Origin of the sequence: Lysinibacillus sp. K60 (assembly GCF_019731275.1) — a bacterium.
Classification (GTDB): domain Bacteria; phylum Bacillota; class Bacilli; order Bacillales_A; family Planococcaceae; genus Lysinibacillus; species Lysinibacillus capsici.
The window spans coordinates 115,344-172,081 of record NZ_JAASJR010000001.1 but is presented as its reverse complement, the minus strand read 5'-3'; the positions used below and the strand labels follow the sequence as shown (position 1 = coordinate 172,081).

At 37.5% G+C, this 56,738-nt stretch carries 69 protein-coding genes and 1 riboswitch (2 of these 70 cut by a window edge); of the genes, 12 read left to right on the top strand and 57 right to left on the bottom strand.

Translation table 11 applies throughout. The features are described 5' to 3' along the window. The 36 genes from HCH28_RS00855 to HCH28_RS00685 form a co-directional block, all read right to left on the bottom strand. Window positions 1-123 carry the 5' portion of a hypothetical protein gene (locus tag HCH28_RS00855; RefSeq protein WP_221679173.1) on the bottom strand. 111 nt of this gene lie to the left of the window's left edge, so only the first 123 of its 234 coding nucleotides appear in the window; its start codon is at window positions 121-123; the stop codon falls past the left edge of the window. 43 nt (window positions 124-166) lie between these two features. Continuing rightward, entirely contained in the window at window positions 167-1,351 is a 1,185-nt protein-coding gene (locus HCH28_RS00850; RefSeq protein WP_255600520.1) for a phage major capsid protein, read from the bottom strand. Between the two features lie 65 nt (window positions 1,352-1,416). Further along, the gene (locus HCH28_RS00845) at window positions 1,417-2,181 is read right to left on the bottom strand and encodes a head maturation protease, ClpP-related (protein ID WP_221679171.1); all 765 of its coding nucleotides are present in this window, start codon (window positions 2,179-2,181) and stop codon (window positions 1,417-1,419) included. Continuing rightward, window positions 2,178-3,413: a phage portal protein gene (locus tag HCH28_RS00840; protein ID WP_370635273.1), complete on the bottom strand. Its 1,236-nt coding sequence runs from the start codon at window positions 3,411-3,413 to the stop codon at window positions 2,178-2,180. The genes HCH28_RS00845 and HCH28_RS00840 overlap by 4 nt, the downstream gene beginning before the upstream one ends. 15 nt (window positions 3,414-3,428) lie before the next feature. Beyond that, window positions 3,429-5,132: a terminase large subunit gene (locus HCH28_RS00835; protein WP_221679170.1), complete on the bottom strand. Its 1,704-nt coding sequence runs from the start codon at window positions 5,130-5,132 to the stop codon at window positions 3,429-3,431. Continuing rightward, on the bottom strand, window positions 5,129-5,647 hold the full coding sequence (locus HCH28_RS00830) for a phage terminase small subunit P27 family (RefSeq protein WP_221679168.1): 519 nt from the start codon (window positions 5,645-5,647) through the stop codon (window positions 5,129-5,131). The genes HCH28_RS00835 and HCH28_RS00830 overlap by 4 nt, the downstream gene beginning before the upstream one ends. A gap of 130 nt (window positions 5,648-5,777) precedes the next feature. Next, window positions 5,778-6,158, bottom strand: coding sequence for an HNH endonuclease (locus HCH28_RS00825; RefSeq protein WP_221679166.1), 381 nt, complete (start codon window positions 6,156-6,158; stop codon window positions 5,778-5,780). Window positions 6,159-6,466: 308 nt separating this feature from the next. After that, the gene (locus HCH28_RS00820; protein WP_221679164.1) at window positions 6,467-7,027 is read right to left on the bottom strand and encodes a hypothetical protein; all 561 of its coding nucleotides are present in this window, start codon (window positions 7,025-7,027) and stop codon (window positions 6,467-6,469) included. Between the two features lie 30 nt (window positions 7,028-7,057). Further along, a complete protein-coding gene (locus HCH28_RS00815) occupies window positions 7,058-7,219 on the bottom strand; it encodes a hypothetical protein (protein ID WP_221679162.1) in 162 nt (53 codons plus the stop codon). Window positions 7,220-7,279: 60 nt separating this feature from the next. Further along, window positions 7,280-8,029: a hypothetical protein gene (locus HCH28_RS00810; RefSeq protein WP_221679160.1), complete on the bottom strand. Its 750-nt coding sequence runs from the start codon at window positions 8,027-8,029 to the stop codon at window positions 7,280-7,282. 230 nt (window positions 8,030-8,259) lie between these two features. Next, window positions 8,260-8,619, bottom strand: a complete 360-nt coding sequence (locus tag HCH28_RS00805) for a DUF2493 domain-containing protein (protein ID WP_370635272.1) — start codon at window positions 8,617-8,619, stop codon at window positions 8,260-8,262. Beyond that, on the bottom strand, window positions 8,610-9,029 hold the full coding sequence (locus tag HCH28_RS00800; protein WP_036125585.1) for a DUF722 domain-containing protein: 420 nt from the start codon (window positions 9,027-9,029) through the stop codon (window positions 8,610-8,612). Before HCH28_RS00800 ends, HCH28_RS00805 begins: the two co-directional genes overlap by 10 nt. 101 nt (window positions 9,030-9,130) lie before the next feature. Further along, window positions 9,131-9,442: a DNA adenine methylase gene (locus tag HCH28_RS25350; RefSeq protein WP_370635292.1), complete on the bottom strand. Its 312-nt coding sequence runs from the start codon at window positions 9,440-9,442 to the stop codon at window positions 9,131-9,133. Window positions 9,443-9,455: 13 nt separating this feature from the next. Continuing rightward, window positions 9,456-9,935, bottom strand: a complete 480-nt coding sequence (locus HCH28_RS25345; RefSeq protein ID WP_370635271.1) for a DNA adenine methylase — start codon at window positions 9,933-9,935, stop codon at window positions 9,456-9,458. A gap of 29 nt (window positions 9,936-9,964) precedes the next feature. Then, the gene (locus tag HCH28_RS00790; RefSeq protein ID WP_221679157.1) at window positions 9,965-10,492 is read right to left on the bottom strand and encodes a nucleoside triphosphate pyrophosphohydrolase family protein; all 528 of its coding nucleotides are present in this window, start codon (window positions 10,490-10,492) and stop codon (window positions 9,965-9,967) included. After that, window positions 10,479-10,706, bottom strand: a complete 228-nt coding sequence (locus tag HCH28_RS00785) for a hypothetical protein (RefSeq protein ID WP_221679155.1) — start codon at window positions 10,704-10,706, stop codon at window positions 10,479-10,481. The genes HCH28_RS00790 and HCH28_RS00785 overlap by 14 nt, the downstream gene beginning before the upstream one ends. Before the next feature lie 354 nt (window positions 10,707-11,060). Then, a complete protein-coding gene (locus HCH28_RS00780) occupies window positions 11,061-11,300 on the bottom strand; it encodes a hypothetical protein (protein WP_221679153.1) in 240 nt (79 codons plus the stop codon). A gap of 5 nt (window positions 11,301-11,305) precedes the next feature. Further along, window positions 11,306-11,845 (bottom strand): ERCC4 domain-containing protein, encoded by a 540-nt coding sequence (locus tag HCH28_RS00775; RefSeq protein WP_221679151.1) that lies wholly within the window; start codon window positions 11,843-11,845, stop codon window positions 11,306-11,308. After that, complete coding sequence (locus tag HCH28_RS00770; protein WP_221679150.1) at window positions 11,842-12,198, bottom strand: YopX family protein; 357 nt, start codon at window positions 12,196-12,198, stop codon at window positions 11,842-11,844. The genes HCH28_RS00775 and HCH28_RS00770 overlap by 4 nt, the downstream gene beginning before the upstream one ends. Before the next feature lie 109 nt (window positions 12,199-12,307). Beyond that, on the bottom strand, window positions 12,308-12,742 hold the full coding sequence (locus HCH28_RS00765; RefSeq protein ID WP_370635269.1) for a hypothetical protein: 435 nt from the start codon (window positions 12,740-12,742) through the stop codon (window positions 12,308-12,310). 547 nt (window positions 12,743-13,289) lie between these two features. After that, entirely contained in the window at window positions 13,290-15,659 is a 2,370-nt protein-coding gene (locus HCH28_RS00760) for a phage/plasmid primase, P4 family (RefSeq protein ID WP_221679149.1), read from the bottom strand. 29 nt (window positions 15,660-15,688) lie between these two features. Then, window positions 15,689-15,913: a MucR family transcriptional regulator gene (locus HCH28_RS00755; protein WP_221679147.1), complete on the bottom strand. Its 225-nt coding sequence runs from the start codon at window positions 15,911-15,913 to the stop codon at window positions 15,689-15,691. 78 nt (window positions 15,914-15,991) lie between these two features. Beyond that, window positions 15,992-16,438: a DUF669 domain-containing protein gene (locus HCH28_RS00750; RefSeq protein ID WP_221679146.1), complete on the bottom strand. Its 447-nt coding sequence runs from the start codon at window positions 16,436-16,438 to the stop codon at window positions 15,992-15,994. 1 nt (window position 16,439) lies between these two features. Beyond that, entirely contained in the window at window positions 16,440-17,384 is a 945-nt protein-coding gene (locus HCH28_RS00745) for a hypothetical protein (RefSeq protein WP_255600352.1), read from the bottom strand. A 21-nt stretch (window positions 17,385-17,405) separates the two neighbouring features. Further along, window positions 17,406-17,789, bottom strand: coding sequence for an organic solvent tolerance protein OstA (locus HCH28_RS00740; protein ID WP_255600350.1), 384 nt, complete (start codon window positions 17,787-17,789; stop codon window positions 17,406-17,408). Window positions 17,790-17,801: 12 nt separating this feature from the next. Continuing rightward, window positions 17,802-18,278 (bottom strand): siphovirus Gp157 family protein, encoded by a 477-nt coding sequence (locus tag HCH28_RS00735; protein WP_221679144.1) that lies wholly within the window; start codon window positions 18,276-18,278, stop codon window positions 17,802-17,804. Further along, entirely contained in the window at window positions 18,278-18,517 is a 240-nt protein-coding gene (locus HCH28_RS00730; RefSeq protein WP_221679143.1) for a hypothetical protein, read from the bottom strand. The genes HCH28_RS00735 and HCH28_RS00730 overlap by 1 nt, the downstream gene beginning before the upstream one ends. After that, a complete protein-coding gene (locus tag HCH28_RS00725; RefSeq protein WP_221679142.1) occupies window positions 18,514-19,644 on the bottom strand; it encodes a hypothetical protein in 1,131 nt (376 codons plus the stop codon). Before HCH28_RS00725 ends, HCH28_RS00730 begins: the two co-directional genes overlap by 4 nt. Continuing rightward, window positions 19,641-19,820, bottom strand: coding sequence for a hypothetical protein (locus HCH28_RS00720; RefSeq protein WP_221679140.1), 180 nt, complete (start codon window positions 19,818-19,820; stop codon window positions 19,641-19,643). Before HCH28_RS00720 ends, HCH28_RS00725 begins: the two co-directional genes overlap by 4 nt. An 8-nt stretch (window positions 19,821-19,828) precedes the next feature. Next, a complete protein-coding gene (locus HCH28_RS00715; RefSeq protein WP_221679138.1) occupies window positions 19,829-20,098 on the bottom strand; it encodes an AbrB/MazE/SpoVT family DNA-binding domain-containing protein in 270 nt (89 codons plus the stop codon). Next, a complete protein-coding gene (locus tag HCH28_RS00710; protein WP_221679136.1) occupies window positions 20,095-20,487 on the bottom strand; it encodes a helix-turn-helix domain-containing protein in 393 nt (130 codons plus the stop codon). Before HCH28_RS00710 ends, HCH28_RS00715 begins: the two co-directional genes overlap by 4 nt. Before the next feature lie 15 nt (window positions 20,488-20,502). Beyond that, entirely contained in the window at window positions 20,503-20,652 is a 150-nt protein-coding gene (locus tag HCH28_RS00705) for a hypothetical protein (protein WP_221679134.1), read from the bottom strand. Continuing rightward, window positions 20,624-21,094: a hypothetical protein gene (locus tag HCH28_RS00700; protein WP_221679133.1), complete on the bottom strand. Its 471-nt coding sequence runs from the start codon at window positions 21,092-21,094 to the stop codon at window positions 20,624-20,626. Before HCH28_RS00700 ends, HCH28_RS00705 begins: the two co-directional genes overlap by 29 nt. Before the next feature lie 93 nt (window positions 21,095-21,187). Beyond that, entirely contained in the window at window positions 21,188-21,331 is a 144-nt protein-coding gene (locus tag HCH28_RS00695; protein WP_221679132.1) for a hypothetical protein, read from the bottom strand. Then, on the bottom strand, window positions 21,328-21,513 hold the full coding sequence (locus tag HCH28_RS00690; protein ID WP_221679131.1) for a helix-turn-helix transcriptional regulator: 186 nt from the start codon (window positions 21,511-21,513) through the stop codon (window positions 21,328-21,330). Before HCH28_RS00690 ends, HCH28_RS00695 begins: the two co-directional genes overlap by 4 nt. A gap of 36 nt (window positions 21,514-21,549) precedes the next feature. After that, window positions 21,550-21,732: a helix-turn-helix domain-containing protein gene (locus HCH28_RS00685; RefSeq protein ID WP_221679129.1), complete on the bottom strand. Its 183-nt coding sequence runs from the start codon at window positions 21,730-21,732 to the stop codon at window positions 21,550-21,552. 386 nt (window positions 21,733-22,118) lie between these two features. Between HCH28_RS00685 and HCH28_RS00680 the strand changes: the two genes are divergently transcribed. From HCH28_RS00680 to HCH28_RS00665, 4 genes are all read left to right on the top strand, one after another. Further along, a complete protein-coding gene (locus HCH28_RS00680) occupies window positions 22,119-22,457 on the top strand; it encodes a helix-turn-helix domain-containing protein (protein WP_221679128.1) in 339 nt (112 codons plus the stop codon). A gap of 3 nt (window positions 22,458-22,460) precedes the next feature. Next, window positions 22,461-22,955: an ImmA/IrrE family metallo-endopeptidase gene (locus tag HCH28_RS00675; protein ID WP_221679127.1), complete on the top strand. Its 495-nt coding sequence runs from the start codon at window positions 22,461-22,463 to the stop codon at window positions 22,953-22,955. A 74-nt stretch (window positions 22,956-23,029) separates the two neighbouring features. Beyond that, window positions 23,030-24,253, top strand: coding sequence for a tyrosine-type recombinase/integrase (locus tag HCH28_RS00670; protein WP_221679126.1), 1,224 nt, complete (start codon window positions 23,030-23,032; stop codon window positions 24,251-24,253). A gap of 145 nt (window positions 24,254-24,398) precedes the next feature. Then, a complete protein-coding gene (locus HCH28_RS00665; RefSeq protein ID WP_221679125.1) occupies window positions 24,399-25,568 on the top strand; it encodes a pyridoxal phosphate-dependent aminotransferase in 1,170 nt (389 codons plus the stop codon). 42 nt (window positions 25,569-25,610) lie between these two features. On the opposite strand, the gene HCH28_RS00660 is transcribed toward HCH28_RS00665, so the two are convergent. Then, window positions 25,611-26,117: a PPC domain-containing DNA-binding protein gene (locus HCH28_RS00660; RefSeq protein WP_221679124.1), complete on the bottom strand. Its 507-nt coding sequence runs from the start codon at window positions 26,115-26,117 to the stop codon at window positions 25,611-25,613. Between the two features lie 122 nt (window positions 26,118-26,239). Next, window positions 26,240-26,345, top strand: a riboswitch (SAM riboswitch). An 88-nt stretch (window positions 26,346-26,433) separates the two neighbouring features. On the opposite strand from HCH28_RS00660, the gene HCH28_RS00655 reads away from it, so the two are divergent. The 6 genes from HCH28_RS00655 (at window position 26,434) to HCH28_RS00630 (ending at window position 32,222) form a co-directional block, all read left to right on the top strand. After that, on the top strand, window positions 26,434-27,264 hold the full coding sequence (locus tag HCH28_RS00655; RefSeq protein WP_221679123.1) for a MetQ/NlpA family ABC transporter substrate-binding protein: 831 nt from the start codon (window positions 26,434-26,436) through the stop codon (window positions 27,262-27,264). A gap of 107 nt (window positions 27,265-27,371) precedes the next feature. Further along, a complete protein-coding gene (locus HCH28_RS00650; RefSeq protein WP_221679122.1) occupies window positions 27,372-28,397 on the top strand; it encodes a methionine ABC transporter ATP-binding protein in 1,026 nt (341 codons plus the stop codon). Further along, the gene (locus HCH28_RS00645; protein ID WP_004225517.1) at window positions 28,390-29,061 is read left to right on the top strand and encodes a methionine ABC transporter permease; all 672 of its coding nucleotides are present in this window, start codon (window positions 28,390-28,392) and stop codon (window positions 29,059-29,061) included. The genes HCH28_RS00650 and HCH28_RS00645 overlap by 8 nt, the downstream gene beginning before the upstream one ends. Before the next feature lie 13 nt (window positions 29,062-29,074). Further along, window positions 29,075-29,854, top strand: coding sequence for an enoyl-CoA hydratase/isomerase family protein (locus HCH28_RS00640; RefSeq protein ID WP_221679121.1), 780 nt, complete (start codon window positions 29,075-29,077; stop codon window positions 29,852-29,854). Between the two features lie 14 nt (window positions 29,855-29,868). Further along, window positions 29,869-31,029, top strand: coding sequence for an alpha-hydroxy acid oxidase (locus HCH28_RS00635; protein WP_221679119.1), 1,161 nt, complete (start codon window positions 29,869-29,871; stop codon window positions 31,027-31,029). Then, on the top strand, window positions 31,026-32,222 hold the full coding sequence (locus HCH28_RS00630; RefSeq protein WP_221679118.1) for a CaiB/BaiF CoA transferase family protein: 1,197 nt from the start codon (window positions 31,026-31,028) through the stop codon (window positions 32,220-32,222). Before HCH28_RS00635 ends, HCH28_RS00630 begins: the two co-directional genes overlap by 4 nt. 136 nt (window positions 32,223-32,358) lie before the next feature. Here HCH28_RS00630 and HCH28_RS00625 read toward each other — a convergent pair whose 3' ends face one another. The 14 genes from HCH28_RS00625 to HCH28_RS00560 form a co-directional block, all read right to left on the bottom strand. Beyond that, complete coding sequence (locus HCH28_RS00625; RefSeq protein ID WP_221679117.1) at window positions 32,359-33,558, bottom strand: glycine C-acetyltransferase; 1,200 nt, start codon at window positions 33,556-33,558, stop codon at window positions 32,359-32,361. Between the two features lie 58 nt (window positions 33,559-33,616). After that, window positions 33,617-34,693: a nucleotide kinase gene (locus tag HCH28_RS00620; RefSeq protein WP_221679116.1), complete on the bottom strand. Its 1,077-nt coding sequence runs from the start codon at window positions 34,691-34,693 to the stop codon at window positions 33,617-33,619. Window positions 34,694-34,794: 101 nt separating this feature from the next. Next, window positions 34,795-35,430 (bottom strand): YczE/YyaS/YitT family protein, encoded by a 636-nt coding sequence (locus HCH28_RS00615; protein ID WP_004225524.1) that lies wholly within the window; start codon window positions 35,428-35,430, stop codon window positions 34,795-34,797. A 119-nt stretch (window positions 35,431-35,549) separates the two neighbouring features. Further along, window positions 35,550-36,044, bottom strand: a complete 495-nt coding sequence (gene ybaK, locus HCH28_RS00610) for a Cys-tRNA(Pro) deacylase (protein WP_004225525.1) — start codon at window positions 36,042-36,044, stop codon at window positions 35,550-35,552. Between the two features lie 24 nt (window positions 36,045-36,068). Then, entirely contained in the window at window positions 36,069-36,794 is a 726-nt protein-coding gene (locus HCH28_RS00605) for a hypothetical protein (RefSeq protein ID WP_221679115.1), read from the bottom strand. Between the two features lie 332 nt (window positions 36,795-37,126). Continuing rightward, entirely contained in the window at window positions 37,127-37,780 is a 654-nt protein-coding gene (locus HCH28_RS00600; protein WP_221679114.1) for a VanZ family protein, read from the bottom strand. A 45-nt stretch (window positions 37,781-37,825) separates the two neighbouring features. Continuing rightward, window positions 37,826-39,364: an acyl-CoA carboxylase subunit beta gene (locus HCH28_RS00595; protein WP_004225528.1), complete on the bottom strand. Its 1,539-nt coding sequence runs from the start codon at window positions 39,362-39,364 to the stop codon at window positions 37,826-37,828. A 53-nt stretch (window positions 39,365-39,417) separates the two neighbouring features. Then, window positions 39,418-40,200, bottom strand: a complete 783-nt coding sequence (locus tag HCH28_RS00590; protein ID WP_221679113.1) for an enoyl-CoA hydratase — start codon at window positions 40,198-40,200, stop codon at window positions 39,418-39,420. Then, a complete protein-coding gene (locus HCH28_RS00585) occupies window positions 40,197-41,114 on the bottom strand; it encodes a hydroxymethylglutaryl-CoA lyase (protein WP_221679112.1) in 918 nt (305 codons plus the stop codon). The genes HCH28_RS00590 and HCH28_RS00585 overlap by 4 nt, the downstream gene beginning before the upstream one ends. A gap of 14 nt (window positions 41,115-41,128) precedes the next feature. Beyond that, window positions 41,129-41,341, bottom strand: a complete 213-nt coding sequence (locus HCH28_RS00580; RefSeq protein ID WP_004225532.1) for an acetyl-CoA carboxylase biotin carboxyl carrier protein subunit — start codon at window positions 41,339-41,341, stop codon at window positions 41,129-41,131. 68 nt (window positions 41,342-41,409) lie between these two features. Then, window positions 41,410-42,768 (bottom strand): acetyl-CoA carboxylase biotin carboxylase subunit, encoded by a 1,359-nt coding sequence (locus HCH28_RS00575; RefSeq protein WP_221679111.1) that lies wholly within the window; start codon window positions 42,766-42,768, stop codon window positions 41,410-41,412. Window positions 42,769-42,783: 15 nt separating this feature from the next. Beyond that, window positions 42,784-44,418, bottom strand: coding sequence for an AMP-binding protein (locus HCH28_RS00570; RefSeq protein WP_221679110.1), 1,635 nt, complete (start codon window positions 44,416-44,418; stop codon window positions 42,784-42,786). Window positions 44,419-44,461: 43 nt separating this feature from the next. Continuing rightward, entirely contained in the window at window positions 44,462-45,604 is a 1,143-nt protein-coding gene (locus HCH28_RS00565; RefSeq protein WP_004225536.1) for an acyl-CoA dehydrogenase, read from the bottom strand. 119 nt (window positions 45,605-45,723) lie between these two features. Then, window positions 45,724-46,341 (bottom strand): TetR/AcrR family transcriptional regulator, encoded by a 618-nt coding sequence (locus HCH28_RS00560; protein ID WP_221679109.1) that lies wholly within the window; start codon window positions 46,339-46,341, stop codon window positions 45,724-45,726. 376 nt (window positions 46,342-46,717) lie between these two features. On the opposite strand from HCH28_RS00560, the gene HCH28_RS00555 reads away from it, so the two are divergent. Continuing rightward, window positions 46,718-48,907: a DNA topoisomerase III gene (locus tag HCH28_RS00555; RefSeq protein WP_221679108.1), complete on the top strand. Its 2,190-nt coding sequence runs from the start codon at window positions 46,718-46,720 to the stop codon at window positions 48,905-48,907. 135 nt (window positions 48,908-49,042) lie between these two features. Here the strand turns inward: HCH28_RS00555 and abaF are convergent, their stop codons facing one another. Genes abaF through dapA form a run of 3 tightly spaced genes read right to left on the bottom strand, consistent with a single transcriptional unit; the run spans window position 49,043 to window position 52,751 of the window. Continuing rightward, entirely contained in the window at window positions 49,043-50,350 is a 1,308-nt protein-coding gene (gene abaF / locus HCH28_RS00550; protein WP_221679107.1) for a fosfomycin efflux MFS transporter AbaF, read from the bottom strand. A gap of 32 nt (window positions 50,351-50,382) precedes the next feature. Further along, complete coding sequence (locus tag HCH28_RS00545; protein WP_221679106.1) at window positions 50,383-51,867, bottom strand: aldehyde dehydrogenase; 1,485 nt, start codon at window positions 51,865-51,867, stop codon at window positions 50,383-50,385. A 17-nt stretch (window positions 51,868-51,884) separates the two neighbouring features. Further along, entirely contained in the window at window positions 51,885-52,751 is an 867-nt protein-coding gene (dapA, locus tag HCH28_RS00540; protein WP_221679105.1) for a 4-hydroxy-tetrahydrodipicolinate synthase, read from the bottom strand. Window positions 52,752-53,280: 529 nt separating this feature from the next. Here dapA and HCH28_RS00535 point away from each other — a divergent pair. Beyond that, window positions 53,281-53,826 (top strand): helix-turn-helix domain-containing protein, encoded by a 546-nt coding sequence (locus tag HCH28_RS00535; RefSeq protein WP_221679104.1) that lies wholly within the window; start codon window positions 53,281-53,283, stop codon window positions 53,824-53,826. 337 nt (window positions 53,827-54,163) lie between these two features. Here the strand turns inward: HCH28_RS00535 and HCH28_RS00530 are convergent, their stop codons facing one another. The 3 genes from HCH28_RS00530 to HCH28_RS00520 all read right to left on the bottom strand — a co-directional run. Next, the gene (locus HCH28_RS00530) at window positions 54,164-55,234 is read right to left on the bottom strand and encodes a glycosyltransferase family 2 protein (protein WP_221679103.1); all 1,071 of its coding nucleotides are present in this window, start codon (window positions 55,232-55,234) and stop codon (window positions 54,164-54,166) included. A 149-nt stretch (window positions 55,235-55,383) separates the two neighbouring features. Further along, a complete protein-coding gene (locus HCH28_RS00525) occupies window positions 55,384-56,136 on the bottom strand; it encodes a hypothetical protein (RefSeq protein WP_221679102.1) in 753 nt (250 codons plus the stop codon). Window position 56,137: 1 nt separating this feature from the next. Beyond that, window positions 56,138-56,738, bottom strand: partial view of a DEAD/DEAH box helicase gene (locus HCH28_RS00520; RefSeq protein ID WP_221679101.1) — the final stretch only. 3,182 nt of this gene lie beyond the right edge of the window; only the last 601 of its 3,783 coding nucleotides appear in the window; the start codon falls outside the window, past its right edge; its stop codon occupies window positions 56,138-56,140.

The following is a 56,738-nucleotide window of genomic DNA, read 5'->3' as shown; positions in this document are numbered from 1 at the left end:
TTCCGTCAAAGCCTCTGCACGTGCTTTAACAAGCTTTTTACCATCGGCTGGATAGTTATCGCCTACCTCATAAATATGGCCGTCATGGTTAGTTTCTTTGAAACGATTAATTACCTTGTACACTCAGTTCACCTTCTTTCGATAAATTAAAACCCCTACCCTTTTATTAAGGAGTAGGAGTTACTTTCGCGATACGGAATGCAGACTTTAATTTAATACGGTGATCAAACCATGCTGTTAAAACGAAAGCATTAACGCCTGTCTTAACATCTTTATCTGTTTCGTAAAGTACATTCAAATCGTAGTTTAAGTGAGCGTATGAGAAGTCACCTACAATTGGTTTTGTTGCAGCATCTACAAACACAACTGGTTTACCTAAAATTTGCTCTGGTTGTGCAGCGTATAATGTTGCATTACCATTTGCTAATGTTTCAATAATTTCCGAGTAATCAGCAAAAGTCATAACGATTTTTGCATTTTCTCGATAATCTTCATGTAAATCAGCGATAGCAGCTTTAATCGCTTTATAAAGATTTGCACCTTCTACTTCTTTGATTGCATTTTGCGTTGAATAGAAGCTCATGTGCTCTTCACCAGCTTTTGGTGTTGCTGCAAACTGTACTTTCTTTTCTTTTGCAGCTAAACCAGATCGTAATGAATTTTCAACATGTGAAACTAAGTTTGTATGTGTCCCTGCAAGAACAGTTTCTGAAACACCCGCAAATACTTTTGACTTAAAGCGTCCAAATGTCACTGTAGAACCTTCTAATTTCAGTTCCTTGGCCGTCTCCGTATCTGCGATGAAATTATCATCATCAATCGTGTATGCCAATTTCGGAATTTCCAGATTTACAATGTTTGTAACTGTAATCAAATCACGCATTGGATTCTTAACCATAGGTTCAGTAATAATTTCTTGCGCAACAGTTTTAGGTAAGAATTTTTCACCGCCAGTTGCTGGATTTGTATTATCTCCTAATGCAGCATAAATTTCTTGATCAATAGGCTGATTACGTACAGTTGAACGAACTAATGAAGCAAATGCTTCTGTGCGTTTTTGTTTAGGATCTTCAATTTGATTTAATGGATTTTGAGCAAATTTTGCTTTTTGTTCTGCTTCTAAGTCATCATGTTGTTGTTTGATTACATTAAAGCGAGCTTGTAAATCTTCCTTAGATTTTTGCTGCGCTTGAATATCTTCGATTGAAGCAGATGGATCAATAGCTTTTGCAGAAAGTTCACCTTCTACCTTCTTTAATTGTTGACCAATCGTAGCCATTGCCTGTTTTAATTCATAAAGTGTTTGGTCACCAGAGAACATTTGAATATTTAAAGGTAGCAACATTTTCATTGAATTTTTTTGTTCTAATGATTTCAATAGCTTTTTTGTTTGTGTTTTCATAGTTTGAAAACCTCCTAATTTATGATTGTATTCAAGTAAATAAGATTCGCCTTCGAATCAGCAATAATTTTTTCACGCAAAGCTTTTTCTTCAGCACTCATAACTGGTGCAGATTGAACAGGCTCTAAAAGTTGCTTTGGAACATTTTTATATTGATTAAGTAACTCAAAATCTGCACATGCAACAGCATCCTTTTCTTCTTGTACAACTACTATGTCAAAGTATTTTGAGGCTTCTTCTGCATCTAGCCAATTATCTTTGCCATCCAATAATTCTTTGATTTTTTCGTCTGTTAAAAGCTCTGTGCCTTTACTTTTATAAGCCGGAATACAAGTTCTTGATTCTGTTTTTTCGAGCCAATCAGCCTGTTCCCGACAATCTACAGCGTTTGCGCTCCACAACGTTATCATTGGTTTATGAATCATCAAGAAAGTATTTTCATACATAAAAATGTTATCTGCCTTCATAATTAAGAATGACGCTGCGCTAGCTGCTACACCATCCACATAGGCGTTGATAGTTAATTGACTTTTCTTTCTCTCTAATTGATTCATCATAGCGATAGCTGTAAATACGGACCCTCCAGGGCTATTTACATACATGTTTAATGTTTTTACAGATGGTGATAAATCATCCAATGCTTGTTGAAATTCAGTAAGTGTTACATCTTCATCTCTCCATTTATATCCACTGACAATAGCGCCATAAATAAAAAGATCTGCAGATTTTTCATCAACAGATGCTTTCATTTCCCAGAATTTATTCTGTTTGTTTTTCATTCATTTCCACCTCCTTCCACAGTTGATGCAGCAGCAGTGGACTTCCGCAATGTTGGGTCCATTTCTAATGGATACATGTCACCAGAAATCCATAGTTCAGCTGCCGCACCTCCACGTGGTGGTTTATCTTCCAACTCTCTCACTTCATCACGGGATAACCACCCATCCCGTAAACCTGAATGATAAAGTGCAGTTCGAGCAGCAGTGTCACCACGTAATAATCCACCTAAGTTAAACTTAAAATACTTACCATCTAATCTGTCTTGACGAGTAAGTAATTTACGATTGAATTCATTCTCATATTGTTTAACGATAGGCGTTAATGTCATTTGTACAAATTGAATCATCTGTTGCTCATTAGATGATAAAGTACCACCTTCCATATCATTCAAAAAGCTTACTGGCATATTAAAAACATTGGCTACTCTTGAACGTGTAATTCGCTCTGATGCCAATGTATCTGATGCAAAATATTGTTTTTTCATTTCTGTGATTTCTACACCAGGTTCTTGCATTAAAATGCCACCATTTTCTTGATAAAAACGTCTGAAATCAGCTATTACTGCAGCTCTTTTGTCTTTATCTAAATTAGCAGCATATTTCAAGATGAAAGATTCTTTTTTCTCCATTTCAGAAAGGGAGAACTCCTGAACTGCCTTATCGTATTTGATGGTATTGGCTAATACTTTCAAAGGTGATAACCCTCTAATACGAGCTGGACCTCTGATATGCTTAACGTGAATCATGTCTGTATTTGCTACAAACATCGTCCCTCGTTCACCCTGTACTTGGTACCACAACAATCCATCGTCTTTATTGATAAATTCAGTCACGCAAGATGGATCTAAGGGAATGATTTCACTAGGCCGCAAACGTATATCGCGTAGAATAATTGCGTAGCCATTTCCTGTCTCATTCCGACTGACTTCAAGTGCATTAAGCAAATCAAAACTGCTCATGTTTTGGTTCGGCTCATTTATAAGCACATCAGAAGCTTCGTTTTGTATCACATCATAATGTTGATGCAATTTGATAGGTAGTGCCGATACTGTATTAGCCAAACGGCTAATAACACTGAAAATCGTTTCATTAGTTGCTAACTGGCTATTATCGATACCCCAAAAGGTTCGTCCAAACCAATTCGAAAAATCCCATGTCGAACCTTTCCAACCTGTAGTAGCACCTGCATAAGCCATGTACGCTGTAGTTTTAATACGTTGCCATAGTTTCAATTTCTCACCTCCCTCTTATAAATCGTGAATAGAAATAAAACTGATATTACCCTCTCCACTTTCAAATGTTGCATATCTAGCTTGAACAAATGCTGTAATTATGGCTGCAATAGGGTCAATTCGTTCTCTCGACTTCGATTTTGAAAGTTTAATACTTTCATTCGCAGCCATTTCAGCTATCGCATTACCAACAGCCCAAGATAACACCTTGTCACCAACATGAGTGATTTTCTTTTGATGTTCATTATTCTGATACACGTAGTCTCTAAATTCCTTCGTAGGTTCAGATAATGTAGGGAAACCTTGACGGACTTCCACAATAGTTAATCCGTAGTTCTCCATGTTTTGAGCAAACTGTGTGGCACCGTATGGATCATAACAAAAAAGAATTACATTCAATTCATTGTTATTGATGAAATCTAAAATCCATTGTTCTACAAAGCTATAATCAACTACTGCGCCTGGTGTGACATCCATCCAGCCTTCTTCAATCCATACATCATATGGCACCTTATCCTTCGCTCTCCGTTCTGCTAACGCCTCTTCAGGCATAAATGAGTGTTGGCCAACATGGTAGCCATAGTCCGTAGGGAAAACATAACCTACTGAAGTTAAGTCAATTTTCTTAGATAAATCGACTCCTATATAAACATCACGGCCAGTCATCTCAAAGGCTTCAATTTGTCCTGCCTTCCACTTATTCGCAGGAATGTAGCCTCCTTCTTTCATGTCCACCCATATATTCATAGTCTTTGTTAAAAACGACCTCATTTTTTCAGGTACATCAAGAGCTGTCTTCAAATCCGAACGAATGGATGCAAGGCCCTCTTCATACGTAGCAACAATCGGATTTGCCTTAATCCAATTGCTCTCATCCTTTATGTCATCCCCCGGATCTAACTCACAAATGATACCGAAGTAATCATCATTTTCTGTATCGTCATCAGGATTTAGAATGCGTGATACATATTCGTATTCAACAAAACACGGCCTGCTTAAATCAAAGCCTGCTGTGGTGATAACGAACATAAGTGGCTCTTTACGGGCAACCATCCCTGATAACAAAACATCGTATATTTCAGATGTAAGATGATTATGATACTCGTCCACAATTCCAACCGATGGGTTTTTACCATCACCTGTTTTACGTGTTTCGCGTGATAATGGGACAATGACAGATCCGTTGTTAAAGACTTCAATCTTGCCATAGGCTTCTTTCCATCTTCCATCCAACAATTCACTTGAATTAATCCCATCTCGAACAGCAATATATACCTCATCAGATTGATCTTTCTGCCATCCAGCGATATACATACGTTGTTTCTCATCACCAAGGAATGCAATGTAAGAGCCTACAATAGCTAAGAATTGTGACTTAGCATTTTTACGTGCAAGCTGTATATAAACCTTACGGAAACGACGTGCTCCATTTCTCTTCTTTTTGAAGCAGAAGATATTAACGGATATAAAGAGTTGAAAATCATTAAGTTGAACCTTTTCACCAGCTAAAACACCTTCGACATGTTCAAACTCATTGGCCCACCAATAGAAATCCTCGGCCACTTCTTCATCAAAATAAAAAGGACTGTCATCATTTTGACAATCCTCATAGTCTTTTAAGAAGCGTTGAACCGCCCATTTATGTTTGATACTGGCTTTGATTTTACCGCTTAAAATATCATCACAGTAATTAAAAACCCGCTCTAAAACCCAATTCATAACCTATCACCGAAACGCTTTTGCGCCTCGCTTTTGCCTTCCACAGGTGAGGGTGAAGGAATAACTAATTTCAAACGTGATGTAATAGTAAGTCCAAGATCAGCAGCTGCAGAACGACATTCATTAAACAATGTATTTTTGGTTCGTTGCAGTTTTGGATAATCCTCATTAGCAATTGTTATTTTCTTGCCGTTTTCTTGCTCAACTGTCTCTGTTGGTTTAATTTTTCGTATGTCTTTCACCAGTTGTAAGTACTGATGCTTCGAGTCCAGATACCTCGCTAAAGAATCCACATCCAGCTCGCTGAAAATTTCAAGCACTACAAGCTTTTCAGCAATCTCTGCAAATTCCTTCTTTTGAACAGCTGTTAAATACGATGGAATTTCAATGTTTTCAGTCGGTCCACGCATCTTTTCTTCGTGTTTTTGACGCTTTTTTATCTCGTCTTTTGTCAAATGTTTTGAGCGCCCATTCCCTAGAATCACTTGCAATGGCTGCTTATTTCGACCTGTCATACTATCACCTCACTTTCATTTTCCTTAGCCTTCCAGAAAAAAATATTCAAAAACGGGTTTTTCTGCGAGGAAATCGGTCAGCCGGTGTAGGGCACTTCACCCAACTAAATTAAAATAGAGGGGGGCTATCCTATTTTTTTTCGTATTTCTGAATATCCTCGGTCGTCTTCCTGTTGTGACACGACTGACAAAGCAATTGTAAATTGTTTTCATCTAATCGCTTGGTCCAGTCAGCAGTTAATGGCACAATGTGATCCACAAGAAACCCGACGGTAATTCGTTTTTCATTTAGACAATGCTGACACAATCCGTTGTCTCGTATCTTGATGTAGTCACGGCATTTAATCCATGATGACGAATGATAGAAACGGTCATGTTTCTTGTTTCGAGAATACTTGTCGTAGTAACGGTTGTTTTCTGCCTTTGCTGTCTTGTGCTGTTCGCAATATCCATTACGTGTTAGGTTTGGACAGCCAGGCTTGTTGCATGGTCTTAGAGGTTTACTGTTCATGCTGCTCTACCTCTCGCTTAACACTAGCCATACAGTGCGCTATGAAGTCCTTGAGCTGTACTTCTTCCTGTACCAACTGCTTCAACTTATCAGCATCAGCCCACTTCATCTTGCGGTGTAGCTCTCGCATCTTAGCCTGTAACTTACGTATCGATTCGTCTGTATAAAAACAGACATACTCACGTCCACAGTTAGGACAGTTGAAGTATGTCTTCTCTACTTTATTATCCAGTTTGTCTACCTTGAAATGCTTGACGTAGAACCTGTGACCACAAGACTTGTTGCACTTAGCGTAGATTGGTTCCATGTTATTCACTCCTTGCTAAGTCTGCGCATTTACATAATGCATTCCCAATTTCATTACCAGTCTTGCTATTCAAAACTCCAATTGATTTAGCAATTTCATTTAACGTTTCGATATCTGTATTATTAATAGCATCTAACTCATCAGCCAATGCACCAACATGCTTTGCGATTGCTCGTAGCTTTAATTGCATTTTTTCTGTGTCCATATCTACCGAAATGGATAATGATTTACTTGGCTTTTCATTTCGGTTGTTCACGTTGTTCTGATACTTGTGTAACTTCCATACGTCTACCAACGCACCGTTACACTTCGGACATACACATACTTCTCTGTATTCCTTTTTAGTTTGGAATATCGTTTCGCTATGACCACATAATAAGCACTCTGCTCTGTGCTGATATTGTTTTAATTCCTCGTAAAACGGAATTTTTTCAAGGTCACTTCCATTTACTTGAGTAGTACCTACAGGACCTTTACAAATAGGACAACTAATTCCATCAATACAATTACTTTTCACTTTAAATAAGTGATTATTATCTTCATAACACATAAGAACAATCATTATTCATCCCTCCACTATTCATAGTTGTGATTAATAATCTTCCCTTTCACCTGCAGCTCTTAGCTCAAGGTTATATTCATCAATTGCTTCTTCAATTTCCCTCTTCATTCGCAAGGCTTGTTCTTCATATTCAGTACCTTTAATTAATTCGAGAAATTGTTCAATTGGCTTTAGAATCAATTCTTCATCCATTTGATTCACCTTCCTCCAGGCATAATAAAAAGCCGAACCAAATAGTTCGACTTAATTTCATCATGGTAACTCTGATAATTCAGATTGAAATACATTTTTGTTTAAATTATATTTTTCGACAAGCTTTTTAGTTAACTCGTAAAACCAAAATGGTGCTTCTGGCGAAACATAAATATTTTCAATAAGAGTATTAATATCCACTTTAATGCTTTTCCCATATTGATGTGTTGGTTCCGCAGAATAATCAAATCCTTTTTTGTCTTCTACGGGCAAATCTTGATGAACCAATCTAATTTCCTTTTCATGCTCAAAAGATTTACGTTTATGTAAAAATGGATAAAACATATTTCCTTCTGGCATCCAATCGTTTTTAAAATCGATATAATCAACCTTGCCTAAATAAACTACTTCAGGAGTATCATTTAAGGATTCAATTAATCTTCCAACATTAGATTGAATAGCAATTCCTTCGTTACTTTTCAAATATAAGTCCCACATTCCTGCCGATTCATATTCATTGAGATGCCAGCAATTAATAAAAGTGAAAGGTCTTGACCAATTTACAAAACCATCAAGTAATTCAACTGCATTCAACATCAATTCTCCATTTTCTTCTTTTAGGTATACTTCTTTACGTAACCTTCTATTTGATGATGGATAACTTCCTTCAAATTTATCGTTAAACCTATCAGTTCTAGTTAAAAAAAGAGAATTACTTTCTAGTAAATCGATAAATTTCGTAAAGTCCATATACCTCCAGATTTTTTTACTTTTTTCAGGCACATTAAATACTCTATGTTCTTTATACATAATTCCTATCCCCTTTCACATTAATATTACCATAGGAAAAGACCGCACTATATTGTACGGCCTTATGCTGAAAAGGGTTTTAGGCTTGTTTCCGACATACACGTACAAGCGAACGTGTTTATTTTGTAATGGAAATTTATTTAGCGTATTTCCGTACGCTTTTGATAAAACTTGATAATATCAATTTACACTGTTTTTTAGCGCAATTCGCTATATAGCACTATTGCGGTTTAATAATAAACAACTCTCACAAAAATTCCGCATTCTTTTGCAAGGTTTATCATATGATTAGTTCCTTTGCTTTTACCATCCCAAAAAGCAATTAATGCATTTGCATATTCAGCCATTTCTTTGTTGCGAATATATCCTGCTGATTTACCATACAGATCCCAATTAGCAGGATGACTGTTTATCGGATAGCCTTTTTCTTTTGCATATCGTTCTCCTAATTTATCAGCACCTCTAGCTGCACCTGAAACGATTTCAATTTCACCTTTATTTTGTAATAAAAAATCTACCTTCTCTTTCAATAGTTCGTAATTGTTGAAATCTCTACCGCCTGCGATTATGACTTTAAAAATTAAACCCACCCCAATCTCCTAGCCGTTTCATCAATTAATGCATTTCGTTTACGTAACACTCGATAAGTAGACATGTATAATTTATCCGCTATATTTTGCCATTCGTAACATTCCATTTTATCGAAATACCGCATGTCTACAATTGTTTTTTGGTCATGATCTAATTCTTTGTAAAGCTGTTCAAGCGTTGTAATGATGTTTTTCAAATGCTGATAATTCTTATCTTCTGCAAGAATAATAGCTTTATTACCTGTCGTGTCAGAAATACGATTGGATTTGCCCCCACCGATATTTGTATCTGTTTCTTGGTGTGCATTCAACAATTCCCATTCACGATAGCGCAACTGCTTTTTTAGTTCATCTAAACTTGACCAATATTCTTCGATTGTTTTATTTTGTACTGTTGATAATTTACTCATATGCCCTCCACAATTTATAGATTGCATTTTGTGCTTCACTACGCGATAACGTAGGCATGTGCAGCACCTACCTTGTTTGTTTATTTCCTCATATTGTGCAGTTAAAATAATGACTGTTGTTTGAAACCATACTCTGCAGCAAATGGATTAATCCATAAAACCTCAAGCCTTGATTTCCCTGCAACAGGCTTCCCTAACTTGGTTTCTTTTGTCCAACCTTTTAGTAAATCATTGTAAAGGTCACTGTCATACCCTGATAGCAATACTGGCCCTGAATGTTTTAATAAATGATCGATCAAATTTATGTGATCATTATCAGTCATTTCATTTTCATAAATAGCACCATTTCGAGTAGCTGTTACATAAGGTGGATCGATGTACATTAATACATTTGGCTTGTTGTATCGTTTTATCAGTTTAGTTGCTTCAATATTTTCGATTTGAACATTTTTTTAATCGATCAGCTACTAATAAAATATCTGCAGGTAGGTTGTTCCATTGTCTTAAATGATGGTACTCGTCCATTGTCCCCCTACATTTCCAACCCGAGATCGATCCCGTTTTTACCCTAATTGACTGCCAACATCTGATTAGAAATCTTCTTGCCTTTTCAATATCTCCCTCAGCGTCGGTGTGAGAATCGATGTACTCTTTTCGTGAATACGGTGTCCAACGGATCGCTTGTGCCAATTCGTTTGGCCTTTCCCGAATAACACGAAACAGATTTACTACATCACCATCTATATCATTGATCGTTTCAACCTTTACTGGTTCTTTATTAAAAAGGACGGCACCCGATCCGAAGAATGGCTCCAGGTATGTTGAATGCTCTGGCATGTGGCTTACAATCCACTCAGCCAAGCTCCATTTTGAACCTGGATAATGTAAAATTCGTGGCACGCCCATGTTCTGCCCCCTTTCTGAACATTTTCTTTCTATTGCACCGTATCCACACGCTTTTTACTATCCTCAACATTGAATGATTCTGGATAACGCATTTTCAATTTATCGATGTTCATTTCGCAAATTTCTTCAAGTGATGAATCGTAGAATACAGCCAATTCAATTAGATTTTTGATTAACATTTTTAATGCTAATTTCATTTTGGATAAATTCAATTCATGACGATGGTAGATAAACTTCTTAACTTGTTCTGAAATCTCACCTGATAGGACGATGATTTTTTCTATTACCTTTTCTTTTGAGCCTTCCACAACATAATTAGCTAGTGGTTCGTATGTTTCATTTAAGAAGGTTAATAGCCCAAAAGCATAATGCGCTACATCACCAATTTCTTTTAAAATAGCTTCACGATCATTAGCAGCACTCAATACCTCTGCACATTCACCGATAAGGCCCAAAGCGTAATTTGTTAAGCCGTTTTCATACTCAATGTTGTTTTTCGGTTCACCTTTGAACGGCATTGTTCGCTTTGATAACTCTTGAAATTTATTTAGTTCCATCTTGAAGTTCCTCCAATTTTTGAATTACTACTGTCGCATATACAGCACCATCAATCATTTCTTCACGGTAATGCTTCAACCATTCGATAGTTGTATAATCCATTGGATTGACAGTTGTACCGTACTTTGCAAGACCTTTTGCAGTCTGTAATTCTAGTAAATTTTGTACCTCACGTAACACTGGATTAGCTAAAATTTGATCTTCAATTGTCATCAACTCATCACCTTTCTTCTCCTTAAATTATTTGGAGTAATAATTCCATTTTTCTTTTTCCAATTTCTGATTGTGCATGGAGATACTTTGTACATTTCAGCGATTTCTCTATCCAATTTTCTATCCTTTTTTAAATCCAAATACTCAGCTTTAGTCATCGTAATTATTGGCTTTGGACCAGACTTTTTATTTGAGTTGGTTTCAGTGGATTTTCGCTTATTCACCAGGTTCATTAACTTGTCGCCATACTTGCGGAGCTGTTTACAATTAGAACAATGATTATATTCATTGGCTGCCTGTCAATTACATTTGTTAGTAAGTGCATCAACCTTTTTCAATATCTCAATGCGTTTCTCAAGCATTTCTGCGTTCATCTACATCCCACACTCCCCTCTCAATCCAGCCTTCGTTTAAATACTGCTGAATCCATTCGAAATCGTAAGGCATGATAATACTGACTTCGCATTCATCGACTGTCATGAACAACTCGATATACTTTGTAAATGGATTAGGTATAGCCTTCCACAATCTACCCTGTGGTTGTTTCTTTTTCTTCACCGACTGAACAATAGGAATCCCATTGCGCATGTTCACGATGCTTAGAACGCCCCTCTCTTTAGGTAGTTCTTCATTTGGTAATAGAAATGATGGTAAATAAAATTCCCACTAAACTTATTATCTAAGTAGACAATTTCGAAGCCATAACGAGCCTTAAAAGTATTCAATGAGCCTAATAATGCTTTAGCTTCATACCTTGATCGATATTCACCGTTAATTATTTTTTTATAACCCTCTGGATCTTCAAGAAGGATGGTGAATGGCATATCCTTCGCTCTAATTAATTCATTTTCAAAGCGTGTACGCTCGTCCTTACCTAAGTTGCCCACAATCTCATCTACACTAGCTTTTCGTTCAACACCACTGTTTAAATAAATATCTCGCATGATACCGAGTTCTTCATTTTTAGGTAGCATAGCTGTGTAATCGCCAGTGTCTAGCTTTTTTAATTTGATTGGCACATCCTTGCTGCGTAAATATTCAAGAATATGGCCGTTTACTTGTTCGCGAGTATCAACAACGATTGTCATTGTTTTAAGGATTTTATTTAATTCGGTATCCGTGTAATGGTAGTGAATCATTGTGAATCACCTAGTAATTCTGGATTTTCGTAAATGTTGCCGATGATTTTGCAAACTTTATGATTTTTCCAAAGTTCCTCCATTCCAGTTTCATTGTCTATTACGTGCATTTGTGTAAATTCATTTATAGTTACTTCGTACGCTGGATAGTCGCCGATTTTAACAATATCCCCTTCATAAATCTCTTTGCCGTTCTTGTCTTTTAAGCCTGTGTATTGCGTTTTTTCGCCAATTAAAACCTTCTCATCCCATGAACCGCGATAACTCATCCGTCTTTCTAAAATCTCTTGTAGAGTAAAATACCAAAATCTTTTTTCGACTTTATCCCACGCTCGAAACTTAATCTCTCTCATTCTCATAACCTCCTTGTTTTACCTTGATATCAGCACCGTACAGACGTTCTATTTACAAGTTAGATATATTTATCACCCGTTCTCTAAAACGTCTTAAAACGGCTGTAAATCACTTATTTTGATTAGCGTATAAAACAGCACTTTCGTACAATTTTTTCTTAATGATATTTGAAGCTTCATTTTCAAATTGTCGATAATCTTCGTAGATGTCGTTCCAGCCATTCTTAGCCAATGTTTCTTGCCACTCCATAAACAACATCAATGAGTCAACGTCTGTGCATATCCATTCATTGAGCTTCGGATTGTGCTGCCATCCACAGGCTTGATGCACCATTTTTCGCATTGTTTGATCAATTCCACTGGCACCTTCCCATGATTTAAACCATTCTTCTATTTTTGGAAAAATTGGTTCAGCAGCTTTTAATACTTCCTCTGGAACCAACCTCGCATTTTTAAGCGATAATCTACCATCCGATTCATCGCGATATATTTCAGCACCACTTTTCCAGATTTGTGATAATACATTAAGAACTATGATTTCCACCTCAATCCATAACGGACTTTCGTTACTTTCCTGTTAACCATTTTTTTATCTGATCTCCCAATCATCATGCGGTTTAATCTTTTTGTAAGAGCTGATTGTGAAATTTCTCCTAGCCCATTCTCTTTTGCAAACAATATATATTTACAGTGAATCTCTTTATGTGAAATAAAACTTGCTACATCACGCTCGAAATTTTCGTTTATGAATGTTTGAATCATCGTTTCACCGTCCAGTTATTAATTTTTCAAAAATACTCTCTAAACTAACTAAAAACGGGCTAAAACAACCCTAAAGTTACTTAAATAACTACCACCTAAACCTTACAGCCACAAGGCTTTAAAGCTATTTTTTCTACTATAAAATTATTAGAGTTATCGTTATTTACCTTTAAGGCTCTATATATAATATATTTTTTATTTTTATTTTTTTATTAAAGGTAAATCCAAATAACTAAAATAACTAAAGTAGTTAAAAACAACTCTTAAACCCTTGATACGACTGAATTTCTAAAAAGTTATTAAAAGTTATTAGACTAGTAGAATGGTTACTAAATGAGCTTAAAACCACCTGTTTCTTCAATTTCAGTAACCCCTTTAGTAACTGGCTTTCGTTCATTTAAGGTAATTCCTGTTAAAAACGTTTTGTTTCCAGTGCCTTTCGTTTTTCCAAAACCTTTTGTTTCCAGCATTCGATAAAATGATCGATTTCCAATTTGGCGCTCTCCAGATTTAAAACACCAATTGTCATAGACCTTGTACAATTCCTGTGCTTCAATTCGAATCGCTTCGTTTTTTGGTTCGTCTGTATAACAAATTTCGGCTAGGAATGGAGCAAGAATATCCATTTCCTCTTTGTAATTTCCTGTTGCATCCACTACCACTTTCGGTTCTTTTAACCCTGACTGCTGCCACTTCAGGCAACCTTCCAGGGCCCAATTTAATATCCCTGACATTTCGAGTGATAATTTTTCTTCAAGCTTTTTGTCTCGTTCATGTGGTTTTAAATTTAAAGTGAAAGGAATGATTTTTACTCTTCGCCAAATACCTTCATCCACACCGCCAATGATCGGTTTATGATTCGTTGTAAAGAAGACTTTAAACTCTGGAATAAACTCGAAAAACTCTTGTCGTAGGAATCGGGCTAATATCGGCTCGCCGCCTGTAATTGTTTTTACAAGTGATTCCTGTAGCTTTTCCCCTTCTTCACTCTCCACTGCTGAAACGAATCGACTCCCGACCAAACGTGCAATATCGTTATTTGCTCCATCATTTTTCTTTTTAATGAACGTGTCCGATTTAGTTTGTAAACCATAATCACCCATCATTGCTTTGATGATATTGATAAATGTTGATTTACCATTGGACCCACCGCCCACAAGGAAATACATCCCCTGCTCACTAATATCTCCTGTCATGCTGTAGCCAATTAATCGTTGCATGTAATCAATCAGCTCATTGTCGCCTTTGAATATTTGTTGTAAAAAACTTAACCATGTTGGACATTGTGCCTTTTCATCAAATTCGACATTCGCTAATTTTGATAAACGGAGCTCGCGATCATGTTGCTGCAGTTTGCCGTTTCGTAAATTTAAAATCCCATTCGAGCAATTAAATAAAAATTTATGTCGGTCAAATTCTTCACGTTCTGCTGGAACCAAAGGCATTAAGTCTTTAATGCTGTTCATACGGATATTTCGTTTTCCGCATTTACGTGCCCATGAACGTTCCATTTCATCTTCTGATTTTTCTAAATCACGTAGCACTTTATTTGCAATACGTTCTATTTGTAATTTGTTATCGTATTTCCACCGTTTTCCATCCCACAACATCCAACCGATTTCAGAAACAAATCGGATAGCATGGCCGTACTCATAAGCGATACGTTCTGCATTACCTAGTTCATTAAGTCGGAATTTCTTTTTCGGTTTTTCATCTACATCATCTGCCACTGCATCGACTGTGAATGACACATCGAATTCCGCATATTCTTCTTCGTGCTTGTGGTCCAATACAGTTGTAGTTGTTGAAGTAATAGCCTCTGCGATGGTACGTTCACCATATGTTTCGCCAGTATCGCTAAAATGGATTCTGTCCCATTTGTCACGCATAAGACTTGTTTCCCTAAACATAGAATCCATTCTTGAAGCGCTTTTTCCTGTCCAGAAAGCTAAATGATTGCATAAAGCTAGATCACTTGATGAATGGTCATCGTTGGTTAAGTTACCGTTATACAGTGAACGTATTTCATCACCTGATTTACTACGGAACATTCGCTCCCAAAGTGCTTCATTTGATAGCTTGATTTCGTCTTTTTCAAACTCTGCTAAATTGACTCGCCCTTGAACATCACTATCATCAAAATACTTTTCTAAAATCTCAGCTATTTCATCTGTACGATCATAAATTTCATTAGCATTTTCACGATTACCTGTCATCGTAAAATAGCGACCATATTGATAGATTTCTAGTCCGTGCTTTGCGCTTTTACGTCCAGTGCCCACTACAGACTGTGGAAGGCTCCCCTTAATGATGATGTGAATGCCTGTACCACTCACACTAAACTCTGTATAGCTGTCTAATGTGTCTATAATTTCTTGTGCAAAAGTGTTGATTATAGGATTCACTTTTTCAGTATCATCCGCGCTGTACGTTACACATTTATCAATATCAATACCGATATAACTGTCTTGACGCGAGAATACAAAGCCTATCCCATCTGCATTTGATTCTGTATAAAACTTGGCTGCTGTAGCGAATGTGGACCATGTTCTGCGATCATTACTTCTGGCTTCATTCCCATCTACTTGATACGGTATTTTTGTATAACGGCCGCCTTTTTCTTCTGCCTTCCACAGTATCCATTGAGGTAGCATGCGTAGTTCTGATGGTATTTCGTTAAAATTAATTGGTATTTTCATATTTTTCACCTTTGTATCTCATAGCAGGACTAACCTTCACTTTTTCTGCCATTTGTTTCCCTACCTTCTATTTGACTTCGCTTTAACATAATCACTCGTTTAGGAAAACCATACTTCTTTCTAACCTCATCCCTTGTCATTCCATGTTCGATACGGCAATGAGCCTTTGTGATAATTTGTCCTATATGATGACATCCATCTACTGGACATTTGACTAACTCATCCCCCATTGAATTCCATGATGAATTTGCCATTTTTCCCACCTTCTCCGTAAAATTTGGGTATAAAAATAGAGAAGTCCGCCTAAAACAGACCTCTCTATTAAGTTTTATTTAGAATGGAACGTCATCCTCACCAACAACGATTGGCCCACCTTGTGGTGCTGGAGCTCCTACCTGTGATTCCTTGAAGCCTTTTACCTCTGGATATTTGTTTCCGTTGTATTCACGATGACCAACTGTGACCACTAAATTCTTGTGTAACAATGTATCTGCCCATTCTTTGTAAGAATTGAATGTTAGACCATCAGGGAACTTAGCTGCCTTTGAAATGGCTTGTAAGCGCCACATAGCATTGTCTGTAATTGTGAAACCATCGTATAAAATCTTCTGCCCTTGATGATTCTGTGGCACATCACTACGAATTTCGTAGTCTACTGTAATTCGGTTGTTACCACTGTTTGCTTGTTTCATTTCGTAATTAATTACTGTTACTTCGTAATCTCCAGGAGCGATTAATTCAAACCCTTGACCAGCTTCTTCATGATTAATTTTGAACATATTATTTTCCTCCAATTAATTTGATAATTTTATCGACCATAGCTACGGTCATATTTTCTAGTTGTAAATTTGCTTTAAACTCACAATCCGAAACGATCTTAGCTACATTAGCATCTGTGGAAGACAACTCACGAATCTTAGCTACATTACTTAAACGATTAGCTTCTTCCTCTTCACGTCTTGCTCGTTCCTCTGCCTGTACATCAATACCTAATTCAAGATAGCGATAAAGCTTGCGCCCTACCTCTTCGTTTAGTTGAATTTCATCATCTTTGAATAGATTAGTATTATCTTTTGTTGCGACTGCCACATGGTCCATATCAACACTAAAATTCAACATAAACTCATATTCCATATCATCTTTCTGAACAGGTTTCGTACCTACTTTTCTAGGCTGCTGTTTCCCTTTGTCATTCAGCTCCATGACATACTCATTTTTGGTACGCATAGTTGCTAGAATATGAATGTCATTACTCGATAAAGCTTTGATCATATCGGTTACATGTTTGTTTATTTTGTTCCAGTTCTGAAAGCTGTTGCCCGACATGTTACCATGCTGCTCTAAAATGCCGCCTTCACCGTTCCAGTTATGAGAAAGACTATCGAAAATAACAACTTCTACACCTACACTTTTAAGCATTAATAAGGCTTGTAAGTAGCGTTCTGTTGTATAAGGTGGTTCGAAATTTATGTGTTTGAAAGAACCAATACGAACACCACTAAATTGTTGATCAACATATAACATTGAACGTTTGTGTTCTGTATCTGCTACACCGATCTTCTTCCACACTTCTTGTTCTGAAAGGGTTGGGTATGCTTCTCGCATCATTCCATAAGCAGTTAAGATAGCGCCGACTGTTTTACCTGCACCAGATGGACCTATGAACCCTACTAGTGCTTTTTGCTTTTCCCGAACACTATCAGTTACTTGCATATCATGCGCCATGCCTTCCACACTCCCTTTCTATTAAAATGGCACGTTTTCAGTAGGTGCATCTTGCTTCGCTTCTACATCTGCAAATGGATCTTTGAACTCTGGCAATTCTTCATCATTATTTTCAACCGTTACACTACCATCTGGATTGACCGTATATGGTACACCTTCATGCACTTCTTCGATGCTCATTTGACCATCTGGTGCATCATCCTTTGGTTTACCTTCCATAGCATCTTTTGGTGTATCGTATTGGTACGTTAAATCAACCAAGAAATATTGACCGTTTTTATTATGCTTTTCACTGATTTTATTCATGATTAAAGCATCGTTTTCTTTTGCAGCTAATACGATTTCTTCTGCCCCTTCACGTGTGAATGCGATGTGTTGCTCTTTTTGATTAAGTAATTTTTTCAAGTTTTTATCCTCCTATCGAATACTTAATGATTGATTTTCAACTAGTTGAGCACCTTCGATTTGCTCACCTGCTTTTAGTGCTTTAGCTAATTCAGAACGGCTGATTGTTTTCTCCACTTTGATAAACTGTGGAGGGATAGCAGCGTCATTCTCGATTTGTACTGAAGTTGATTTTCGGAAGCTGAATGTAAACTTTTCAGTCTTCACTCGATTACCTTCCACAGTTAATAAAGCATCAGCCATATTTTCTTTAATACGTGCAAGGTTGCTTTCCATTGCTTTGCGACGATCTGCTAATCGTTTTTCCTCGGATTTAATACCAGCAATGTCCGACTCAATATTTTTAAGCACCATGGCATAGCCCTCTAGCTTTTCGCCAATATCACCGATGATTTGCGATAGTGCTAGTTCAAAGCCTTCTGCATTGTTTTCTTCAATGTAGTTTTGAAGCATTTTGTACTGGTCTGTTAGTTCATAAAGAGTAGCCATTATTGACCCACCTCTTTTAATTCCAATTTCATATTCTTATTTAATTGAATTCCTAGCTTTTTAGCTTGTTGTGAATTGAAATCGAAATCAGTAATAGAAATTATTTCATCGCTTTTATCAGAGATAATTTTCGCAATGATATCAATCGCATCACGCTCATTATCAATAACGTTTACTTTCTCGACTTCTTCGGATTCATAATCATCCCAAGTTTTATAAGCAATTAGATAACGTCTCATTTAATCACCTCGTATATAGCGTTAGTGTCGTTGATTATAAATACTCCACTGTCTTCTTTATGAAAATCATGATTGCATTGTATTAAATCATCTGTATCAACAGGTTTATGATTAAAATCCACTTCACCATTTGTTCGGACTTCTAAATTCATTCCCATTACAACTTCATTTGGCTGCACCGCCTGTTCATACTCACTCACATCAAGACCAAGCGCTCGTCCTAGTGCAATTGCTTTTCCAATGTGTTCGTTGAATACATCATTCGGTGAACATTTTGCTACGCTTACGTGTAAAGGTTCTTGTTTCATCCTTTTATCACGATTGTTATTTTGATAAACTGTCGCTTTCACTTCACTATCATTTACATCAAACTCAACACCGAAGAATTTATATTGATATGTTTCGTTACCTAATTCACTCATTGGACTACCATCTTTACCTTGATTAATCGCTTCATCAACAAACTTCTTTGCTTTCTCAATAATTGCAGCACGTTGTTGATTTGGTGTTAGTGGTTCAATTGTTTCATCTACTATTGGAATTTGAGGATTCAGTCCGTCTTTGATTAGTTCGTAGACGTCTACGTTTTCAGGTGTACGTTTATGTTCGTTATAAACATGAATTACCTGTCCGTTTTCATCTGTGAATTTTACATTCTCAATCACTTTATACGATTTCTTACTTCGGTAATGAATGTTACTAACAGTAAACATAACCACATCACCCTCATGTGCTTCGCGATCAACCTTGCGATATTGCTGCCCTTCAAATTCGATGATGTCCTCCACAGTATTAGTTGTGGAAGGCTCAATTGATTTCTTGCCACGTAATTCATGAACAATTAGCTTTAATTCAGCTACTTCTTGCTTTAATGGACGTAGTTCAGCTACTTCATTTTCTAATGCTGTGATGCGTTGGTTTTTTGTAGGTTTTGATTCGACTAGTTCAAATCTTTCTTCATCAAATGAGTGTGATGAACCCTTTTCATTAATAATTTGAACAGTACAATAGAATGGGAAAACTTCTTGCACTTCGTATGGTTTGTTTATTTTGTAATCAAATTGTTTTGCAACATGCGCGTTTTCTTTATTGAAAATTACCTTATCCCCAACATTAAACTTTGTCATTTCGCATCCTCCTGTGGTAAAATACCAGTGTCATATAATTTTTTATTCTCGCTTTCGACTGCCATCGATTGCGAGTTTTTTTGTGCCTCAATTTGGGCATTCTGCGCGTCTTCAATGTCTTGCCAGTAATCTGATTCTCTGTCGTAAACATCAGCGTGTGTGTGGCCTATACGCATGGAATCACCTACTTTAACTCAATCTCTGTAACAAGCTTTTTAGCTTCGATTAGACTTAGAACCAATTTGCCACCCAGTAGAACCAGATTGTCGTCTGATACTTCACCAGTAACAGCGCATGCCATATTAGGCTTGTACTTCTTTAAAATAATTTGGTCACCATCAATAAAGATTTCTAGTGGATCCTTAACATCCAAACTTAATGACCGTCTAAGTTCAATTGGTAATGTAATACGTCCTAACTCATCAACTTTGCGAAGAATTCCTGTTGATTTCATTTGATTTCTCCTCCTTGTAATGCTTTAAGTGCAATTTCTCCTTCATCACCATCAATTGGATAGCACTCTGTTTTCTCACCTTTTATATAAGCTGATACGGGCTCATAAGTTACTGGATCTGCATAAAACTCAAGAGCTTCACGTAGACGTTTGTTTTCATAGACTATTTCAAGAATGTCTGTTTCATCTAAAAGACCAGCCACTTTATATAGATGGAGTTTTGAAACTTCTAAAACAGAAGCTAATTTTGATAACATTTCTAGAGAAACGTTTCTATCTCCCAATTCAATTTGCGATAAATATGTGTGAGACAAATCTATATTGTTAGCTAGTTGTTTAAGTGTCATTCCCTTTTCTTTCCTCAGCCTCCGAATTTCTTCACCAACCATCAATTTCACTTCCTTTCATCCCTGTGCTGAACGTTTATGTGCCAATGTTTTTAGTAACTTTGTGTACAGGGCATCTTCAAGTGGTTGTCCTTCAATACTGTGGATGCCAAGTTTATTCAACTGCTGGATGACTGATTTACGCTTCAGGTGATTGATCATCGACATTTGCGTAATATCCCTCCGTGAATGCTTTGACCTCTTCTACAGCGTCAATTAACCCTAGTACACGTTGCTGCTTAAGCTTGTATTCTTTTTGCTTGATTGATAGATGACTATCAAATGGTAAGTCTGCTTCACCTTCCATAGCATTAATAGCAATGTTTACAAGTTCTTGATTTTCCTGTGTCAACATTTCATCCAGATGGGCTATCAACCTGTTGTTGCCTTCCACAATCATTTCTTCAAGCTCTGGATACTCCAACAACTCACTTAAGTTATCAACAGCAACATGAGGACGGTTATCATATTGGCTTTGTGACTTTTCAATAAATAGTGATTCACGACCGTTTTCATCTGCTGCATAAACTGTGGACGGCTTACCATTGTTGCGATAATGAATCGATACCACTGACAATTTTGTGCCTTTAACATTAATTACTGGTTGCATATTATTAACCTCCAAATAGTTTGATAGATTTACTTCTGACGTGTTGCTGCTGCTTTATTCATTGCCTTTGCGATTAGTGTTACTGGTACAGGTTTAATCTTCATTGGAATCCCCTGCATTCATCTGTGACCATCTAGCTGACCACATAGCAACTGTTTTCGAAATTGCCTCAAGTAATTTTTCTGTTCTGCAATCATCAGACTTTTCAGCCCGCCATTGTAGATTGGTTGTTTTCATTTGGTTTCACCACCTAACCATTTATCAATATCATCTAAATCAAATAGCAAGACACCTGGCGCTGGTTTATTAAATGGAATATCCTTTTTTCGCATTAAGTTGTAGATAGTTGACTTTCCCATAGGACAGTTATTTGATTCTAAATACTCTACCAACGCTTGAACCCCACGGACTTTACGCATCTCATTAACCTCCTTTATTGTTTTTATATCTGAAATTTAAATGTTTAATATCTTGCGAATGTGTTTGATATGCTCTTGTGCCTTTGGTCCATCTTTACGACCACGAATGATGTCTGATAGATAAGCGTTTGAAATGCCCACCATTGAAGCAAGTTCTTTTTGGCTCATCTTCTTTTTGAATAATTCGCTTCTTACTTGAGCTCCTAAATCCTCTGACATATTTGAACCTCCTTGAAAATCAATTGACGTTGCTACCGTCATATAAGCTATAAGTCCGAATTTTTTTATACCGTCATTAGCTCGGTATCACAGCACTTTACTTAATTGGAAAATATTTAAGCTAATTTATTAACTGATTTCATTGACATTAACTAATATATTTATTAGTATATAGACATAGCTAAATAAGACTTTAGAAAAGCCTGTAACAATACATTTCTTCCGTTCCCCAACGTCAAAATGTTTATAAATAGGTAGTCTTTTTTGTACTCTTTTTTAGCTAATAAAATAGCTTATGTACACTTTACTAAATTATATATTAGTTGTCAACGAAAATATCTAATATATTTATTAGTAGAGTTGGACATGTGAAAGGAAACATTGATATGACAACGTTAGAACGTGTTAAAGAACTTTGTAAAAGTAGAGGAATTACCGTCAAACGCTTAGAGGAAGAACTAGAAATTCCGAATAATACAATCTATCAATGGAAGAGAATTACCCCTAGTTTAGATAAAATTCAAAAAGTGGCCGATTTCTTTGGTGTATCCATAGACTACTTACTTGGTCGTACAGATCAAAAAAATCTTCCTGAAGATACTGTGCAAACTTTTGCTGCTCACCATGATGGTGATGAATGGACAGAAGAAGAATTAGAAGAGATTGAAGAATTTAAACGCTTTGTAGCTATGAGACGAGAGGCGCGTAAAAATAAGGGGGAATAGCCCATGCACTTATATGATGCTTTATTAATGGAATGTGACAATTTAGATATTGAAGTTTACGAAAAAGATCGTATGAAAAATAAAGGCCTTTATGGCGACAATGTAATCTGGATTAACAAATTGTTACCTTCCATCATTGAAAAATGCTGTGTGCTTGCTGAAGAGATTGGACATCACCATACAACTGCTGGTGATATTTTCGATCAAAGTAGTATAGAGAATCGAAAACAAGAATTAAAAGCACGTAGTTGGGCATATGAAAGGCTTATCCCCCTTTCTAAAATAATTCAAGCTCATAAATTACATATCGTTAATCGTTATGAATTTGCTGACTTTCTTAATGTTACAGAAGACTTTTTAGATGACGCTCTTGATTGGTATAAAAGCAAATATGGATTATGTGTATCAATTGATAATTTCACTATTTGTTTTGAACCATTAGGTGTTATTGAAATGTTTGATTGGATTGAAACACCAAAATTAAAATATGGAACATGACATTTCTTAAACTTTTTTATAAAATTTTTTACCTTCAAATAGAACATGCATTCTTTAAAGGTGGTGGTTATTATGTGAAATTAACGAAAAATTTAAATAAAGAAAGGAGCATAACCTTGGCAAGCTATGTAGTATTAGAACCAGCTAAGAATGGCAAACCACGTATTAAAATTACTGTAGAACTTGGATATGACGAAGAAACAGGAAAACGAATTAGAAAGTATAAAACAGTCACATTAAACAGCCTTTCTGATCGGGCTATTAAAAAGGCAATTACTGAATTTGAAATTACAGTATCAAAGATGGATATTGAACAGATTGTGGAAAGTATTACCTTTGCGGATTTTCGTCAACGATGGATGGACAACTATGTACGGCTTGATCTATCACCTGCTACGAAGTCTCACTATTTAAGAATTTTAAATACTGGAACTTTTGAAAAGTTTGACGACATGAGAATGAAGAAAATCAAAAAATTCCATATTGTTGAGTACTTTTCAAATGAAAAAAAGGAAGGAAGAAAAAATTTAAGTAACAAATTTAGTATATTAAAAAGTATTTTTGCTAAAGCAGTTGAGTGGGAAATCATAAATGAAAATCCAATGAGTGGCATAAAGGCTCCTCATGTTGAACCTCGAAAAAAAGAACTAGAGTTTTATGATGCTCATCAATTATCGCAAATGCTTGAAGCGATAAACAATCTGAATTTAAAATATCGTGTTATTTATAAATTGGCATGCTTAGTAGGGCTACGAGAATCAGAAATAACAGCACTTAGATTGGAAAAGATTAATTTTGTGAATAACACAATTCTGATAGATCAAGCTTTGAAGTATGACACGGAGGGAAAATCTGAATTAATTTTAGGACCAACAAAAAATAAAAAGTCTCGCATTGTAGCTGTTCCAGAAAAATTTATGGAAGAAATTAAAGAACAAGTGCATGCTCAAAAAAAATTAAAAATTAAATCGGGGAATGCTTGGAAGCCTATGAAAGACGAAGATGGAAAAGATATAGATTTTTTAGTTACATCACAAATTGTTTTAGGATACCCTATTCTCCCCTCATCTCTTGGCTCAACATGGCACCGACATGCTAAAAAGCTCGGACTTCCTAAATTGAACTTCCATGCATTAAGACATTCATGCGCATCTTATTTATTAAGTAATGATGCTAATTTTAAAATCATACAAGAACAATTAGGACACAGTGATGTAGGATTGACAATGAATACTTATAGCCATCTGACTAAAGAAGATAAACGAGCTGCCATTGAGTTATTCAATAAAATACTGTGATACGGTCGCTTTTTGGTCGCCTGTGGTTTTTAGAGTATTTCAATCCTTTGTCTATATAGGGTCTAGACAATTAACAGAAAAAGTAATACTATTTGCTTCATATTCTTCAATAATAATTATTATATTCTGAAAAAGGTGATCATGCATGGAATTCTCTAAAAAACTACAGCAACTACCCACTCAATTTTTTGCAGCACTCGTACAAAAAGTAAACTTGGCTCTAGAAGAAGGGCGTGATGTCATTAACCTTGGGCAAGGAAATCCCGATCAGCCAACGCCTACTCACATCATTCAAGCATTACAGGAAGCGGCTGAAAATCCTCAAAACCACAAATATTCACCATTTAGAGGTCTCGCTGAATTACGCCAAGCTGCTGCCGACTTTTATCAACGTGAATATCAGGTAGAACTAAATCCAGATACAGAGGTAGCGATTCTCGGTGGAACAAAAATTGGTCTAGTTGAGCTACCTTTAGCAGTGTTAAACCCTGGTGACACGATGCTCTTACCAGACCCTGGCTATCCAGATTACCTATCAGGTGTCGTACTAGGAGATGTCAATTTTGAAGTGATGCCACTTTTTGCCGAAAACGATTTCTTACCTGATTATGATGCATTACCTGATGAAGTGAAAGAAAAGGCAAAGCTTCTTTACTTAAATTACCCGAACAACCCTACAGGAGGTACAGCATCACTTGCGTTTTTTGAAGAGACTGTTCGCTTTGCGAAGGAACACAATATTATCGTATCACATGATTTTGCTTATGGGGCAATAGGATTTGACGGTAATAAACCAGTTAGCTTCCTTCAAGCAAAGGGTGCAAAAGAAGTAGGAGTTGAAATGTATACATTATCGAAAACCTATAATATGGCTGGCTGGCGTATAGGCTTCGCTGTAGGGAATGCCGAGATTATTGCTGCTATTAATCTTATTCAGGATCATCTGTTTTGTAGTCAATTCCCTGCCATTCAACAAGCCGCAGCAGTAGCACTGACAGCTTCCCAACAATGTTCGGATGAACTACGAGCTACTTATGAGCGTCGCCGCAATGTACTCATTGAAGAAGCTCGACGAATTGGCTGGCATGTTACGGCTCCAAAAGGCTCCTTCTTCGCATGGCTTCCTGTACCACTAGGCTATACAAGTGAACAGTTTGCTGATCTTTTGCTCGAAAAAGCTGATATCGCTGTAGCAGCAGGTAATGGCTTCGGTCAATATGGTGAAGGCTATGTACGCGTAGGGTTGCTAGTTAGTGAGGAGCGCTTACGTGAAGCAATCCATAGAATCGAGCAATTACAATTGTTTAATAGATAATGATGAGGGCGTATCCTGTAGCTATCCCTAGCTACAGGATCATTAATATTTTTCAATTTTCCTTGGTTGCCCTAAATCATTTTCTAATGGATAAAATTGAGCATGACCTGTTTCATCATCCCATTTTCGAATATGTTGAATACCTTGTACCTCTGCCAACACGATGTCAGCAGTAATAACAGGGTTTCCCCCTTTTATTAAATGCCCACCCGATACAACACCCCATTGATCGCTCATAGAGCCATGGAAATGTGTCTCATATCCCCCATCTCGTTTACACACCACACCTGAACCTTGAATAAATTCTAATGGTCCCTCTTTTTCCATCACATCACTAAAACGAACTTGAATTTGAGCTGTTGCATCTGGCACTAAATAAACAAAGCTACTTTTTTGAAAGCTGCCAATACAGCTTACAATTGTGGCTGACTCTATATTATTCTCTTCGCAAAGCGCTTCAATCCCTTCAATGATATCTGTTCCCGTTAGAAAACGAGCACTAATAACCTTACCAAATGAACCTATACCATAATTAACTCTTACAGACATTGTTATCCCTCTTTTGCGTCGAAATATTATAATTATATAAAAAATTTAAAAATTATTTATTGACTTACTATACCCTATAAATTATATTAGTTCTATCGGAATTACAAAAAAATATTATAAATCTCTTATCAAGAGTAGCTGAGGGACTGGCCCTATGAAGCTCGGCAACCTCCTTTTTTAAAGGAAGGTGCTAAATCCTGCAAACGAACTTCGTTTGATAGATAAGAGAGGACATCTTTTCATGAGCCTCTCTTAATTTGTAAGAGAGTTTTTTTATTTTCAAAAAACCGATAAAAACAATCTTGGAGGTATTTTCATGAAAAAGAAAAATAAATTTTTAGTAGGTTTAGCAAGTCTAACATTAGTAGCAGCTTTAGCAGGCTGTGGCTCTAAAGAAGATAGTAAAAGCCAAGCTGAAGGAATTGATGAAAAGAAAATCGTTGTAGGCGTCACTTCTGGTCCACACGAACAAATTGCAGAAGTAGCCGCTAAAGTAGCAAAAGAAAACGGGCTAGAAGTAGAGCTAAAATCATTTTCTGACTATGTTTTACCTAATACATCCTTAGCTGAAGGTGATCTTGATGCGAACAGCTATCAACACGAGCCTTTCCTGGATACATTTAATAAAGATCATGATACAGATTTAGTACCAGTGGGCAAAACGATTTTAAATCCAATGGGTATCTACTCTGAAAAATATAAATCCTTTGATGACATTCCTGACGGTGCAACGTTTGGCTTACCAAATGACCCAACGAATGGAGCGCGTGCCCTCTTTGTTTTACAGGAAGCTGGCTATATTCAGTTAAAAGATGGCGCAGACTTAACAGCCTCGATTCGTGATGTAGAAGAAAACAAAAAGAATTTAAAATTCATTGAATTAGAGGCAGCTCAAATTCCTAAACAACTTAGTGAAGTAGACGTAGCAGCTATTAATACAAACTTTGCATTAGAAGCTGGTATTAACCCTAAAGATGACTCTATTTTATTGGAATCTACTGATTCTCCATACGTGAACTATATTGTTGTACGTGCTGAAAATGAAAATGATCCAACAATTAAAAAGTTCGTTGAGGCTTACCAATCTGATGAAGTACGTCAATTCATCGAAGAAGAATTCAAAGGTTCAGTAATCCCTAGTTGGTAATACATTCAGGAAGCTTCTATAAAGCCGAAGAATCTGTCGAAATTCCTCTATAGGAAAACGAGCAGATTCTTGCTTTTTAGAAGGTGGAGAAAGGAGCAAACAGTCGCATGATTCAATTACAAAATATCTCAAAAGAATTCAAGTCGAAAAAAGGCATCATAAAAGCTGTGGATGGCATCAATCTTCACGTAAAAAAGGGACAAATTCATGGTGTAATCGGCTATAGTGGTGCTGGTAAAAGTACACTCATTCGTTGCGTTAATCTACTCGAACGTCCTACAGCAGGAAAAGTAGTGATAGACAATGTAGACATTACGACCCTTTCTCTTCAAGAATTACGTCAAACACGCCAAAAAATCGGGATGATCTTCCAGCACTTTAATCTATTAAAAACAGCAACAGTTTACAATAATATTGCAGTTCCCTTAAAGCTTCTAGGCTATAAAGAGGCAGAAGTAAAAAAACGAGTAGCTAAGTATGCTGAAATTGTCGGTTTAACAGATAAACTAGATAGTTACCCAAATCAACTTTCAGGTGGTCAAAAACAGCGTGTGGCTATTGCACGTGCCTTAGCACAGGAACCAGAGATTTTACTTAGTGACGAAGCAACAAGTGCACTTGATCCTGAGACAACGGAAGCCATTCTTGAATTGTTGTTAAAAATTAATCGTGAATTAGGCATTACGATTCTGCTCATCACACATGAAATGAATGTAATTCAAAAAATTTGTGATGAGGTTTCTGTTCTAGAATCAGGGAAAGTTGTGGAATTTGGCACAGCGATTGAACTTTTTGCGAAACCGAAGCACCCTACAACGCGAAAGTTTTTAAATACAATTTCACAACGTAATTTATCCCCCTCTCTTATTGAGCAATTAAATGTTTCAGGAAGTGTAATCCGTTTAACATTCCTTGGTGAAAGTACTGGTAAGCCATTATTAGCAGAAGTCACTAAGGTATACGATGTGCAACCAAATATTTTAACAGCTAATATTATTGAATTAAAAAACGGTATTGTCGGCAATATTGTGGTGCATTTACATGGCGAAACGCAGATTGTCCAAAAGGCGTTAACGTATTTTTCAGAAAATGGCGTGGCAGTGGAAGAATTAGGAGGTGCGTTCAATGAGTAGTATCCAAAGTTTCTTTACAGATTGGTCAGATGTAATTGGCAAAGCAATTATCGAAACATTTCAAATGGTCGGAATTTCATTGTTGTTCTCCATTCTGATTGGTATTCCATTAGGGCTATTAATCGTTTTAACACGACCAGGACAATCCTTTGAAAATAAATTTTTCTATCAGTTTTTTAATCTATTTATCAATATTGTTCGCTCTGTTCCATTTATCATTTTATTATTCTTCATCTTACCTTTTACCAAGTTAATTGTAGGTACAACAATTGGTGTTAAAGGTGTAATCGTTCCGCTAGTTGTTTACACAGCTCCTTATATTGCACGACTGATGGAATCTGCGCTATTAGAAGTGGATTCAGGAGTAGTAGAAGCCTACACAGCCATGGGTATTAAACGTCGCCATATCATTTGGCATGTCCTATTACGTGAAGCTCGACCATCTATTATATTAGGCTTAACGATTGCCACAATAGGATTAATTGGTGCAACAGCAATGGCAGGAATGGTTGGTGCTGGCGGTTTAGGTGACCTTGCCTATCGTTATGGTCATTTACGCTATGAGGTTGATGTGATGTATGCAACTGTCTTTATCTTAATCATCCTTGTGCAGAGCATTCAATCCATCGGTAACCGCTTCGCCGCGAAGTTGAAAAAAGACTAATAGGAGAATGAAGATGACAAACGAAATTTATGTAGAGAAAAATGGCTATATTGCAACGTTAGTATTAAATCGCCCGGAAAAACGGAATTCTTTATCAAGGGCAATGTTTCAAGCCATAGTAGACCAACTAGAGCTGCTCAGTGTAGATTCTTCCATCAAACTTTTAATTGTTCGCGGTGTCAATGAAGTAGCCTTTTCTTCCGGTGCAGATATTACCGAGTTTTTAGATGTTCGTTATGCTACAGACAATGCCAAAGCCTATAATGAATTGGCTCTAAAGGCGATCGATGCTCTCTATAAATTTCCACACCCGACAATTGCTATGATTCAGGGCTTAGCAATTGGTGGTGGCTTAGAGTTAGCAAACGCTTGTGACTTTAGAATAGCAACACCTAAGAGTAAGCTAGGCATCACCGCTGCAAACATAGGTATTGTCTATAATTTAGAAAGCACAAAACGTCTCATCAATATTGTTGGTGTCGCTAAGGCAAAGGAAATTTTGTACACAGCTACTATTTTTACAGCTGAAGAAGGAAAAAATATTGGTTTAATCACGGCCCTCCACGAACCAGAGGATATTGATGAGGCGACATTGCAATTCGCTGAACATTTATTAAGTAAATCATCCATTGCAAACACTGGCATCAAAAAAGTTATCCAGGCAATTGTTGATGGTGAAAATGAAGAAAACGATGTGTTGGCACAGTTAGTTTTGGATTCATTTAATTCAGACGATTATAACGAAGGTATTCAAGCCTTTTTAAATAAAAGAAAGCCTATTTTCAATAAATAAGTGAGGTTGTAACGATGACAAACATAACTGATGGCGATCTACTCTTAAAAAATATAACTGCACAAGCCCCCTTCCCCATTTGCTTTGCAGATTTAGAAAAGGCCGTAGCGGAAAAAATCGAAGCTGGACCTTATGGCTATATCCGTTCAGGTGCTGGCGGTGAACAAACACTGCGCAATAATCGAGCAGCTTTTGAGAAGTATTCCATTGTTCCCCGTTTTTTAAATGATGTGTCAAACGTTGATACATCCGTTCATTTGTTTGGTAAAACATATCCAACTCCTTTGCTTTTTGCTCCTGTGGGCATGAACGGAATGGTTCACGATGAAGGAGAACTTGCCGTTGCACGTGCTGCCCAGTTTTTAAATATCCCTTATATACAAAGCACTGTTTCCACTTTTGCTCTTGAAGAAGTTGCTCAAGCTGCGCCTTCTGCAACAAAATGGTTTCAATTATATTGGTCTACTAATGAAGAAATTGCTTTTAGTATGGCTGCACGTGCGGAGGAAGCTGGATTTGAAGCGATCGTTTTAACTGTCGACACCGTAATGCTTGGCTGGCGTGAAGAAGATGTACGCAATCAGTTTTCACCATTGAAGTTAGGCTATGCAAGAGGAAATTATATGAATGATCCCGTTTTTACAGCCTCTTTACCTGATGATTCATTCGAGTCCTATGTACAAGGTGTCTTGCAAAATGTCTTCCACCCAAAACTTAATTGGGAGCATGTTCGAGAGTTAAAAAAACGTACAAATCTTCCTATATTATTGAAGGGAATTTTACATCCTGAAGATGCAAAGCTAGCTATTGACAATGGTATTAATGGCATTATTGTATCAAACCATGGTGGCCGTCAATTAGATGGCGTGATTGGTTCACTGGAGGCCCTTCCCGCTATTGCGAAAGTTGTGAATGGACAAATTCCTATTATATTAGATAGTGGTGTATATCGTGGCATGGATGCCTTAAAAGCACTTTCTTTAGGAGCGGATGCCGTTGCAATAGGACGTCCTTTCGTCTATGGACTAGCCCTTGAAGGACAACAAGGCGTCGAAAAGGTGATGACCAATCTTTATGATGAATTAAAGGTTTCTATCGCATTAGCCGGTGCCACCTCTGTCAAAGGATTACGCAACATCACATTAGTCAAACAGGATGGGACTGAGGGTAAATGAAACAAGCATTACAAGGATTAAAGGTTGTCGATTTATCACAAGTCTTAGCTGGTCCCTATTGCACCATGGTATTAGCAGATATGGGTGCAGAAGTTATCAAAATTGAAAAATACCCAAATGGAGACGATACCCGTACAATGGGTCCATTCGTTAATGAAGAAAGTCATATGTATATGATGGTTAATCGTAATAAAAAAGGTGTCTGCATCAATTTAAAAACTACTGAGGGACTGGCTTTATTTAAAGAATTGATTCAATCTGTTGATGTACTTGTGGAAAATTATCGACCAGGTGTCACGAAAAAGCTTGGTATCGATTATGATACATTAAAAGCCATCAATCCAGGCCTAATTTACTGCTCTATTTCTGGTTATGGTCAAACAGGTCCATATAGTCAAAAGGGTGGCTATGATATTATGGCTCAGGGTCTGAGTGGCTTAATGCATATGACAGGTGAAGCAGATGGCCGACCTGTAAAAGTTGGCTTTGCGGTGAATGATATTGCTGCTGCACAAACAGCCTTACAATCCATTTTAATGGCCTATATTTATAAGCTTCGTAGTGGCGAAGGTCAATATATTGATGTGTCCTTAGTGGAGTCAGGTCTTGCGTGGACTGTTTGGGAGGCCGCTGCTTACTTCGGAAAGGGTGAGTTACCTGAGCGAACTGGAACCGCCCATCGTGTGTCAGCGCCCTATCAAGGTTTCAAAACACAGGATGACTATATCCTAGTAGGTGCTGGCAATCAAAAGCTATGGGAAATTTTTGCCGTAAAAGTTGTCAATCGACCTGATTGGTTAGACAATCCTCTCTTTGCTACCAACTATTCACGTGCCCAACATGTGAGGGAGCTGGAAGCAGAAATTGAAAGCGAGCTAATCAAGCATAAGGCTATCTACTGGCTCGAACTATTGGATAAGCACGGTGTACCATCTAGTCCAATCTATTCCTATGACCAAACATTAAATGACCCTCATATACTAGAGCGTGACATGGTACTGTCCTATGAGCACCCGATTGCTGGACCGATGAGAACATTGGGCTTCCCAGCTAAGTTTTCACAAACGCCTGGACAGCTAACAAGTGCAGCACCTACATTAGGACAACATAATGAAGAAATTTTACAGGCATTAAATATTTCTGATCAAGCTATTCAACAGCTCAAGGCAGGAAAAATAATTGGGTCGAAATAAAGAGATTGTCTATTTTTAGATAAGATCGCTATCAGTTAGATTTAAGCTTCTATCGGTCACTTTTTTGGTTCTATCCTTCACTTTTTCTTTTCAATCATGCAAAAAAGGCTTCCCCATCCATGAGGAAGCCTTTTTCTTATTGAATAACGCCTAATTCACGACCAACCTTCTCGTAAATCGCAATTGCATCATCAAGCATTTCTTTTGTATGTGCCGCTGTTGGCATATTCCGAACGCGACCTGTACCTTTTGGAACTGTTGGGAAGACAATCGATTTTGCATAAACGCCTTCTTCAAATAAACGTTTTGAAAATTCCTGTGTTAACTTTTCATCCCCAATGATGCATGGTGTAATTGGTGTTTCAGACGCACCAATATTAAAGCCAAGCTTCTCAAGCCCCGCTTTTAAATAATTACCATTATCCCACAGCTTATCGTGTAGCTTTGTTGAATCAATCAGCATTTGCACGGCTGCTGTAATAGCGGCTACATCACCTGGTGGTAATGCTGTTGAAAATAGGAATGGGCGTGAGCGAACTTTTAGCCAATCAATTAAATTTTTCTTACCTGCTACATAGCCACCTACTACACCAATAGCTTTTGATAATGTACCAATTTGGAAATCAATTTCTTTTTCTAATCCAAAATGCTTCACAGTTCCTTTTCCTTTACCTGTTACACCCGAACCATGTGCATCATCCACATACGTAATTAAATCAAACTCTTTAGCTATTTCCACAATTTCAGGTAATTTAGCAATATCACCATCCATTGAAAAGACACCATCTGTGATAACCATGATTTTATTGTATAAACCTGATTCCTTTGCCGCTTTTGCCTTTGCACGTAAATCCTCCATATCAGAGTGATTAAACGCGATGATTTTTGCCTTCGATAAGCGACATCCATCAATAATAGAGGCATGGTTTAATTGATCAGATAGAATGGCATCATTTTTATCCATTACAGCAGAAATAGCTGCCATATTACAATTAAATCCAGATTGATAAGAAATAGCCGCTTCTGTTCCTTTAAATTCAGCAAGCTTTTCTTCTAATTTTACGTGCAAGTCAAGTGTCCCGTTGATTGTACGAACAGCACCTGCTCCAACACCGTATTTATCAATTGTCTCTTTGGCAATACGCTTTAATTCTTCATTTGTTGCTAAACCAAGATAGTTGTTAGAGGATAAGTTAACAAGATTTTTGCCACGGACCTGAATAATTGGACCATTTGCTCCCTCTACTGGATCGATTTCATTGTATAAGCCTTGTTCATGTAGGGCTTGTAGGTTTTCATCTAAAAATGCATTCAATACTTTTGACAAGCGTATCATCCTTTCCTAGGAAAACTGTTCTCGCTCCTAGTTTAGCACATGCAAGCCATTAGCTACATTACTTTGTTAATCTTTCGAATAGTGGCGCTGTTTTTTCGCGCCATAAAGAAGCCGACAGACAATTATCTAATAAACGACGAACAGTATATTCAGCTTCTGCATATCGTTTAGAATGGCCCATTGCATCCTGTATAGCCTCTTTGTATTGTGCTCGCACTGCCTCGATTGCAGTTTCTGCTTCCTCTGAAAGCGTACAATGTTGACCAATATCAAATATCTTATCCCCTAACCTACCATCCTCTGGATTAAAGATATGAGGGTCTGTGCTATCAAAAATACAGAAATTGAGCTCTGGGATAATGACCATATCCACAGATCCTGCATCTAAGCCACACCAAACAATTTGTGCATCAAGCCCTCTTGCATTTGCTTCATCTGCTAAGCTTTTCATTAGTGAAGATTTGCCTGTACCTGGCTTACCTTTAATCATAAAGCGAGTCGTGATACTTTTGGTGATACTATCCACTGTATTTTCCGCACCTCTAGGAGTTAACGTTCCCAGTAAACGATGTGTCCGCATACCTGTTTTATTCAGAACAATGGATTGGAACACATCCGACTTTAAATTTTCCACCTGTTCATTTAATGCCTGCCAGTCCATACAGCTTTGTGTAACAACCTCCCAGTCATCATGTAGCTTAATTGCTTGATTCAGTTTCGCTATGCATTTTTCACGCCATGTTGCACGCTCTTGCATGGTCTCTGCAAGCTGTTCTCCAATCTTTTTAAGCTGTAGGTCCTCTAAACAATCGTAGAAAGACATGACACGATGCTTTGTACCGAGTAAAGTTGGCTCAATATTCCACTCAGATGCCCATACAAAAAGTCTGTTACAGCCTTTTATATAAACGGCCTCAACAACCTCCTCTAATAAAGCATGCTTAAACCACTCGACACCAAAACCCTGTTTCACATAGAAGTATCCTAGTTCTTTTAACAGTTCTGAACCTTTAAATGTGGCAGGCCCTTGCAAAAAATAAACGAGAGACGCCTCTTCCATCATTTCTTTATATAAATGCTTCACACCTTGGCCAGTCAATGCGTGTCCAAAATAATACGTTACATTTCCGTTCAAATGTCGTTCCTCCTTTAGCTTGTGCCCTGCATTATATGAAAGAACGCTAAAAAAAATGAAAAGCTACTTCTATCCTTTACAGATCTAAGTAGCTTCTTGGTTTAATAGAATGGCTTTATGCCCTCCATATTTCCAATACATTTCATCAATATTTTACGACAATACGGTAATGAATATTGCACAATATAGCCTGAAGTTAAGGCGATCAATACTGTCCCTACTCCAACTGGTCCTCCTAGAAGCCAGCCCACAATGGTTACAAGTACTTCAATTCCCATTCTTGCTGTTTTAATGGATCCACCAAACTTTTCGACAAGTATCATCATTAAGGTATCCCTTGGTCCTGCGCCCATATTCGGTGCAATATACATCCCACAGCCAAAGCTCAAAACAAATAAGCCAATAATAAAATATGTAATTTGTAAGCCATATACATCCGTCGAGGGTAACATCCAGTTAAATACATCAATGAACGAGCCAATTAACAGCATATTGAGCCAAGTACCTATCTTTGGCCATTGACGCAATACAATGGATGTTGAAGCAACTATAAAGAGTCCTGTTACAATAGACCATGTGCCAATACTTAACCCAAAATTTTGAAATAGACCTACATGTAAAACATCCCATGGGCTTGTGCCCACAATTTTCCCCTTTATCGACATCGTGATGCCAAGTGACATCACCATTAAGCCACCAATAAAAAAGGTCCAACGCCACCCCATTATTCTACGCATTCCTTATCCTTCTCTCTATGAATAATATTGCTATTACTGTATCATACTTTCAACCAAAATTAAGATATAGTGCTTGAACTAAACCGTTTATCTTACCACATAAAAAACTACCCATTCTCTCACTCATGGGTAGTTGTAATTGAGGCAAGTTGTGCCTTTGTTATATTCTTCAGATCTTCTATTTGTACATGAATTTGCATACCAATTTTCCCGGCACTAACGATTATACTACCTTGTTCTTGAGCAGATACATCGATGACCGTTGGATATAACTTCTTCATCCCTACTGGTGAACATCCACCGCGAACATAACCAGTATGGCTAAGTAGATCTTTTACCGCTAACATTTCAATTTTCTTTTCCCCAACTACCTTGGCGGCAGCTTTTAAGTCTAGCTCTTCAGCTACTGGAATTACAAATACAAACAACCTTTGTGCACTTGCTTTTGCTACTAATGTTTTAAATACCCGAGCAACAGGCTGCCCTATTTTCTCAGCTACAGAAACACCATCTACTTGACCGTCCCCTGTTTCATATTCCATCACATCAAAATGAATTTTTTGTTGTTCTAATAAACGAATCGCATTCGTTTTCGCATACTTTGCCTTTGCCATGTCAACAATCTCCTATCTACAGCATCAGGCTATCAAAGAGAACATAGAATCCTTGTCTGGACGATAGCCATTTTTCGTCATTTGAACGTGAGCCGCATATCTTTCCGATGCCTGTTTAAATACTCTTAACTTGAATGCAGTCTCATAGTTCTTACCGAAAATTGTATCTGCAAATGGGTCCAATTTCAATTCCTTCGAGTAACGTTCAGGAACCTTCACTTCAATGATGTCACGTACAAAATATGGTTCGCTTTCATTTGTGGCAACATCATCAAAATTTGAATTATTTAACATATGCTGTATTTGAGCATCAACACTTTGCGCCACACGTAAATCTAGAGGAGAGGGCTCTGCTGATGACAATGCTGCATTACGTACCTGCTCTAAAATGTGCAGTGTGTCACCTTGTTCTGAATCGGATATATTCGAGGAATCAGCGTTATCATTCATTCCTACTTTATAAGTTTGCTCATGGGCCCGTACATTCTTTTCTGTTTGCTGTAAATCTTCCATAATGGCTTTCTGCTGAGGAGTTACTTCTTTTGACTCTTCTTGCTGTTGATCATACAAATCTTGGTCAGTACGTCCTAATAATAAATTTTCAAGTTCAATCAATAATGGATTTTTCTTTGGCTGAAAATACATCGCATTTTTTCTATAGGCATCTCCTGCCTCTTTACGCTGAAGTATTTTTTTACGATTATGCTGGGATGAAATTCTTTCTTGCTCCATTAAATTTGATAATTTCATTGTTTTCACCTCGTCCTTCTATCTTCATATGCTAATAAGTTAATAGATATGAACATTCTTCCTCACACTCTATCTATACCATTTTAATAGTTTCTGTACACTCATTATCGGAATTTTCACTATTAAATTCAAGCACTAATTACTACTAAGCTCCTAAAGAGATACTAATTATTTTCAGAAATAGGAAGAAAGAACCTCATTCAGCTAATATTTTCATATTCATTTATTAGCTCCATACACTTTTCAATAAAATTTATTACCATATACACTAAACAAATGGTGTTAATCAATATAAAATAAAAAAACAGCCCCTTCATACTGGACTGCTTTTCTCATTTTTTGGGTCTAATCAATATACCTTTATAGGCTAAGTAACCAAGCCATGCACCAATTGTATTTAAAATTAAATCATCAATATCTGCAGAACCAACGGTAAAAATAAATTGAACGGTTTCAACAGCAAGACTAGAAATAAAGCCTAAACAAATAATAACCCACGCTTTTCGGAATTTCTTCGATAGTAATGGCAGTAAAAAGCCCATTGGAGTAAAAATTAATAAGTTGCCAAGTAAGTTAACGATTATAATTTCCCAATTAAAATACTGAGAGTAGTTTATATAACGGAGAATCGTTTCGAAGGGCATAAAATTAGTAGTTAATCGCCAGCTACTATAATCAAACAATCCTAAGTCACCTATAGAGTAATCTCCCTTTAATAAAACGACGACTACATCTACTAAGCGATCAATAACCAATTTATAAAAAGCCATAAATGAATAGATACTAAATAAAATCCAACCTGCAACCTTTAGCGGCAAATAATATGTATCAATGACATCCCGATATGGTAATGGGAGCTTGGCATTATTTTGAACATCCGCTATGTTGTTTTTAGACAAGCTTAACACCCACTTCCCTTTTATTCCTTCCCATATTTTAATATGCTCAACTATAGCTTGCAAGTAGCTGAAAAAATTATCACCCAAAAAGGCTGTCTCCTACCAGCAGAGACAGCCTTATAATAAGTATGTTTAAACTGGGTTTACCCCATGCTTACGTTGTGAGAATAATAAGTATTTTGACATATAAAGTTCTAAGCGATTTTCTAGTACCTTACGCAGCTCATTAGGCTCAATCACATCATCAATGATAAGCTCTGAAGCTAAGCGATACACATCAATTTCCTCTTGATATTCTTTACGTTTCTCGGCAATGAAGCTTGCTTGCTCTTCTTTTGGAAGTTCTGCAATTTTATTGGCATAGACTGCATTGACAGCAGCTTCTGGTCCCATTACGGCAATTTGTGCATTTGATAAGGCAATACAGCAGTCTGGTTCAAACGCAGGGCCAGCCATTGCATATAATCCTGCACCATACGCTTTACGCACAATGACTGTTAGCTTAGGAACAGTTGCCTCACTCATGGCAAAAATCATTTTAGCACCATGACGGATGATTCCTGCTTTTTCTACCTGAGTACCAATCATAAAGCCTGGAACGTCTGCTAGGAATAACAGTGGGATATTGAATGCATCACAAAGTGAAATAAATTTCGCCGCTTTATCAGCAGAATCATGGAATAGCACGCCTCCCTTAACGCGTGGTTGGTTAGCGATAATGCCGACTGATTGACCATTAATTCGGGCAAGGCCTGTAATTAATTCTGGTGCAAATAATTTCTTAACCTCACAAAACGAATCTTCATCGATAATACGATCAATTAGCTTATACATATCAAATGGAACATTTTGATTTTGAGGAATTAATTCTTCAATAGATTTATCAAATGAAGCCGGTGGTTTAGGAGCCTCTACCTTGCTACGCTCTGCATAGTTATTAGGGAAGTATCCTAAATATTTCCGCGCATAAGTAATAGCCTCCTGTTCGGATTTAACAAGCACATCTCCACAACCCGAAACGGAACAGTGCATTTTTGCGCCACCCATTGTTTCTAAATCTACTTTCTCACCGATAACCATTTCGGCCATACGAGGAGATCCTAAATACATAGAAGCATTTCCTTCTACCATCACCACGATATCGCAAAATGCAGGAATATAGGCACCACCTGCTGCGGAAGGACCAAATAATAAGCAAATTTGCGGAACTTTTCCTGACAGCTTGACTTGATTGTAGAAAATGCGTCCTGCACCTCTGCGTCCTGGGAACATTTCAAGTTGATCTGTAATACGGGCACCCGCTGAATCCACTAAATAGAGTAATGGACAATTCAACTTTTCAGCGGTTTCTTGAATGCGAATCATTTTTTCAACCGTGCGTTTTCCCCAAGAACCAGCTTTAATCGTTGAATCGTTCGCTAGCACACAAACTGTGCGACCATGGATTTTACCAATACCAGTGATAACTCCATCTGCTGGTAAATCCCCTGCTAAACAGTTCGCATAGAGCCCATCCTCTGATTGAAGACCATCATCAAGTAATAGTTCAAGACGCTCACGTACAAATAGCTTGCCTTGTTGTGCATTTTTGTCATGATATTTTGGTAATCCACCTGCTAAAATTTTATCTTTCATTGTAGGTGGTGTATTTTCTGTCGAGATATTGCTCATGTTTATTTCCTCCCTTTGCCCAATCGATTACACCAAAATTATTTCTTGGCGTTTTATTTCCCTGAATATTGTGGCGCTCGCTTCTCTTGGAAGGCAAGTAAGCCCTCTAATCGGTCTTCTGTTGGGATCAGTGCACTATATGCAAGTGATTCAATTTTTAACCCGGTAGCTAAATCTACCTCAACACCTTGATTGATAGCAACTTTGGCTTGCACTAAAGAAAGTGGTGCATTTTTTGCCATTTCCAGTGCAAGCTGTTGTGCCTTATCTAATACCTCATGTCCTTCATAAACATATTCGATAATGCCATAATTTTCAGCTTCTTCGGCATTGAGCCTACGTGCTGTATAAATTAATTCCTTTGCTTTACCAAGACCAATTAAACGTGGAAGTCGCTGTGTCCCCCCAGCACCTGGAATAATACCGAGCGAAGTTTCTGTTAAGCCAAGCTTTACATGTGTAGCAGCAATTCGTAAATCACAAGCTAGTGCCAACTCCAAGCCTCCACCAAAGGCTACACCATTTAGGACAGCAATGACAGGCTGTGCAAGTGTTTCAACTTTTGCCACAGTGGCACCAATCAGCTGCACGATCTTCTTCACTTGTTGATCAGACATTCCTTTACGTTCCTTTAAATCAGCACCTGCACAAAATGCCTTTTCGCCCGCACCTGTTAAAAGGACTACACGCACTGCTGGATCTCCATTGATTTGATCAAGCGTGTCAGACAGCTCATGCAGTAATTGAACCGACATAGCGTTAGCAGCTTCTAGTCTTGAAAGTGTAATAAGTCCAATACTATCCTCTAGTAATTCAAAACGAACGAGTTGTGTCATCCCTGATTTGCACTCCTTTCATTGCGGACAATAGCCATTTGCTTTGATGCAACAGCCTTGCCTAACTTCTCTTCAATAAAGAGTGCCGCCTCTAGCACCTTTTGTCGATCTACGCCTGTTTCAATGCCCATCTCATCAAATAAATACAATAAATCTTCTGTGGCTACATTACCTGAGGCACCCTTTGCATATGGGCAGCCCCCTAGCCCACCAAGCGCACTATCAAATTTGCTAATACCCATCTCTAAGGATTTCATAATATTGGCTAATGCGGTCCCACGTGTATCATGAAAGTGCATGGCAAATTTTTCAGCAGGATACCTTTTTAGTAATTCCTCTAAAAGAAACTCAATCTGCGTCGGTACACCAACACCAATTGTGTCACCAAGCGATATTTCAGTCACACCCATCTCCAATAATTTTTCCGTTACTCGTAATACCTTGTCAGGGTGTATATACCCCTCATAGGGACAACCAATAACCGTTGAGATATAACCTCGAACATGTTTCTTTGCAGCCTGAGCTCCTACTACAACTTCCTCTAATATGGGAAATGTATCTTCTATGGTTTTATTAATATTACTTTGGTTATGGCTTTCACTAGCAGACATAAAAATACTTACTTCATCTACTTCAGCCTGCAATGCGCGTTCTAAGCCCCGCATATTGGGTACAAGTGCCGCATAGGTAATATCCTTATGTCTTTTAATGGCTTGCAGAACCTCGACTGCATCTGCCAATTGAGGAATCCATTTGGGATGCACAAAAGATGTCACTTCAATATAATTTAATCCTGTTTGACCTAATAAATTTACTAATTGCACTTTATCAGCTGTTGAAATATGCGTTTTTTCATTTTGTAAGCCATCACGGGGACCAACTTCTTTGATTGTGACTTGCTTAGGTAGCTGCATAAACAAGCCTCCTCTTATTCAATTTCTAAAATATCATCATCAACGTTAATAAAGTCTCCCTCATTGGCAATGATTTTCGTCACTACGCCATCCTCTTCTGCTGCAATTGGAATTTCCATTTTCATCGATTCTAAAATGGCTACATCTTGACCTGCTGTCACTTTCTCGCCCTCTGTTACGACGATTTTCCATACTGTTCCTGCCATGCTTGCTTTTACTGTTGCCATAATCATTCACTCCTAATTTTTTTATCATGTATTCGTCCCTCTATGGAAGCACGAATACATGATCATTGTTATTTTGTTTCTGCTAATTGCGGTAAATAATATTGCTCTACAAATTTTGTTGTCGTATGCCCTTTTAAAAATTGCTCATGTGTGATGGTATTTAAAAGCATCGGGATATTCGTTTGAATCCCCTCCACTTTATACGCCTTCAGCGCTTGTGCTAATCTTTCACAGGCAATTTCTCTTGTTTCCCCCCACACTACCAATTTACTAATCATCGGATCATAGAATGGTGTTACCACTGAACCAGACTCTACGCCACATTCATGTCGAATTCCTTCACCGGTCGGTAATTCAAGAGTCGTAATGGTACCTGGAGACGGGAAAAATGTCGAAGCATTTTCAGCGTATATGCGCACTTCAATCGCGTGCCCTTCTTTAGTAATATTTTCTCTAGTAAATGTAAGAGGTTGTTTTGCCGCAATTTTTAATTGCTCTTCTACTAAATCAAGCTTCGTAATTTCCTCCGTAACGGGATGCTCTACCTGTAGTCTTGTATTCATTTCTAAAAAATAAAAGTTTTGATCTTCATCAACCAAGTATTCGATTGTTCCAGCATTGACATAACCAATATGCATTGCCGCCTTAACTGACGCTTCTAGCATTTTTTCTCTTGTCTCTTGTGAGATGAACGGGGATGGTGCTTCTTCTACTACTTTTTGATTTCTTCGTTGAATAGAGCACTCACGTTCAAATAATGGAACAACATTGCCTTGATGATCTGCAATAATTTGCACCTCGACATGGTGAGGGTTAGCAATGAACCGCTCCATATACATCGTGCCATCACCAAAGAATGATTGTGCACGCTTTTGATTGCCCTCAAAAGCTTTGGCTAGTTCCTCGGCATTTTCAACTAGTTGCATACCGATACCGCCACCGCCTGCAGATGCCTTTAACATAATAGGATAGCCTAAACGCTCCGCTATGCTAGTGGCTTCTTCTACATCCTTCACAGGCGCTTCTACACCCTCTACAATCGGTACACCTGCAGCTTTCATTGTTTTACGTGCCTCTAATTTACTGCCCATTGAAGCAATCACATCAGCACTTGGCCCGATAAACACTAAACCCGCCTCTGCACAACGTTTCGCAAAATTTGCATTCTCTGATAGTAAACCATAGCCAGGATGAACAGCCTCTGCGCCACTTTCTAGTGCAATTTCAAGAATGCGGTCGATATTTAAATAGCTCTGTGCAACCGGTGGCTTCCCCACACAGAAAGCTTCGTCTGCATCTTTCACATGTAAGCTTTCTGCATCTGCCTCTGAATAGATAGCAACCGTATGAATATTTAGGCGCTTGCATGTTCTGATCACACGTCTAGCAATCTCCCCACGATTTGCAATTAATACCTTGTTGAACATATTCACTGCCCCTCCTTACTTTACGGTCATAACGAAATCTTCTCGTAATTTATATTTTTGAACTTTTCCAGATGCAGTCATTGGATAGTTATCAATAAAGAAAATATGTCGCGGAATTTTATGTCTAGAAATTTTATCTCGACAATAATCTCGGATTTCATCCGCTGTAGCCTGCTCCCCTTCTTTTAAAACAATCCAAGCTGCCGCCTCCTCGCCATAAACAGGATCAGGGACACCTGCAACCTGAACATCTGAAATTTTCGGATGTGTATAAAGGAACTCCTCAATTTCACGAGGATATAAGTTTTCGCCACCACGGATAATCATATCCTTTAAACGACCTGTTACACGGACATAACCTGCTTCATCCATTGTTGCTAAATCACCTGTATGCAACCAACCATCCTCGTCAATAGCCAGATCTGTTTCCTCCTGGTTTTTATAATAGCCCTTCATCACATGATAGCCCCTTGTACACAGCTCTCCCTGTTCATTTGTCGGAGCTTCCTCGGTAGTTCCAGGAACAACAATCTTTACTTCTAGGTTAGGTAAAGCGCGGCCAACCGTCTCCACCTTTAACACTAGCGGGTCATCCGTTCTTGTCTGTGTAATAACAGGTGATGATTCTGTTTGACCGTAGCATATTGTTATATCTTTCATGCCCATCTTCTCAATGACCGCTTTCATAACCTCAATTGGACAGTTTGATCCTGCCATGACGCCTGTACGTAAAGTTGAAAGATCGAAAGATGCAAAATTTGATAAATTAAGTTCACTAATGAACATCGTTGGCACGCCATGTAAGGCAGTGCATTGCTCTTGTTGAACGGTTCTTAGTACCTCTTCAGGTGAGAACTCCTGTACTGGTACCATCGTTCCACCACTCGTTGTGATGGCTAATGTGCCTATGACACAACCAAAGCAATGGAAGAATGGAACTGGGATACATAGACGATCCTCTGCCGTTAAACGCATACATTCAGCAATATTGACAGCATTATTGACTAAGTTAAAATGCGTTAGCATTACTCCCTTAGGAAAGCCTGTTGTACCAGAAGTATATTGAATATTAATGACATCATCATAATGGAGAGATTGCTCTCTCTGATCTAACTGTTCCTCGGTTACTTGCTCGGCAGCTGTTAAAACATCTGACCAATTAAGTACGCCGGGGTATTTGGTTTCACCGATTAAAATAACATTTTTTAATAAAGGTAGTCGCTTTGATTGCAAATTACCTGGTTCACAATGTTCAAGCTCTGGACATAACTCTTGCAGTGTATTGATAAAAGAATGGTCTCGATAATTTTCAATTAAAAAAATCGTTTTAGCATCAGATTGCTTCAATAAATACTCCAACTCACTCGCACGGTAATTCGTATTTACCGTTACAATTGGAGCACCCATCTTCCCTGTACCAAATTGAAGCTGTACCCACTCAGGAACATTCGTCGTCCATACTGCGATATGATCTCCCTTTTCAATTCCAAGAGCCATTAAACCTCTCGCTACGTATCGCGCTTGACGATTTAGCTGTTCATAAGTCATGCGTAAATTTCTGTCAGCATAGACCAATGCTTCATTCTGCGGGTACTTTTTTGATTGTTCATCTAGCAATTGACCAATTGTTTGATACACAAGTTCTGCCATGAAGATCCCCCTTATTTATGCTATTTAACTTAACTAATGATGATTAACAGCCAATTAGACGAGAAATAACAAGACGTTGAATTTCAGATGTCCCTTCACCGATTTCCATTAATTTAATATCACGTAAATGACGTTCTACATCGTATTCTTTCATATATCCAGAACCACCATGAATTTGGATTGCTTGATTACATGTACGGAAGCCCATTTCAGAAGCAAATAGTTTAGCCATCGCAGCTTCTTTGCCAAATGGCTTCTTTTGATCTTTTAACCATGCCGCTTTATGTACTAACGTACGAGCTAGCTCTATTTCCATCGCCATGTCAGCTAATTTAAATTGGATCGCCTGTAACTTCGAAATAGGTGCACCAAATTGCTCACGTTCCTTCGCGAATTTTAGTGCCTTTTCATAAGCAGCCTGGGCAATTCCAACAGAAAGAGCAGCGATGGAAATACGACCACCGTCCAATGTATTTAAAAACTGGCTAAAGCCACGTTTTTCATCCCCTAATAGATTTGTTCTTGGGACACGAACATTTTCTAACACAATCTCACATGTATTGGAGCCACGTACACCCATTTTGTCATAATTACAGTTGATTGTTACACCTGGTGTGTTTGTTGGCACAATAATAGAAGAAATAATCTTTTTACCATCCTCACGTTTACCTGTTACCGCCGTTACAATAATTTGTCGAGCATATCCTGCATTGGTGATCCAGCATTTCTCTCCGTTAATGATGTAGTCATCACCATCAATAATAGCTGTAGTACGTGTGCCCCCTGCATCTGAACCAGCATTTGGCTCTGTTAAACCGAATGATCCTAATGTCTCACCCTTAGCTAATGGAACTAGCCACTCTTGCTTTTGTTCCTCTGTGCCGAAGTTGTAAATTGGTGAGGCTCCTAAGCTAACAGCAGCTGCATAGCTTAACCCTGTGCCCCCACATGCTCGACCAATCTCCTCTACAGCTAAAGCATAGGACACCGTATCACCACCTGATCCACCATATTCCTCAGGAAACGGGATACCCAATAAGCCTAGTTCTGCCATCTTCTTAAAGCTCTCTATTCTCATTGTTGATGTCTCATCAACCTCACGAGCATACGGTTTAATCTCCTTCTCAGCAAAATCACGCACCATGTCTCGAATCATTTCTTGCTCTTTTGTTAATTCAAAATTCATCCCTAGTCCCCCTAATGTCGAATTTGCCATAGTAAATGTAGCTTAAGAATAATTGCTTACAGTTAATACCGACTAGTCGGTTTGTAAAAACAAATAATAAAACCAGTGTTTCCTACTGGCTACCCCTTTATTATAAATTGCTTCGCTTCTTCCATGGCTTGTTCTGTCACAATTGCCCGTAATACCATATCGGTAAAAACATCTGTGATTTGCTCCATCGTTAATGGTCCTGATTGCTTAAACCATTTGTATGTCCAGTTAATCATCCCGACAATTGCCATTGTCACAATTGTACAAGGTAATTCGGTACGAAAAACCTTTGCTTCCTGACCCTCTGCTATCACTCTTTGTAAAATATCACGATAGTGATCTCGCTTTTTATGGATGATGTCACTATATTCATCTGAGAGTGAACGACTTTCTTCATAAAAAATCGTAATATGTGCTTGATACATATCAAATACTTGTGTCAGTGTTTGCAGCATGGCACACAAACGTGTGATAGGTGTATCGAATTTGTCATATGCAGCTTGCGATTGTTGAATGACATATAAAATAAAGACATCATGAATTTCATACAACAGTTCATCTTTTGATTTAAAATTATGATAAAATCCACCCTTTGATGCCCCAATGTATTCCACAATACGATCCACTGTTACATTGTGATAACCATCTTGTTGAAACAATTCAACGGAAGCGTCTACAATTCTTTGTTTTAACGTTTTCTTTACCATAGGCACCTATCATCCTTCATCTAGCTCTATACTTCATCACTCCTTATAATCAGGAAAAATCATTCAAACCCATAAAGTATTCTATTTTTTCCTAATTATAAAAATACTATGACAACATAAATATAGCATTCTCAAAATTTGGTGTCTAGCAACAAAATAGATTTTTTGCAAAATTACGAGCATAATTTTTACATAGAACAGAAATTAAAAGGCTAAAATCACATATACACCATATGAAGTTTCTTTGCTCTCCATGACAATTTTTCTTCCCTTTCTTTTCTTTGCCTATTAAATGCATTTTACATTGCAGTTAAACTGCGAACCCACTCAACCTATGCTATATTTAAAACCATGGAACTATGAAAGGGTGTTAACAATGGCAAAGAGCGTAGTAATTGCTGAAAAACCTTCTGTAGCACGTGATATTGCACGTGTACTGAAATGTAATAAAAAAGGAAATGGCTTCCTTGAGGGAGATAAATACATTGTGACTTGGGCGCTTGGACATCTTGTAACACTAGCTGACCCAGAAAGCTATGATGTGAAATATAAAACATGGAATCTTGAAGATCTACCCATGTTACCTGAACGCTTAAAACTAACGGTTATAAAGCAAACTGGAAAGCAATTTAATGCGGTCAAAAGTCAGCTTACACGTAATGATGTTAATGAAATCATCATTGCTACAGATGCTGGACGTGAAGGTGAATTAGTAGCACGCTGGATACTCGATAAAGTGAAAATTAAAAAGCCTTTGAAACGCCTATGGATTTCCTCTGTTACAGATAAGGCAATTAAAGATGGGTTTGCCAATCTCAAGCCAGGTAATGCATATGATAATCTATATGCCTCTGCTGTAGCTCGCTCAGAGGCAGATTGGTATATTGGGCTGAATGCTACTCGTGCTTTAACTACCCGCTTTAACGCACAGTTGAATTGCGGACGTGTACAAACACCAACAGTAGCGATAATTGCTGCACGTGAAGATGAGATTAAAAACTTTAAGGCACAAACTTATTATGGTATTGAAGCGCAAACAGCTGACAACTTAAAGCTCACATGGCAAGACCAAAATGGTAATAGTCGTAGCTTTGATAAAGATAAAATCGATACACTGGTGAAAAAAATAGGAAATAGCAATGCCATCGTTGCGGACATTGAAAAGAAACCTAAAAAATCATTTGCACCTGGCCTTTATGATTTAACTGAATTGCAGCGTGATGCCAATAAAATCTTCGGCTACTCAGCGAAGGAAACATTGAATATCATGCAAAAACTTTATGAGCAACATAAAGTGTTAACTTATCCACGTACGGATTCTCGCTTTATTTCACAGGATATCGTTGCTACACTACCAGAACGCTTAAAGGCCTGTGGTATTGGTGAATATCGCTCCATCGCCAATAAACTGCTCACTAAACCAATCAAGCCAACAAAGGCCTTTGTCGACGATAGTAAAGTATCCGATCATCATGCGATAATTCCAACAGAGGGCTATGTAAATTATTCAGCTTTCACAGATAAAGAACGTAAAATTTATGATCTTGTTGTAAAGCGTTTCCTAGCTGTTCTACTTCCTGCTTTTGAATATGAACAATTAACATTACGTGCAAAAATTGGCGATGAAAGCTTTATTGCTCGTGGAAAAACGATTTTATCATCTGGCTGGAAAGAAGTTTATGAACATCGCTTTGATGATGAGGACACAGCAGATGACGTAAAGGAACAAATATTACCACGCATTGATAAGGGCGATATGTTAAAAGTAAAGCTTCTTGCCCAAACTTCTGGTCAAACAAAGCCACCTGCTAGATTTAACGAAGCTACTCTTTTATCAGCCATGGAAAACCCAACAAAATATATGGCAACGAATGATAAAAAATTAGCCGACACATTAAAATCTACGGGTGGTCTTGGCACAGTCGCAACACGTGCAGATATTATTGAAAAGCTTTTCAATTCCTTCTTAATAGAAAAACGTGGTGGCAAAGATATTTATATTACCTCTAAAGGTCGTCAACTACTCGACCTAGTGCCAGAGGAATTAAAATCCCCTGCCCTGACAGCAGATTGGGAGCAAAAGCTTGAGCTTATTGCAAAGGGTAAGCTAAAAAAAGATGTATTTATTAGCGAGATGAAAAATTACACAAAGGAAATTGTTACAGAGATTAAGGGTAGTGACAAAAAGTATAAGCATGATAATATCTCTACCAAATCATGTCCTGATTGCGGTAAACCGATGCTTGAAGTGAATGGCAAGAAAGGAAAAATGCTTGTCTGTCAAGATCGCGAATGTGGTCATCGTAAAAATGTCTCACGTACCACAAATGCACGTTGTCCACAATGTCATAAAAAATTGGAGCTTCGCGGAGAAGGCGATGGTCAAATTTTTGTTTGTAAATGTGGCTATCGTGAAAAATTATCTGCCTTTGAAGCAAGACGCAAAAAAGAAGGCGGAGGCAAGGTCGACAAGCGCTCAGTACAAAAGTACTTAAAGCAACAAAACAAAGAGGAACCTGTGAACAATGCACTTGCTGAAGCGTTGAAGGGGTTAAAGTTCGATTAAAAATAAAATATAAAAGAAGAGCATGTTTTGAAAGAAATCGTCAAAACATGCTCTTCTTTATATTAATAGAACTAGTTATCTAAAATTAAATTGATTATCGTACATAATTTTAAACGTTATAGCCAGCAAACCTATTTACTGTGCTTTCTTAAAAGTAAGTGATTTTCCTTTTGTTTCCTTCACCAGCATGATACATGAAATAGAAATGATACTTGATATAACCAAGTAAATTGAAATTGGGATGGAGCTATTAAATTTATTTAAAAGACTTAATGAAATTAATGGAGCCAATGAGCCTGCTAAAATTGGTGCTACTTGATAACATAAGGACAATGCTGTATATCTGATATGAGTTGGGAATAACTCTGTCATTAATGCTGAGTATGGAGAATACGTCATCGATTGAATGAATAAACCAAGAGTAATAGCAGACATAATGATCCAATCATTTCCTGTATCCATCATCGGAAACCCAACAAATCCCCAAAACGCTGTTAAAATTGCTCCTGTAATATAGATAGACTTTCTCCCCCAAATATCACTTAAGTGACCCATTAATGGTATGAAGAAAAAGTGAATAGCATGAGCACCAAACATTAATAATAAGATTTGGGTAGTGTCTTTATTGACGACAAGTTTTAAATAACTAATGGAGAAAGTAACCACCATATAGTATAAGATATTTTCTGCAAAACGAGCTCCAATACCTGCAATTATCGCTTTTTTGTGGTATTTAACCACTTCTATAATACCTAATTGTTGTTTTTCTAATTGCGCTTGTTTTTCTTGTGCTTCTTTGAAAACAGGGGCATCATCTACACTTTTGCGAATCCAAAGTCCAATCAGTACAACAACTGCTGAGAACCAAAATGCTACACGCCAACCCCAATCCATAAATTGCTCAGGGCTTAAGTTTTTAGATAAAAGTAAAAGGATAATTGTAGCTATTAAATTTCCCAGTGGCACACCCGCCTGTGGCCAACTTGCCCAATAACCACGACGATTGTTTGGGCTGTGCTCAGATACTAAAATAACAGCACCACCCCATTCTCCACCAAAAGCAAATCCTTGAATTAAACGTAAAGTAACAAGTAAGATAGGAGCCCAATAACCAATACTATTGAATGTGGGAATACATCCCATTAAGAAAGTCGTTATTCCAACGATGATCAAGCTAATTTGTAATAAATTTTTACGTCCGATTTTATCACCATAATGACCAAAAACAAGTCCACCGATAGGTCTGGCTAGAAATCCTACTGCATAGAGTGCAAATGCAGCTAAGATGCCATCAATAGCATTCCCTGTTTTCTGGAAAAACAATTCTCCAAAAACGAGAGCAGATGCAGTACCATATAAGAAAAATTCATACCATTCAGCTACAGATCCAATCATTGATGCAGCAACAACTTTTTTTAGTTGCTTATTGTCTGTTTTCTCCATATACACTCCCCCATAAAGGCCGATTCAAATTATTATGACTGAACGTACCAAATTACTTTTGTTTGCACATATTGCTCAAGTGCTTCCAAGCCATTGTCTTTACCACCAAAACCTGATTGTTTAAAGCCTCCAAACGGGGTAGTGATATCGCCCTCGCTAAAGCCATTCACAGAAACAGTTCCTGCTTTTATCTCACGTGCCACACGCATCGTTCGCTGAACGTTTTGGCTATAAAAAGATGCAGCCAGACCATAGGTAGTGTTATTGGCAAGTTCAATGGCCTCTTCTTCCGTTTCAAATGTACTAACTGCTAAAATCGGACCAAATACTTCATTTTGGAACAAGGTCATGTTAGCGGTTACATTGTCAAATATAGTGGGTTCAATGTACCAACCACTGCCCATCTCACAGTGAATATTACCACCAGTAACTAAGCGACCACCTTCTTGAATAGTAATGTCGAGGAATGATTTTACTTTATTAAAGTGCGCTTCTTCAATCATGGGACCAATGGCGACCGACTCATCCATTGGATTTCCTACTTTCCAGCTCTTTAAGCCTTCCTTTAGTTTTTCTAATAACACCTCTTTAATAGATTCATGTACAATCAATCGAGAACCACAGCTACAGTTTTCACTCATATTCCAGAAAGCGGCTGATAAAATATGTGGAACTGCCGCATCCAAATCTGCATCTTCAAACAATACTTGTGGACTCTTACCACCGCACTCTAAAATGATTTCTTTAAGATTACTTTCTGCTGAATATTTTAAGAAATATCTACCCACTTCTGTTGAACCAGTGAACGAGACAACATCCACATCCATATGTCTTCCCAAAGGTTCACCTACTTTTTCTCCCAAACCACACACCAAACTTAATGCTCCTTTAGGCACCCCCGCTTCATAAGCAAGTTCAATCATACGGAATGCGCTAAGTGACGTTAATTCCGCCGGTTTTACAATCACAGAATTACCTACTGCCAAAGCAGGTGCTACTTTCCAAGCAAACATTTGCGCGGGGAAATTCCAAGGTAATACTGCACCAACTACGCCAATGGGCTCAGTGACAATCAAACCCAGAGCATCTTTACCTGTAGGAGCAACTTTGCCAAAGACTTTATCAATGGCTTCAGCATACCAATAAAATGTATCAATGGTTGCTGGCATATCAGTATTCAAACATTCTGTAATAGGTTTACCTGCATCTACGCAATCCAAGGCGGCCAATTCTTCACTGTGTTTTTCTAGTAATTGTGCCCATCTAATCATTACTTTTTTTCTCTCACTCGGGGATAATTTACTCCAAGTACCTGTTTCAAATGTTTCTCTAGCTACCTTAACAGCCGCCTCTACATCCTGTGAATTACCATCGGCTATATAGCCAATTATGCTGTTGTCGATTGGAGTACGATTTTCTATTTTACAGTCTGTAGTCGAAAAACCATCAATTAAGTTACCAGCCCAAAGCTTCCCTTCTTTAGCAAGGGCAAAGATTTGTTCTTTTGATACGGTCATTTTATCTTTCCTCCAATTTATTTATTAAAAAAAGCCAAAAACTCCTCTTTTTCCTCTTCTGACAAATCAGATAAAGGTAGGCGCACTGTACCAACTTTGATTTCACCTTTCAGGCAACCTAACTTGGCCTTTTGGTTGTAGTTACCAGATTCCATCGAGTGGATAGCAGGATAGATATCCCTCATGATTTGCCGTGCTTTGTCCCAATCCCCTGCTATGGAAGCATTGAACATAGCTACTTGCTCCTCTGGGAACACATTACCTGCTCCAGCAATCCAACTTTTTGCGCCCCAAAAGAAAAAGTCAATTGGCTGATCGTCACAACCACAAATCACTTCAAAATTCTCAAATGGAGTTTGTAGCAAACGTAATGCACGGCTAAAATCACCACTACTCTCTTTAATAGCAACAATATTCTGATTTTTAGACAAATGCACCACCGTTTCATACTCAATTTCAATGCCGATACGAGCAGGGAAATTGTACATGATAATAGGTAAATCAGTTGAAGCCGCCACTGTTTCGTAATGGGCAATCAAACCACTTTGGTCAGGCAAGCTATAAGGTGTGGGTGATAACATTAAACCTTCATACCCTAAATCTTTAGCCTGTTTGGCACGGTTAACTGCCCCATCAGTTGATAAATCATTAATACCTGCAATTAAGGATATTCGACCTTTAGCAACTTCCGACACCGTTCTTAAAACGGTTTCACGTTCCACTTCATTCAAGGCGTAATATTCACCAGTTGTGCCACACACCACTAAACCATTAACACCTTTGTCAATAAATGTGTTTGTCAATTGCTTTAAAGTTTCTAAATCTAGGCTTAAATCCTGTTTAAATGGAGTCACTATAGGAACCAAAATACCATGAAAATTCATCTTCATTCTCCTTTATTATTTAATAGAATACTTGATTCAACAAATACAATATTGAAGTACAGCTTCAATTATTGAAGATAATAGCACACCGAATTTTCTATGTAAACTAAATTTTCCGAATATTTTTAAATGAAATCTTCTTTTATTTATATATTACACATATTTATTTAAGTGACACTTAAACTCGAATGATCAATCTTTATTGATGATTTAGATTGATTTACACCCAAATTTTGTAACCGTTCTGAAATTAAAGCTTTTGTGTTATCCTTATCAACGTGGCTTCTTCTATTTGGTGAAATATGTAGATAAACGAACACTGCAATAAGAATCATGAGAAGGTAACTACTATTGTATGGTTACTTTAGGGTCTAATTAGTTCTCGGAGTTATTGTGACTAGTCAAATTACAAAATAATAAAATAACCCTTAACATACACCTATGAAATAAATTTACTTAATGAATTTCACCCAAAGATATTTTTCTTGAATAGTAAATAGAACTAATATTTGTACAGGAGTGGAGAACAGTGACTGATATAATTGGAGCAAAAATAAAAAGTTTACGAAAAGAACGGAAGTTAACATTAAAACAAATAGCTGATCAAACGAATCTTTCAATTAGCTTTTTGTCCCAGGTTGAACGATCAAAATCATCCATAACGCTAGAATCATTGAAAAAAATATCTGAAGCACTTGGTGTTAATCCGAGCTATTTTTTTTCAGAGTCTGATGAAAAAATCGCACCTACAGTTATGCGTAATATTATTAGTAAAACGAACACCATGAATAACCAATTTTTTTATAGAGATTTAGCAGGAAACATTGAAAATCCACTCTTTAATCCCATCTTAGTATTATTGAATCCAGGTGCAAATCGAGAGGATTCTTATTCTCATTCTGGCCAAGAATTTCTTTATGTTTTGGAAGGCATACTAACCATTGTCATTGACAAAGAGGAGCATGATTTACATCCTTATGATTGTGTTTTCTTAGATTCAACCACCCCTCATAATTGGATAAATAAAACAGATTCAATTGTAAAGTTCCTTTGTATTTCAAGTATTCCGATATAATGTTTAGCAGGTTCATAATACACTTTGCTTGATTAAAAAAATACTCACAGCGCATTGCACACTGTGAGTATTTTTCATGTATACAGTTAATTGCAGACAGTTAGTAATAGGCAAATTCACAATTAAAGTGAATTTGCTCTTTTATTATGCATACTCATCCCTTCGAAACATATCTTGAATTGACTGAATATTCTATATCGAGGGAGGTTTTTAATGGAAGCAAAAAATTTTAGGCCACGTAATGTGATTTTTATGACGGTTGTTGTAGGTGTTTCATTGTTAATTGGCCAAGCTATTTATGTCTTGTTTATTGATGTACCTTTTCCATAAGAAAGATTTATATCTTTAACTGACTAAGTAAATATTTTTCATTATTGATTATTTCTTGATGATTCGGTTTCCATTTTTGTGCCTCTAGATTATGCTGAAAGGCATTTTCAAATAACCGTAACTCCCTGTACAAAAGGCTTAATTGTAGATGTGGAATCCATGTTGAATAAGCACGCTTTTGGATAGTCATTGTATCGGCAGGAGCTTGTTGCAAGGCTTGAGAGTACCAGTAAATAGCCTCTTTATGTTTTAATTGCTTCATAAAAAATTGGCCCATTCGGCAACATGCTTCTGACTTTGGTCGATCATATAAGAAAGATTGCAAAACAGCTTGCTGTGCTTGTTGATCATCATGTAAACGTCGATAGCATTCCCCTACATGTAAACAAGCCTCAATGCGATTATCTGTAGTGCCTAAGTTGCTATCCAAAAATAGGTTGTATTGATTAATAGCTTCTAGGTAACGGTGATGTAATTTTAGTTCATTCGCATAATGAAATGTCTCAATTGCTGAAAGAGAATGTCCATTCTTTATTAATCCCTCATAAATATTTATATTGCGATGAATATCTTTCGTTAACGGTAAATGTGTGACAGCAATATCACTATGATAGAGCTGCCCTGACACCCTTAAATTCTCATGAACAGCACCCTCCCATTGAAAATGATTCGCCCTTTTTACTAGACGAAACTTTCGTTCACTACACTCCACTTCCCCATCACAATCAAGCGTCAAATAATAATCCATTGTTACAGCATCAATAGAGGGAAATAACGATTGCTTTAGTTGGCTGAACTTGTGCTGATTTTCCTTTGTCATAACATCATCAGCATCAAGCCATAAAATATAGTCTTTTGTTGCCTGCTGAAAGGAAAAATTTCTAGCTTTAGCAAAATGATCACACCAGGAAAAGTCATAAATTCGAGAGGTAAAATTTTGGACAATCTCTTTTGTACGATCAGTTGAACCAGTATCAATAATATTAATCTCATCCACGAGGTGCTGAACCGAATCTAAGCATCTTTCAATCGTACATTGTGCATTTCTAACAATCATACATAAACTAATCGTTAACATCTGTCCCCTCCTTAGCGATGGTTTAATTTGTGCTAATGCAGTATTTTATCGAAAAAATTTTTCGATTATCACCTAACTCTGTAAATTTATAATTAAAATAAAAAAACGAACGCGATTTACGTTCGTTTTTTCTAGCAATTGAAATTGAATCAAGATAAATATTGCTCACGCCATGTTAATTGTTCTTCGTCTGTAAGTTGTTGCTCTAAATGATAATCCCATTGATTGAGTAATGTATTCCAAACTCGTACAAATACTATATCCTGTTCCTTATCATAAAGAACAAACTCTAAACATGGGCTATCATTTATTTGCTGAGCTGCTGTTTGAACAATTTTTGCGATGACTTTCTGAGAGCTCCCTTCCTCTTCTTCATCCGATTCCTGTAAAGCTGCAATCACCATGGACTCCTCAAATTGTTCCTGTTGTTCTGCCTCTTTGTCAATATAACGATAAAGCTCTGGCAATTCATCATATTCATCATTCCTCGTATCGATAGTGAGAAACGATTGATGGCAGGGACTAAAGTAAAGCGTAGAGGTTTCTTCCTCTAGTTCTTCTTCAAAAATACCTCGTTCTAGCTGCTTCTGTCCTTTTTCAGTTAGCCTATAGAAATCATCTTCATTCTTCACAAGGTTTACTCGAATCATTAAAGAAACCAAGTCTTCAATAAATAATGAGTCTACCAGCAATAGCTCGCTCAATTCCTGTGCATTGCTAAAATCCGCCTCTTGAATACTAAGCAGAAGCATTGTCATTAAGACATCCATTGTTGAACGACGAACAGGCTCATAGGTCACATCAACTGTTCGAATGGGAATACACCATTCAGCCATTTTGACAATCTTAATATTACGATTCTGCTGAAGCTCACGCATTAGTCGTTGTTGTAATTTTGACAATCTATATCACCAATCCTTCATGATTACGTAAGCCATCGTAGGATTTTACTGTTTTTAATAAATTCGCATACATCTCTCTTGTTTCTTGATGTTTTGCACGTTTTGCAAACATTTCTGCACTTCCAACAAGCAGTAGTAACTCACGTGCACGAGATAGCGCGACATTTAAACGACGATAATCTCTGGCAAAGCCAATATCCCCGCCCTTGGGTGTATTACGAACCATGCTCACTAAAATGACATCCATTTCCATCCCTTGGAATTTATCAACAGTCCCTGTTCTAAATTGCAGATGTGGTAGCTGTAATTCTTGCTGAAGAAGGCGATTAATTTTCTTTACTTGCTCACCGTAGAAACTGATGACACCAACGCTTTTTTGAGCATCCTGCGGCATACGCCCTGCTTCTTTTGCTGCCTTCACCGCTTCATTGAGATCTAGTAAAATACGTCGAATTGTGAGCAATTCTCCTTCATTAAAACGACTCGTTCCGCCTTTTACTTGCTCCTCTAAATAAGGTTTTTCTGTTGGAATATCAATCCACAGTAAATGGTCATCACGTTTTATAAACTGTCCTTCTAAGCCATGATCTCTTGCTGCATCC

Coding starts and splice junctions, on each gene's coding strand:
- HCH28_RS00715 (WP_221679138.1), bottom strand. CDS start 20,098: ATGAAATCAACAGGAATTCTTCGCAAAGTTGATGAGTTAGGACGTATT.
- HCH28_RS00830 (WP_221679168.1), bottom strand. CDS start 5,647: ATGACAGGTCGAAATAAGCAGCCATTGCAAGTGATTCTAGGGAATGGG.
- HCH28_RS00700 (WP_221679133.1), bottom strand. CDS start 21,094: ATGCAACCAGTAATTAATGTTAAAGGCACAAAATTGTCAGTGGTATCG.
- HCH28_RS00555 (WP_221679108.1), top strand. CDS start 46,718: ATGGCAAAGAGCGTAGTAATTGCTGAAAAACCTTCTGTAGCACGTGAT.
- HCH28_RS00635 (WP_221679119.1), top strand. CDS start 29,869: ATGACAAACATAACTGATGGCGATCTACTCTTAAAAAATATAACTGCA.
- HCH28_RS00590 (WP_221679113.1), bottom strand. CDS start 40,200: ATGACACAACTCGTTCGTTTTGAATTACTAGAGGATAGTATTGGACTT.
- abaF (WP_221679107.1), bottom strand. CDS start 50,350: ATGGAGAAAACAGACAATAAGCAACTAAAAAAAGTTGTTGCTGCATCA.
- HCH28_RS00625 (WP_221679117.1), bottom strand. CDS start 33,558: ATGATACGCTTGTCAAAAGTATTGAATGCATTTTTAGATGAAAACCTA.
- HCH28_RS00630 (WP_221679118.1), top strand. CDS start 31,026: ATGAAACAAGCATTACAAGGATTAAAGGTTGTCGATTTATCACAAGTC.
- HCH28_RS00775 (WP_221679151.1), bottom strand. CDS start 11,845: ATGATTCACTACCATTACACGGATACCGAATTAAATAAAATCCTTAAA.
- HCH28_RS00575 (WP_221679111.1), bottom strand. CDS start 42,768: ATGTTCAACAAGGTATTAATTGCAAATCGTGGGGAGATTGCTAGACGT.
- HCH28_RS00735 (WP_221679144.1), bottom strand. CDS start 18,278: ATGGCTACTCTTTATGAACTAACAGACCAGTACAAAATGCTTCAAAAC.
- HCH28_RS00645 (WP_004225517.1), top strand. CDS start 28,390: ATGAGTAGTATCCAAAGTTTCTTTACAGATTGGTCAGATGTAATTGGC.
- HCH28_RS00675 (WP_221679127.1), top strand. CDS start 22,461: ATGCACTTATATGATGCTTTATTAATGGAATGTGACAATTTAGATATT.
- HCH28_RS00760 (WP_221679149.1), bottom strand. CDS start 15,659: ATGAAAATACCAATTAATTTTAACGAAATACCATCAGAACTACGCATG.
- HCH28_RS00825 (WP_221679166.1), bottom strand. CDS start 6,158: ATGAACAGTAAACCTCTAAGACCATGCAACAAGCCTGGCTGTCCAAAC.
- HCH28_RS00650 (WP_221679122.1), top strand. CDS start 27,372: ATGATTCAATTACAAAATATCTCAAAAGAATTCAAGTCGAAAAAAGGC.
- HCH28_RS25345 (WP_370635271.1), bottom strand. CDS start 9,935: ATGGGCGTGCCACGAATTTTACATTATCCAGGTTCAAAATGGAGCTTG.
- HCH28_RS00850 (WP_255600520.1), bottom strand. CDS start 1,351: ATGAAAATGTTGCTACCTTTAAATATTCAAATGTTCTCTGGTGACCAA.
- HCH28_RS00810 (WP_221679160.1), bottom strand. CDS start 8,029: ATGTATAAAGAACATAGAGTATTTAATGTGCCTGAAAAAAGTAAAAAA.
- HCH28_RS00530 (WP_221679103.1), bottom strand. CDS start 55,234: ATGTTAACGATTAGTTTATGTATGATTGTTAGAAATGCACAATGTACG.
- HCH28_RS00770 (WP_221679150.1), bottom strand. CDS start 12,198: ATGAGAGAGATTAAGTTTCGAGCGTGGGATAAAGTCGAAAAAAGATTT.
- HCH28_RS00560 (WP_221679109.1), bottom strand. CDS start 46,341: ATGGTAAAGAAAACGTTAAAACAAAGAATTGTAGACGCTTCCGTTGAA.
- HCH28_RS00790 (WP_221679157.1), bottom strand. CDS start 10,492: ATGGAACTAAATAAATTTCAAGAGTTATCAAAGCGAACAATGCCGTTC.
- HCH28_RS00820 (WP_221679164.1), bottom strand. CDS start 7,027: ATGATTGTTCTTATGTGTTATGAAGATAATAATCACTTATTTAAAGTG.
- HCH28_RS00755 (WP_221679147.1), bottom strand. CDS start 15,913: ATGGCAAATTCATCATGGAATTCAATGGGGGATGAGTTAGTCAAATGT.
- HCH28_RS00580 (WP_004225532.1), bottom strand. CDS start 41,341: ATGGCAACAGTAAAAGCAAGCATGGCAGGAACAGTATGGAAAATCGTC.
- HCH28_RS00690 (WP_221679131.1), bottom strand. CDS start 21,513: ATGCGTAAAGTCCGTGGGGTTCAAGCGTTGGTAGAGTATTTAGAATCA.
- HCH28_RS00680 (WP_221679128.1), top strand. CDS start 22,119: ATGACAACGTTAGAACGTGTTAAAGAACTTTGTAAAAGTAGAGGAATT.
- HCH28_RS00730 (WP_221679143.1), bottom strand. CDS start 18,517: ATGAGACGTTATCTAATTGCTTATAAAACTTGGGATGATTATGAATCC.
- HCH28_RS00660 (WP_221679124.1), bottom strand. CDS start 26,117: ATGTCTGTAAGAGTTAATTATGGTATAGGTTCATTTGGTAAGGTTATT.
- HCH28_RS00710 (WP_221679136.1), bottom strand. CDS start 20,487: ATGGTTGGTGAAGAAATTCGGAGGCTGAGGAAAGAAAAGGGAATGACA.
- HCH28_RS00570 (WP_221679110.1), bottom strand. CDS start 44,418: ATGGCAGAACTTGTGTATCAAACAATTGGTCAATTGCTAGATGAACAA.
- HCH28_RS00785 (WP_221679155.1), bottom strand. CDS start 10,706: ATGACAATTGAAGATCAAATTTTAGCTAATCCAGTGTTACGTGAGGTA.
- HCH28_RS00835 (WP_221679170.1), bottom strand. CDS start 5,132: ATGAATTGGGTTTTAGAGCGGGTTTTTAATTACTGTGATGATATTTTA.
- HCH28_RS00745 (WP_255600352.1), bottom strand. CDS start 17,384: ATGGCGCATGATATGCAAGTAACTGATAGTGTTCGGGAAAAGCAAAAA.
- dapA (WP_221679105.1), bottom strand. CDS start 52,751: ATGAATTTTCATGGTATTTTGGTTCCTATAGTGACTCCATTTAAACAG.
- HCH28_RS00720 (WP_221679140.1), bottom strand. CDS start 19,820: ATGCGTATAGGCCACACACACGCTGATGTTTACGACAGAGAATCAGAT.
- HCH28_RS00615 (WP_004225524.1), bottom strand. CDS start 35,430: ATGCGTAGAATAATGGGGTGGCGTTGGACCTTTTTTATTGGTGGCTTA.
- HCH28_RS00705 (WP_221679134.1), bottom strand. CDS start 20,652: ATGTCGATGATCAATCACCTGAAGCGTAAATCAGTCATCCAGCAGTTG.
- HCH28_RS00750 (WP_221679146.1), bottom strand. CDS start 16,438: ATGTTCAAAATTAATCATGAAGAAGCTGGTCAAGGGTTTGAATTAATC.
- ybaK (WP_004225525.1), bottom strand. CDS start 36,044: ATGGCAAAGGCAAAGTATGCGAAAACGAATGCGATTCGTTTATTAGAA.
- HCH28_RS00725 (WP_221679142.1), bottom strand. CDS start 19,644: ATGACAAAGTTTAATGTTGGGGATAAGGTAATTTTCAATAAAGAAAAC.
- HCH28_RS00800 (WP_036125585.1), bottom strand. CDS start 9,029: ATGAGTAAATTATCAACAGTACAAAATAAAACAATCGAAGAATATTGG.
- HCH28_RS00640 (WP_221679121.1), top strand. CDS start 29,075: ATGACAAACGAAATTTATGTAGAGAAAAATGGCTATATTGCAACGTTA.
- HCH28_RS00665 (WP_221679125.1), top strand. CDS start 24,399: ATGGAATTCTCTAAAAAACTACAGCAACTACCCACTCAATTTTTTGCA.
- HCH28_RS00655 (WP_221679123.1), top strand. CDS start 26,434: ATGAAAAAGAAAAATAAATTTTTAGTAGGTTTAGCAAGTCTAACATTA.
- HCH28_RS00545 (WP_221679106.1), bottom strand. CDS start 51,867: ATGACCGTATCAAAAGAACAAATCTTTGCCCTTGCTAAAGAAGGGAAG.
- HCH28_RS00605 (WP_221679115.1), bottom strand. CDS start 36,794: ATGAAATTATCAAATTTAATGGAGCAAGAAAGAATTTCATCCCAGCAT.
- HCH28_RS00565 (WP_004225536.1), bottom strand. CDS start 45,604: ATGAATTTTGAATTAACAAAAGAGCAAGAAATGATTCGAGACATGGTG.
- HCH28_RS00815 (WP_221679162.1), bottom strand. CDS start 7,219: ATGGATGAAGAATTGATTCTAAAGCCAATTGAACAATTTCTCGAATTA.
- HCH28_RS00695 (WP_221679132.1), bottom strand. CDS start 21,331: ATGAAAACAACCAATCTACAATGGCGGGCTGAAAAGTCTGATGATTGC.
- HCH28_RS00845 (WP_221679171.1), bottom strand. CDS start 2,181: ATGAAAAACAAACAGAATAAATTCTGGGAAATGAAAGCATCTGTTGAT.
- HCH28_RS00595 (WP_004225528.1), bottom strand. CDS start 39,364: ATGAGCAATATCTCGACAGAAAATACACCACCTACAATGAAAGATAAA.
- HCH28_RS00585 (WP_221679112.1), bottom strand. CDS start 41,114: ATGCAGCTACCTAAGCAAGTCACAATCAAAGAAGTTGGTCCCCGTGAT.
- HCH28_RS00685 (WP_221679129.1), bottom strand. CDS start 21,732: ATGTCAGAGGATTTAGGAGCTCAAGTAAGAAGCGAATTATTCAAAAAG.